Annotated in this window: 50 protein-coding genes and 3 tRNA genes (1 of these 53 only partly in view); 29 read left to right on the top strand and 24 right to left on the bottom strand. The window is 41.4% G+C overall.

The window, feature by feature from the left end:
- Window positions 1–1206 precede the first annotated feature (1206 nt).
- The 8 genes from glmS to MST17_RS00555 all read right to left on the bottom strand — a co-directional run bounded on the left by glmS (window position 1207) and on the right by MST17_RS00555 (window position 8826).
- The gene (glmS, locus tag MST17_RS00520; RefSeq protein WP_180026169.1) at window positions 1207–3045 is read right to left on the bottom strand and encodes a glutamine--fructose-6-phosphate transaminase (isomerizing); all 1839 of its coding nucleotides are present in this window, start codon (window positions 3043–3045) and stop codon (window positions 1207–1209) included.
- Window positions 3046–3057: 12 nt separating this feature from the next.
- The gene (gene glmU, locus MST17_RS00525; protein ID WP_180003565.1) at window positions 3058–4422 is read right to left on the bottom strand and encodes a bifunctional UDP-N-acetylglucosamine diphosphorylase/glucosamine-1-phosphate N-acetyltransferase GlmU; all 1365 of its coding nucleotides are present in this window, start codon (window positions 4420–4422) and stop codon (window positions 3058–3060) included.
- 21 nt (window positions 4423–4443) lie between these two features.
- Entirely contained in the window at window positions 4444–4920 is a 477-nt protein-coding gene (locus MST17_RS00530) for a phosphatidylglycerophosphatase A (RefSeq protein ID WP_180003656.1), read from the bottom strand.
- A gap of 22 nt (window positions 4921–4942) precedes the next feature.
- Entirely contained in the window at window positions 4943–5860 is a 918-nt protein-coding gene (thiL, locus tag MST17_RS00535) for a thiamine-phosphate kinase (protein WP_180026168.1), read from the bottom strand.
- Between the two features lie 20 nt (window positions 5861–5880).
- Window positions 5881–6330 (bottom strand): transcription antitermination factor NusB, encoded by a 450-nt coding sequence (gene nusB, locus MST17_RS00540; RefSeq protein ID WP_067765594.1) that lies wholly within the window; start codon window positions 6328–6330, stop codon window positions 5881–5883.
- A 4-nt stretch (window positions 6331–6334) separates the two neighbouring features.
- Window positions 6335–6805 carry a 6,7-dimethyl-8-ribityllumazine synthase gene (ribE, locus tag MST17_RS00545; RefSeq protein ID WP_111885509.1) on the bottom strand — a complete coding sequence of 157 codons (471 nt, stop codon included), beginning with the start codon at window positions 6803–6805 and terminating at the stop codon, window positions 6335–6337.
- A gap of 11 nt (window positions 6806–6816) precedes the next feature.
- Window positions 6817–7938 (bottom strand): bifunctional 3,4-dihydroxy-2-butanone-4-phosphate synthase/GTP cyclohydrolase II, encoded by a 1122-nt coding sequence (gene ribBA, locus MST17_RS00550; protein WP_180026167.1) that lies wholly within the window; start codon window positions 7936–7938, stop codon window positions 6817–6819.
- A gap of 309 nt (window positions 7939–8247) precedes the next feature.
- Complete coding sequence (locus MST17_RS00555) at window positions 8248–8826, bottom strand: TetR/AcrR family transcriptional regulator (protein WP_180026166.1); 579 nt, start codon at window positions 8824–8826, stop codon at window positions 8248–8250.
- A 152-nt stretch (window positions 8827–8978) separates the two neighbouring features.
- Between MST17_RS00555 and MST17_RS00560 the strand changes: the two genes are divergently transcribed.
- Both MST17_RS00560 and MST17_RS00565 read left to right on the top strand, forming a co-directional pair.
- Window positions 8979–9722 (top strand): SDR family oxidoreductase, encoded by a 744-nt coding sequence (locus tag MST17_RS00560; protein ID WP_180026165.1) that lies wholly within the window; start codon window positions 8979–8981, stop codon window positions 9720–9722.
- 314 nt (window positions 9723–10036) lie between these two features.
- The gene (locus MST17_RS00565) at window positions 10037–10630 is read left to right on the top strand and encodes a 2-hydroxychromene-2-carboxylate isomerase (RefSeq protein WP_180026164.1); all 594 of its coding nucleotides are present in this window, start codon (window positions 10037–10039) and stop codon (window positions 10628–10630) included.
- Window positions 10631–10718: 88 nt separating this feature from the next.
- Here the strand turns inward: MST17_RS00565 and MST17_RS00570 are convergent, their stop codons facing one another.
- Complete coding sequence (locus MST17_RS00570; protein WP_180026163.1) at window positions 10719–12230, bottom strand: aldehyde dehydrogenase family protein; 1512 nt, start codon at window positions 12228–12230, stop codon at window positions 10719–10721.
- A 221-nt stretch (window positions 12231–12451) separates the two neighbouring features.
- Here MST17_RS00570 and MST17_RS00575 point away from each other — a divergent pair, with 221 nt between their 5' ends.
- A complete protein-coding gene (locus MST17_RS00575) occupies window positions 12452–13633 on the top strand; it encodes a transcriptional regulator (protein WP_180026162.1) in 1182 nt (393 codons plus the stop codon).
- Window positions 13634–13654: 21 nt separating this feature from the next.
- Here MST17_RS00575 and MST17_RS00580 read toward each other — a convergent pair whose 3' ends face one another.
- Window positions 13655–14617, bottom strand: a complete 963-nt coding sequence (locus MST17_RS00580; RefSeq protein ID WP_180026161.1) for an alpha/beta hydrolase — start codon at window positions 14615–14617, stop codon at window positions 13655–13657.
- A 246-nt stretch (window positions 14618–14863) separates the two neighbouring features.
- Entirely contained in the window at window positions 14864–16075 is a 1212-nt protein-coding gene (locus tag MST17_RS00585) for an iron-containing alcohol dehydrogenase (protein WP_168378850.1), read from the bottom strand.
- Window positions 16076–16475: 400 nt separating this feature from the next.
- Between MST17_RS00585 and MST17_RS00590 the strand changes: the two genes are divergently transcribed.
- A complete protein-coding gene (locus tag MST17_RS00590; RefSeq protein ID WP_180003556.1) occupies window positions 16476–18176 on the top strand; it encodes an NAD-dependent malic enzyme in 1701 nt (566 codons plus the stop codon).
- 138 nt (window positions 18177–18314) lie between these two features.
- On the opposite strand, the gene MST17_RS00595 is transcribed toward MST17_RS00590, so the two are convergent.
- The 3 genes from MST17_RS00595 to MST17_RS00605 form a co-directional block, all read right to left on the bottom strand.
- Window positions 18315–18390: transfer RNA gene (locus tag MST17_RS00595), tRNA-Gly, on the bottom strand.
- A 46-nt stretch (window positions 18391–18436) separates the two neighbouring features.
- Window positions 18437–18512, bottom strand: a tRNA-Gly gene (locus MST17_RS00600).
- Between the two features lie 47 nt (window positions 18513–18559).
- Window positions 18560–18632, bottom strand: a tRNA-Gly gene (locus MST17_RS00605).
- A 241-nt stretch (window positions 18633–18873) separates the two neighbouring features.
- Between MST17_RS00605 and MST17_RS00610 the strand changes: the two genes are divergently transcribed.
- The 5 genes from MST17_RS00610 to MST17_RS00630 all read left to right on the top strand — a co-directional run bounded on the left by MST17_RS00610 (window position 18874) and on the right by MST17_RS00630 (window position 21805).
- Window positions 18874–19185, top strand: coding sequence for a BolA family transcriptional regulator (locus tag MST17_RS00610; RefSeq protein WP_078191519.1), 312 nt, complete (start codon window positions 18874–18876; stop codon window positions 19183–19185).
- Between the two features lie 8 nt (window positions 19186–19193).
- The gene (locus MST17_RS00615) at window positions 19194–19586 is read left to right on the top strand and encodes a SirB2 family protein (RefSeq protein ID WP_180026160.1); all 393 of its coding nucleotides are present in this window, start codon (window positions 19194–19196) and stop codon (window positions 19584–19586) included.
- Between the two features lie 63 nt (window positions 19587–19649).
- Window positions 19650–20486 (top strand): ParA family protein, encoded by an 837-nt coding sequence (locus MST17_RS00620; RefSeq protein ID WP_180026159.1) that lies wholly within the window; start codon window positions 19650–19652, stop codon window positions 20484–20486.
- A gap of 13 nt (window positions 20487–20499) precedes the next feature.
- Window positions 20500–20904, top strand: a complete 405-nt coding sequence (locus MST17_RS00625; protein WP_180026158.1) for a hypothetical protein — start codon at window positions 20500–20502, stop codon at window positions 20902–20904.
- A gap of 307 nt (window positions 20905–21211) precedes the next feature.
- Window positions 21212–21805, top strand: coding sequence for a LysE family translocator (locus tag MST17_RS00630; protein ID WP_180026157.1), 594 nt, complete (start codon window positions 21212–21214; stop codon window positions 21803–21805).
- 19 nt (window positions 21806–21824) lie between these two features.
- On the opposite strand, the gene MST17_RS00635 is transcribed toward MST17_RS00630, so the two are convergent.
- Window positions 21825–22451: a DedA family protein gene (locus tag MST17_RS00635; RefSeq protein WP_078191514.1), complete on the bottom strand. Its 627-nt coding sequence runs from the start codon at window positions 22449–22451 to the stop codon at window positions 21825–21827.
- A gap of 194 nt (window positions 22452–22645) precedes the next feature.
- On the opposite strand from MST17_RS00635, the gene MST17_RS00640 reads away from it, so the two are divergent.
- From MST17_RS00640 to MST17_RS00650, 3 genes are all read left to right on the top strand, one after another.
- A complete protein-coding gene (locus MST17_RS00640; protein ID WP_180026156.1) occupies window positions 22646–23068 on the top strand; it encodes a DoxX family protein in 423 nt (140 codons plus the stop codon).
- A 212-nt stretch (window positions 23069–23280) separates the two neighbouring features.
- Entirely contained in the window at window positions 23281–24849 is a 1569-nt protein-coding gene (gene guaA / locus MST17_RS00645) for a glutamine-hydrolyzing GMP synthase (protein WP_078194056.1), read from the top strand.
- 256 nt (window positions 24850–25105) lie between these two features.
- The gene (locus MST17_RS00650; protein WP_180007975.1) at window positions 25106–26041 is read left to right on the top strand and encodes a restriction endonuclease; all 936 of its coding nucleotides are present in this window, start codon (window positions 25106–25108) and stop codon (window positions 26039–26041) included.
- Window positions 26042–26088: 47 nt separating this feature from the next.
- On the opposite strand, the gene MST17_RS00655 is transcribed toward MST17_RS00650, so the two are convergent.
- Window positions 26089–27423 carry a GGDEF domain-containing protein gene (locus tag MST17_RS00655; protein ID WP_180026233.1) on the bottom strand — a complete coding sequence of 445 codons (1335 nt, stop codon included), beginning with the start codon at window positions 27421–27423 and terminating at the stop codon, window positions 26089–26091.
- Window positions 27424–27567: 144 nt separating this feature from the next.
- The gene (locus MST17_RS00660) at window positions 27568–28743 is read right to left on the bottom strand and encodes a diguanylate cyclase (RefSeq protein WP_180026155.1); all 1176 of its coding nucleotides are present in this window, start codon (window positions 28741–28743) and stop codon (window positions 27568–27570) included.
- Window positions 28744–29136: 393 nt separating this feature from the next.
- Between MST17_RS00660 and MST17_RS00665 the strand changes: the two genes are divergently transcribed.
- Together MST17_RS00665 and MST17_RS00670 are read left to right on the top strand one after the other, a co-directional pair.
- Window positions 29137–30084, top strand: coding sequence for a pirin family protein (locus MST17_RS00665; protein ID WP_078194052.1), 948 nt, complete (start codon window positions 29137–29139; stop codon window positions 30082–30084).
- 119 nt (window positions 30085–30203) lie between these two features.
- The gene (locus tag MST17_RS00670) at window positions 30204–30884 is read left to right on the top strand and encodes a glutathione S-transferase family protein (RefSeq protein WP_168378863.1); all 681 of its coding nucleotides are present in this window, start codon (window positions 30204–30206) and stop codon (window positions 30882–30884) included.
- On the opposite strand, the gene phoR is transcribed toward MST17_RS00670, so the two are convergent.
- The 3 genes from phoR to MST17_RS00685 all read right to left on the bottom strand — a co-directional run bounded on the left by phoR (window position 30881) and on the right by MST17_RS00685 (window position 33886).
- Entirely contained in the window at window positions 30881–32239 is a 1359-nt protein-coding gene (gene phoR, locus MST17_RS00675; RefSeq protein ID WP_078191505.1) for a phosphate regulon sensor histidine kinase PhoR, read from the bottom strand. The genes MST17_RS00670 and phoR overlap by 4 nt on opposite strands.
- 23 nt (window positions 32240–32262) lie before the next feature.
- Entirely contained in the window at window positions 32263–32973 is a 711-nt protein-coding gene (gene phoB / locus MST17_RS00680; protein WP_078191504.1) for a phosphate regulon transcriptional regulator PhoB, read from the bottom strand.
- 229 nt (window positions 32974–33202) lie between these two features.
- Complete coding sequence (locus MST17_RS00685; RefSeq protein ID WP_180010802.1) at window positions 33203–33886, bottom strand: TetR/AcrR family transcriptional regulator; 684 nt, start codon at window positions 33884–33886, stop codon at window positions 33203–33205.
- Window positions 33887–34110: 224 nt separating this feature from the next.
- Between MST17_RS00685 and MST17_RS00690 the strand changes: the two genes are divergently transcribed.
- From MST17_RS00690 to MST17_RS00730, 9 genes are all read left to right on the top strand, one after another.
- Window positions 34111–34941, top strand: a complete 831-nt coding sequence (locus MST17_RS00690; RefSeq protein WP_078194047.1) for an SDR family oxidoreductase — start codon at window positions 34111–34113, stop codon at window positions 34939–34941.
- An 879-nt stretch (window positions 34942–35820) separates the two neighbouring features.
- Entirely contained in the window at window positions 35821–37302 is a 1482-nt protein-coding gene (locus MST17_RS00695; RefSeq protein WP_180010798.1) for a carbohydrate porin, read from the top strand.
- A 33-nt stretch (window positions 37303–37335) separates the two neighbouring features.
- Window positions 37336–38391, top strand: a complete 1056-nt coding sequence (locus MST17_RS00700; protein WP_180022184.1) for an ABC transporter substrate-binding protein — start codon at window positions 37336–37338, stop codon at window positions 38389–38391.
- Window positions 38392–38400: 9 nt separating this feature from the next.
- Window positions 38401–39654 (top strand): MFS transporter, encoded by a 1254-nt coding sequence (locus MST17_RS00705; RefSeq protein ID WP_180026154.1) that lies wholly within the window; start codon window positions 38401–38403, stop codon window positions 39652–39654.
- A complete protein-coding gene (locus MST17_RS00710; protein ID WP_180026153.1) occupies window positions 39651–40499 on the top strand; it encodes an ABC transporter permease in 849 nt (282 codons plus the stop codon). Before MST17_RS00705 ends, MST17_RS00710 begins: the two co-directional genes overlap by 4 nt.
- Window positions 40496–41290, top strand: coding sequence for an ABC transporter permease (locus tag MST17_RS00715; protein ID WP_180003524.1), 795 nt, complete (start codon window positions 40496–40498; stop codon window positions 41288–41290). The genes MST17_RS00710 and MST17_RS00715 overlap by 4 nt, the downstream gene beginning before the upstream one ends.
- A 12-nt stretch (window positions 41291–41302) precedes the next feature.
- Window positions 41303–42358: an ABC transporter substrate-binding protein gene (locus tag MST17_RS00720; protein WP_257223990.1), complete on the top strand. Its 1056-nt coding sequence runs from the start codon at window positions 41303–41305 to the stop codon at window positions 42356–42358.
- A 2-nt stretch (window positions 42359–42360) separates the two neighbouring features.
- The gene (locus MST17_RS00725; RefSeq protein WP_078191496.1) at window positions 42361–43194 is read left to right on the top strand and encodes an ABC transporter ATP-binding protein; all 834 of its coding nucleotides are present in this window, start codon (window positions 42361–42363) and stop codon (window positions 43192–43194) included.
- A 20-nt stretch (window positions 43195–43214) separates the two neighbouring features.
- A complete protein-coding gene (locus tag MST17_RS00730; RefSeq protein WP_078194039.1) occupies window positions 43215–44045 on the top strand; it encodes an ABC transporter permease in 831 nt (276 codons plus the stop codon).
- 174 nt (window positions 44046–44219) lie between these two features.
- Here the strand turns inward: MST17_RS00730 and MST17_RS00735 are convergent, their stop codons facing one another.
- Complete coding sequence (locus tag MST17_RS00735) at window positions 44220–45314, bottom strand: sigma-54-dependent Fis family transcriptional regulator (protein ID WP_180026152.1); 1095 nt, start codon at window positions 45312–45314, stop codon at window positions 44220–44222.
- Between the two features lie 230 nt (window positions 45315–45544).
- Here MST17_RS00735 and MST17_RS00740 point away from each other — a divergent pair, with 230 nt between their 5' ends.
- Window positions 45545–45760, top strand: coding sequence for a molybdopterin-binding protein (locus MST17_RS00740; protein ID WP_067765474.1), 216 nt, complete (start codon window positions 45545–45547; stop codon window positions 45758–45760).
- A 45-nt stretch (window positions 45761–45805) separates the two neighbouring features.
- The gene (locus MST17_RS00745; RefSeq protein WP_180026151.1) at window positions 45806–46630 is read left to right on the top strand and encodes an ABC transporter ATP-binding protein; all 825 of its coding nucleotides are present in this window, start codon (window positions 45806–45808) and stop codon (window positions 46628–46630) included.
- A 163-nt stretch (window positions 46631–46793) separates the two neighbouring features.
- Here the strand turns inward: MST17_RS00745 and MST17_RS00750 are convergent, their stop codons facing one another.
- The 3 genes from MST17_RS00750 to MST17_RS00760 form a co-directional block, all read right to left on the bottom strand.
- A complete protein-coding gene (locus MST17_RS00750) occupies window positions 46794–48158 on the bottom strand; it encodes an LLM class flavin-dependent oxidoreductase (protein WP_180026150.1) in 1365 nt (454 codons plus the stop codon).
- A gap of 254 nt (window positions 48159–48412) precedes the next feature.
- Complete coding sequence (locus tag MST17_RS00755) at window positions 48413–49780, bottom strand: MATE family efflux transporter (protein WP_180026149.1); 1368 nt, start codon at window positions 49778–49780, stop codon at window positions 48413–48415.
- Window positions 49781–49927: 147 nt separating this feature from the next.
- Window positions 49928–51082: a methionine aminotransferase gene (locus MST17_RS00760; protein ID WP_180026148.1), complete on the bottom strand. Its 1155-nt coding sequence runs from the start codon at window positions 51080–51082 to the stop codon at window positions 49928–49930.
- 230 nt (window positions 51083–51312) lie between these two features.
- On the opposite strand from MST17_RS00760, the gene MST17_RS00765 reads away from it, so the two are divergent.
- The 4 genes in view from MST17_RS00765 to MST17_RS00780 are tightly spaced (at most 10 nt apart) and all read left to right on the top strand, a layout consistent with a single transcriptional unit that may run on beyond the window.
- Window positions 51313–54675, top strand: coding sequence for a type VI secretion system Vgr family protein (locus tag MST17_RS00765; RefSeq protein WP_180026147.1), 3363 nt, complete (start codon window positions 51313–51315; stop codon window positions 54673–54675).
- A 10-nt stretch (window positions 54676–54685) separates the two neighbouring features.
- Window positions 54686–55198 (top strand): hypothetical protein, encoded by a 513-nt coding sequence (locus MST17_RS00770; protein WP_180026146.1) that lies wholly within the window; start codon window positions 54686–54688, stop codon window positions 55196–55198.
- A gap of 5 nt (window positions 55199–55203) precedes the next feature.
- Window positions 55204–57633 (top strand): hypothetical protein, encoded by a 2430-nt coding sequence (locus tag MST17_RS00775; RefSeq protein WP_180026145.1) that lies wholly within the window; start codon window positions 55204–55206, stop codon window positions 57631–57633.
- Window positions 57633–57671, top strand: the beginning of a protein-coding gene (locus tag MST17_RS00780) for a hypothetical protein (protein WP_180026144.1). The gene runs 495 nt beyond the window's last position; the window shows 39 of its 534 coding nt (coding positions 1–39); its start codon is at window positions 57633–57635; the stop codon falls past the right edge of the window. Before MST17_RS00775 ends, MST17_RS00780 begins: the two co-directional genes overlap by 1 nt.

Raw genomic sequence — 57671 nt, forward strand, 5'->3', positions numbered from 1 at the left:
ATATATATTATTTTTTTAGATAGATATTTACTTACAAATAATCTATTCATATTTTTGACATAGAAGTTAGTTGTGTATGGCTTTGTTACACAAAGCTCATATAGGAGGCTTATTGAGTAATATAATCTCAAAATGAATAAGTCTCTTCCTAAAATTTATCGCACAACCAATTGGTCTTCCTATCATGGATCCTTGGTTAGCCCAGACAATCTTTCCATTCGGTTTCATACTTAGAATCGGTGGTATGATCAGCCAAAAGGAAAATAAAGTAAGAATCAAATCTACTCTGATACAATTATTCAATGATCAAAGCTCTATTTTAAGTCTTTTTAAGTAGGGGGGAGGTTTGGTTCAAAGTCTGATTAAACTTTGCGGATGAGATGCGACAGCCCTAGAGTACATAATGCTGTGTAGAAGAAAAAAGCATATTGCGATGAGCGATCAAAAAAATCATGATAATCTTACCTTAAAAGTTGAACTTTCTTTAGCTCAGTTTAAATTTAAAATATTACTTCTATGAAAAATATTCTTAGGGATTTAAGCTCAAATTTATCCAGCTGCATTTATTTGGATATGGTAAGGCATTAAAGAAAAACAGTCAGACATCTAGGAGGGTCTCTGGTCTGAGTGCCGTCTTCGAAGGTTTGGTGGAAGCCACTATACATGGCATCAAATTATTAGACGATAAATTGCCAGTAAGGAGCTTCTCTAGTGAGATGTATGCACATGTAGTAGTACTCAATAGATTTATAGAATTAATCTGTCCTCATACCTAAGCTGCATCTTAAAGTTGAATAATTAAGGGTAGCTCTGCCCTATAAATCTTTGGGCAACAAAGCTAGTCCGTATAAAAAGTTATCTCTTCGGATAAAGTTTTGAGGGAATTTTGATAAGAATTGATAGAGTTGAGTGTTTTATATTGTAAGGTAATATAGTTTCATACTATACAATTTATAAATAATTGATTTTAATAAATAAATTTTTAATATTAATTAAAGAAAGTTTCATACTACTAACAACAAAATAATTTTTGATTCATTTAAAAATAAAAAAAGTTCCATACTTGTTTCTTAATATACTGAAAAATATGTAAATATATTTTAAGTATAGAAAAAGTATGGAACTTTATTTTAGAGTGAAGGACTTTATTACATAGTATTAAACATTTTTACTCTATTACAAATCACCTGACTTATTGTCAGAAACTTATTCCACCGTCACGGATTTTGCCAAATTACGTGGCTGATCGACATCAGTACCACGCAACACCGCAACATGGTATGACAAAAGTTGAACTGGAATACTATAAACAATAGGGGCTAAAATTTCGTTCACACTCGGCACATAAACCACATGTTGGCGATCTTTAGTTTTAATGCCGCTATTCTCATCGGCAAAGACAAATAGCTCACCGCCACGTGCTTGGACTTCTTCCATATTTGATTTGAGTTTATCCAGCATGTCATCTTTCGGTGCTAGAATCACAACAGGCATGTCGTTATCCACTAAAGCCAATGGACCATGTTTGAGTTCACCAGCCGCATAACCTTCTGCGTGGATATATGAAATCTCTTTAAGTTTCAAAGCACCTTCAAGGGCGATAGGGAACTCAGTTCCACGACCCAAGAATAGGCAGTGATTTTTTTCAACAAATAATTCTGATAGACGTAGAATCTCAGCATTATTTTGTAAAGTATCTAAAATCACTTTTGGTGTATGCCAAAGCGCGGCAATAATTTCAGAGACACGGTCAGTTGAAATGCTTTGCTTAATTTGACCAATTTTCAATACCAATAGCATCAGTGCCGCAAGCTGTGTGGTAAAGGCTTTGGTCGAAGCAACACCAATTTCAGGGCCTGCGAGTGTCAACAAACTGTAGTTGGTTTCACGTACCATCGACGAGGTTGCCACGTTGCAAATGGTCATGGTGGTGATATTCAAGCTTTTCGCTGCTGCACGCTTTTGCGTATCACGCAGTGCAGCTAAAGTATCGGCTGTTTCACCTGATTGAGAAATACAAACATACAGTGTGTTATTCACAATCACAGGCGAGCGATAACGGAACTCACTGGCAATTTCGACTTGGCAAGGCACATCAATCAGTTGTTCAAACCAATATTTAGCAATCATGCCGGCATGGTAGCTAGTACCACATGCGATGATTTGCACTTGTTGAATTTTAGTAAAAGCATCAGTCGCATTGATTAAGAAATCATCACGAAGCGCATTACCATTTAAGGCTTGTGAAATCGTTTGTTTAATCGCTTCAGGCTGCTCATAAATTTCTTTGAGCATATAGTGTTTATATTCACCTTTTGAAGCATTGCTTACAGTCGCATCAAGCTCTTTGATTGGACGATTCACCAATTTACCATCGACGAATACTTCAATGGTATTACGTGTCAAACGTGCAATATCACCTTCTTCAAGGTAGATAAAACGGTTGGTAATCGGTAAAAGTGCCAATTGATCCGAGCTAATAAAGTTCTCGCCAATACCGACACCAATCACAAGAGGTGAACCTTCACGTACTGTGATTAATTCATCAGGATGGTCTGTATGTACGATACCCAGTGCATAAGCACCTTTGAGTTGAGGCACGACACTTTTAACCGCTTCTAAAAGACTTGGGGTGGTTTTTAAAGCGTCATTGACTAAATGCGCGACAACTTCTGTATCGGTTTGTGAGGTAAAAACATAACCAAGCGCTTCAAGATCATCTTTAAGCTCTTGATAGTTTTCAATAATACCGTTATGAACAACAGCCACATTGCCTGAAATATGCGGATGGGCATTATTTTCAGTTGGTTTACCATGGGTTGCCCAGCGCGTATGTGCAATACCGACCGAACCTGCGATATCTGCTTCTTCAACGGCTTGTTCAAGATTTGCAACTTTACCTACGCGACGTTCACGTAGAACGTGGCCTTTATTAATCAGCGCTAAACCTGCAGAGTCATAGCCACGATATTCAAGACGCTTTAAGCCTTCAATTAAAATATTGGTAATACTACGTTCTGCAACGCCACCGACAATACCGCACATAATTTAATCCTCTTATTTCTTCAATTTTTGTGGACGTTGATAGTTTTCTTTGGCAAATTGCTTCGAACGTTCTACCGCAAGGCTATTGTCTGCCACGTCACGTGTAATGGTTGAGCCAGCACCCACTGTTGCACCATGACCAATGGTGACAGGAGCGACTAATGAGCTATTTGAGCCGATGAAGGCTGAGTCACCGATAATGGTTTTAAATTTGTTTGCGCCATCATAGTTGCAGGTAATGGTGCCTGCGCCAATGTTTGAACCTGCACCGACTTCTGCATCACCTAAATAGGTAAAGTGGTTGGCTTTTGAGCCTAACCCGACAGTGGTATTTTTAACTTCAACAAAGTTACCAATATGTACTTCTGCAGCTAATTTTGCGCCAGGGCGTAAACGTGCAAATGGACCGATTTGAGCGTCTTCACCAACAATGGCACTGTCAAAAACGCTATACGGTTGAACTTTAGTGCCTGCCGCAATCTTGGTGTTTTTAATGATACAACCTGCACCAATTTCAACGTTATCACCAAGTTCAACATCACCTTCAATAATCACGTTAATATCGATACGGACATCTTGACCAACAGTCAATGTACCACGTAAGTCGAAACGTGCAGGATCAATCAGGTGAACGCCTTGTTGCATCAGTTGTTTAGCTTGGAATGCTTGAAATTCACGTTCAAGTGCAGCTAACTGTACACGGTCATTGACACCTTCCACTTCGAAAGCGCGTTCTGGTTCAACAGATGCCACTTCGAGACCGTCTGCAATCGCCATGGCAACGATATCGGTCAGGTAATATTCACCTTGCGCGTTATTATTGCTTAATTTTGGTAACCATTCGTGCAATTTAGCATTGCTTACTGCATAAATACCGGTATTAAATTCTTTGATTTTACGTTGTTCTTCAGAGGCATCTTTGTGTTCAACAATGGCTTGAATTTTGCCATTTTCACGTACAATACGACCATAACCTGTCGCATCATTAACCGTTAGGGTTACTAAGCCAATACCTGTTTGAGCAGATGCATCTAATAGTTTTTGTAATGTTGCTTCAGTGATGCAAGGCACATCACCCGAGAGAATCAAAGAAATCCCAGTTTTTGCTAGGACAGGCAGAGTCACTTTGACTGCATGGCCTGTACCTAATTGTTCTGCTTGTTCAACCCATTTGACATTTTCATGTGCAAACGCGTTTTGAACCAATTCACCGCCATGCCCATAAATGGTAATTATTTCTTCTGCATTTAGTTTTTTCGCCGTGTTGATGACATGGCCAAGTAGGGGTTGTCCTGCGAGTGGTTGTAATACTTTGGGTAAACGAGAACGCATACGTGTCCCTTTACCTGCAGCAAGAATAATAACGCTAGTAGACATGTTTAATCCTAGGTGTTTCTATTACATAGACAAAATATAAAAATAAATACAGATGCAAAGCGCGGCCCAAAGACCTGCAATGATGTCGTCGAACATGATGCCAAAGCCACCACCGACTTGACGGTCAATGACACGAATTGGCCACGGTTTCCAGACATCAAATAAACGGAATAAAGCAAAACCAATCAATGCCCAAGTCCAGCTCATTTGCCCAAGATATAAAATCGGGAGGAAGGTAATGGACTGACCGGCAAATTCATCCCATACGATGCGGCCATCGTCATGGACACCCATGACTTTGGCGGTTTGACCACAAATATAGATCCCAATAATCGACATGAGGATCATGACTATAATGGAGTTGAAAAAGCCGATTGCAAGCCAACCTGGAATAAACAACAAAGCAAAAGCAGAGCCAAAGGTACCCGGTGCTTTGGGTGCAAGACCCGAGCCAAATCCCACGCCACAAAAGGCGATGACTCGGTTAAACCAAGACATGGATTTAAAGTTAATGGCTGGCTTATGCAAAATGCTGGTATCCCTTAAATTTTATGACTTGGTCAACACCGTGATTGTTATAACGGATTCCCAAATTTGGGGTGATTTGACCGATTTTACTAATGTTTACATCTAATTCTAGTTGCAGAAGCTTTTTATAATTCTGCGGACTTATTGTAAAGCATAACTCATAGTCATCTCCACCCGCGAGGGCGTATTGCCACTGCTTTTCTTGTTGTAATTGTTTTACATCGTGATCGATAGGAAGTTGATCTAATTCAATTTCTGCACCGACGTGTGAAGCAGCGAGGATATGTCCTAAATCTTGTGCGAGCCCATCAGAGACATCAATCATACTGTTGGCTAAGCCTTTGAGCTGTTGGCCCAATAAGCAACGTGGTGTGGGATAATCTAAACGGCGTTGTAAGCGATGACCTAAATGGTTTAACCCAAATGCAGCATCACCGACTTGTCCGCTGACGCAGATATAATCACCGACTTGGGCACCTGAACGTGGGACAGCTTGTCCTGATTCTACCCAGCCGAGGGCTGTAACTGAAATCGTCAGATGAGGACTTTGTGTGGTATCACCACCAATTAAACTTACACCAAATTGATCGCAACAATCATATAAACCCTGACTAAAGCCTTTGAGCCAGTCATGATCAATTTGGGGTAGGCTCAATGCCAATAAAATACTGTGTGGTTTGGCACCCATTGCAGCAATGTCAGAGAGGTTGACAGCAACAGATTTCCAGCCGATGGCATGTGGTTTTGTGTCGAGAGGGAAGTGACGTCCAGCAACCAGTGTATCAGCACAGATGACCAATTGTTGCTGTGGAGGAGGGGTGAGCAAGGCTGAGTCATCACCGACCCCTAAATCGACAGAATTAATATTCTGACGATTAAAATAGGTATCAATGATCGAGAACTCAGCCATACAACGTACTACTTAAAAAATTAATTAGCTTGTTGCTTTTCTGCTGCACGCAATGTAGTCGCTAAACGATCCAATACACCATTGATGTACTTATGGCTGTCTGCACCGCCAAAATGTTTAGCTAACTCGATCGCTTCATCGAGTACGACACGGTAAGGAATCTCAAGGTGTTCTTTGAGTTCATACGCGCCTAAACGAAGGGTTGCAAGTTCAACGCCATCTAAGGCTTCAACTTCGCGATCGAGTACAGGGATTAAAAGCGCATCCAATGCTTCATGATTGGCAACAACCTCGGTCAATAACTCGTGGTAATAGCCGAGATCTACCTTGTGCATGGCATTTTCCACACGCGTACGTGCTTCAATCTCATGCACAGGATTGCGGCTCATTTGCCATTCATAAATTCCTTGTACAGCAAAGCGACGTGCTTTACGTTTTGCTGCATAAGTTGCTTGAAGTGTTTGCGACATAGCGTTAAATAGCCTTTAACAAGTTAACCATTTCAATAGCAGTTAAGGCAGCTTCACTACCTTTATTGCCTGCTTTTGTACCTGAGCGTTCAATCGCTTGTTCAATACTATCCGTAGTCAATACACCATTAATTACTGGTAAGCCAGTATCTAGACCAACAACGCCTAAACCTTTGGCACATTCGCCAGCAACAAAATCGAAGTGAGGCGTGCTACCACGAATCACTGCGCCAAGCGCGATGATGGCATCGAAACGATCTGAAGCTGCAAGTTTCTTTGCAACCACTGGAAGTTCCCAAGCACCCGGTGCATGAACAATAGTGATATTATCCTCTGATACGCCATGACGTTTCAATGTATCAACGGCACCTTCTAGCAAATGTTCAACAACAAAGCTATTAAAACGACCAACTAAAATCGCATAACGGTCTTCGTTCGCGAGATGTAACATACCTTCAATACGGCGAACTGCCATAGCAACCTCGATTATTTCTCTGATGTTTGATTTGCGGTGATGTATTCCACCACTTCTAAGTTAAAACCTGATAATGCATTAAAGCGTAATGGCGAGCTAAGAAGCTTCATTTTTTCCACGCCTAAATCACGTAAAATTTGTGCGCCGACACCAATGGTTTGGTACTGCTGTGACAGTGCTGCATTGGATTTAACATTTTTCGGTGCAGTTAAATTTTCTAAAGCAGGGCCTAAGTCCTGTAAATGACGCTGACCAATCCACACTAAAACACCACGATCGCTGGATGCGATTTCTTTGAGTGCTTTATCGAGATTCCACGCCGGAGCGCCATCTTGTTTATTGAGTTTTAATAAGTCACGAACCGGGCTGAAACCATGTACACGGACTGTGGTTATGCCTTGTTTTGGTTCGCCTTTAACCAGTGCCAAATGAATGTCTGGGTTACCAATTTCACGGTAACGGAACAATTCAAAAGTACCGTATTCAGTATCTAAAGTTTGTTGATCAATGCGCTCAACGGTTTGCTCATTGGTCATGCGGTAGTGAATTAAGTCCGCAATCGTGCCCATTTTTAAGCCATGCTTTTCAGCAAAGACTTCAAGATCTGGGCGACGCGCCATAGTGCCGTCTTCATTGATGATTTCACAAATCACAGATGCGGGTTCAAGACCTGCTAAACGCGACAAATCACAACCGGCTTCTGTATGACCGGCACGGTGAAGGACACCACCAGGCTGCGCCATCAGCGGGAAAATATGGCCTGGCTGAACAATATCAGCGGGTTTTGCATGTGCTGCTACAGCAGTTTGAATGGTGTGCGCACGTTCAGCAGGTGAGATGCCTGTTGAAATGCCATTTGCTGCTTCAATCGACAAGGTAAAGTTGGTACCGTGCTGTGCACCATTGGCATCTACCATGAGTGGTAGATTTAACTGTTGGCAACGCTCTTTGCTGAGCGTTAAGCATACAAGACCACGCGCATGCGTAATCATGAAGTTGATATCTTCAGGGCGTACGTGGGTCGCAGCGATGACAAGGTCGCCTTCATTTTCACGATCTTCATCATCCATCAGGATGACCATTTTTCCTGCACGAATATCAGCTACGAGCTCTTCAACAGTATTGAGCGGCATCAATCTTCACCTTTTTGTTTGTCTCGAATGACATTTACTTGCATTGATTGTTGCATAGTCTAACGTTTTTTTGCGTTCTTTGCCTATGCTTATCATTTTCCTTTAATGGCTCATTGTTATACACAGTCCTCAGAACCTTGAAAAGAGGACTTTATTTGAATTGTGCCATTTATGCCCAATCTTTAAGCGATTGAAAAGCATAAAAATGGGTAAGCTTATACAGATTTTAAATAATTCAAATGAAAGAGATGAACAGTTTGTCGGAAAACTGTCGGTCTTTAACTCCATGAACTGTCACATAAAAATCAATCACGTTGATGCAGCCACATGGCTCTCTAAATATTGCCGAATCATCATCTTATTGGCGTTTAAAATAGTTTTTTGCAAATGTGGATCTGCGGCTGCACGCGCAATTAAAATGGCACCGGCAAGTTGGCAGATCATGGCCCAAGCGAGTTCTTCGCTACCGAGATGCTGACTAAATAAAGCGTGACCACGCAGTAATTCAGTTTCATATACCAACTTGGTGTCCTGATCTGCACGCGCTATTTCACTCGCAAGCGTGGGGAGTGAACAACCTTGCTCGGGATGCTGAACATGTGCAGGGGTTAAATAGCGGTCAAGCTCAAATTCAATCCAATCTTGCGCATTATCATGTGGATTGTTTTGCCACATATCAAAACTGTGTTGTAACTCATGTTCAATTAAGGCTTTAAGTAGCTCTTGTTTAGACGAAAAATGTGAGTAAAAGGCGCCACTGGTGACGCCGGCGGCTTTCATGAAACCATCCACACCTGTTGCGGCAAAGCCGTCTTTTTTCGCAATTTGTCCGCTGATGGTTAAAAGTTCTTGGCGTTTTTTTTGTTTGTATTCGGGTTTGTAGCGCATCTGCAACACCCTTGAAAATAAGATTGACGATAAATTAACCATAACATAGTATTCGTTATAGTAACGATCGTTATTTAATAATGTGTGGTTTAAAACCGACGCTTAAATAAAATGAGCATGGAATAAAAATAAAACAGCAATGGAGTGAGACTATGCAACAACTCAATCGGACTTCGTCAAAAGTCGCTTTAGTGATTGGTGCAGGTGATGCAACTGGTGGTGAAATAGCCAAACGTTTTGCCCAGGAGGGTTATATTGCTTGTATGACACGACGAAATGCAGACAAATTAGAGCCTTTAATTGCTGAAATTCAAACACAGGGAGGGACTGCTTTTGGCTTTGGTTCGGATGCTCGAAAAGAAGAGCAAGTGATTGAACTCATCGAGCATATCGAATCAAACATTGGCCCGATTGAGGTCATGGTCTTTAATATTGGTGCCAACGTCCCTTGTAGTATTTTGGAAGAAACCGCACGTAAATATTTCAAAATATGGGAGATGGCATGTTTCTCGGCATTTTTAACTGGTCGGGAAGTGGCAAAACGCATGGTGACCCGTGAATCTGGCACGATCATTTTTACTGGTGCGACGGCAGGGGTTCGTGGTGCCGCTGGTTTTGCCGCTTTTGCTGGCGCAAAACATGCGCTTCGTGCCTTGGCACAAAGTATGGCGCGTGAACTTGGGCCTAGAAATATTCATGTGGCGCATGTGGTGGTTGATGGGGCGATTGATACCGACTTTATTAAAGATACTTTTCCCGATTTGTACGCAAAAAAAGAGCAAGATGGTATTTTAAATCCAGTACATATTGCAGAAAATTATTGGCATCTCTCACAGCAACCACGAGATGCATGGACGCATGAATTAGATCTGCGACCGTGGATGGAACGCTGGTAAGCGTAATTTGATTCAAATGAAAGAACGATACGCGGTAAGGTCATCCGCAAGTGTTTGAGACAGGACTACATCTATTCAAAAATGTTTTTGCGATACTTTGAATAATTAGACGCTAGTGAACGAGTTTTGCGGATGACAATGGTTTTGGGTACTTTTGCCGAAACAAAAGTACCTCCAGCCGAAGGCTAATCCCTTTATTTAAACCCTGGATGTAAGACTCCGTCAAATCGGCTTAAAAATCATTTAAAAAATACGATGTTACTTTTACGTGCGTAACATCAGTTAGGAAAATAAGCAAAAAAAGGACGAAAAACATGAAAGTCATTGAATTTTATTTTGATGTCGGCAGCCCATATAGTTATATCGGTTTTCATCGCATTCAACAGATTGCACAACAGTATCAAGCCGAGCTGATCTGGAAGCCGATGCTTCTTGGTGGAGTGTTTAAAGCTACAGGCAATATTAGCCCAATGGCGGTACCTGCGAAGGCACGTTATTCCATGATTGATCTTCAACGTTGGGGAAAGTTATGGCAGATACCCGTACAGATGAATCCGTATTTTCCGATCAATACTTTGCAGTTGATGCGTTTGATTACCGCAGTCCAATTATTTCAGCCTGAAGTATTTCTCAATGTACTGACGGGTATTTTTAACGCGATGTTTGGTCAGCCACGCAATTTAAATGATCTCAATGAATTAATTCAATTGATGCAGGAGCTTGGATTGGAGGTAGCGCAGGTTAAATCATGGCTTGAAGATGAAAAAGTAAAGTCTGAGCTTAAAGTGGTGACCGAAGAAGCCATTGCACGTGGTGTGTTTGGGGCGCCAAGTTGGTTTGTCGATGATGAGTTATATTGGGGTGTTGATCATTTACATTTTGTAGAGGATGCTTTACAAGGACAGTAACGCTTGGTGATACATGTATGGAGCATTTAAAAAAATTGAAAAAAGCGAACCTCGATTCGCTTTTTTATGATCTAACTCAAATCAAGACTTAGAAGAAGCCCATCGGCTTGGTGTCATAGCTCACCAAGAGGTTTTTGGTTTGTTGATAATGATCAAGCATCATTTTGTGATTTTCACGGCCGATCCCTGATTTTTTGTAGCCACCGAATGCTGCGTGTGCAGGGTAGATATGATAACAGTTGGTCCATACACGACCTGCCTGAATAGCACGACCCGCACGATATGAAGTATGCGCTGAACGCGACCAAACCCCTGCACCTAGACCATAAATCGTGTCATTGGCAATTTTAATGGCATCATCAAAGTCTTTAAAGGTTGCTACTGAAAGCACAGGGCCGAAGATTTCCTCTTGGAAAATCTTCATGTCATTGGTGCCTTTAAAAATCGTTGGCTCAATATAGAAACCTGTACCGACTTCATTTCGTGGGTCACCACCAGTAATGAGCTGTGCACCTTCATTTTTACCTGTAGCGATACAGCCTAAAATTTTGTCTTGCTGCTCTTGCGATGCCTGTGCACCAATCATGGTATCTGTATCGAGTGGATGACCCGTCTTAATACGTTTCACACGTTCTACTGCCATTTCCAAGAATCGATCAGCAATGCTTTCTTGTACCAATGCACGTGAAGGACAGGTACAGATTTCACCTTGGTTCAGCGCAAACATGGCAAAACCTTCGAGCGTTTTATCTAAGAATTCATCGTCTTTGTCCATGATGTCTTCAAAGAAAATGTTCGGTGATTTACCACCGAGTTCCAATGTCACAGGAATGATATTTTCAGTCGCATATTGCATGATCATTTGACCGACAGCGGTTGAACCTGTGAAGGCGATTTTTGAGATGCGTGTGTTGGTCGCTAGTGGACGACCGACTTCAACACCATAACCATTCACAATATTCAGCACGCCCGGTGGGAGTAGGTCTTGAATGAGTTCAGCTAAAACTAAAATACTCACCGGTGTTTGTTCTGCAGGTTTCAATACAATACAGTTACCTGCGGCAAGTGCAGGTGCGAGTTTCCATGCAGCCATCAAGATTGGGAAGTTCCACGGAATAATTTGACCGACCACACCAAGTGGTTCATGGAAATGGTAAGCAATGGTATTTTCATCAATTTCAGAAATACCGCCTTCTTGGGCACGGATACAGCCTGCAAAATAACGGAAATGATCAATACACAGTGGAATATCAGCGGCTAAGGTTTCACGAATCGGTTTACCGTTGTCCCATGTTTCTGCAACTGCAAGGAGCTCTAGGTTTTCTTCAAGTCGATCGGCAATTTTTAATAAAATATTTGAGCGTGTCGTTGGGGAAGAGGCGTTCCATTGGGCTTTGGCTTTATGCGCTGCATCCAAAGCCAGTTCGATATCTTCAGCAGAAGAACGTGGCACTTTGGTAAAAACTTTACCGTCTACAGGGGAGATATTTTCAAAGTATTCACCTTTCACTGGCGCGACCCATTGGCCACCAATCAGGTTTTCATACTGAGCTTTAAACTGAACTTTTGAACCGGGTTGATTAGGATCGACATAACGCATATGAATTTTCCTTTGCTTGTTTATTATGATCTTGTTGGGCTGCCCATCTGTGGCAATCTACAGCTTTGGTATAAGGTACTTTTGTACATTATTTGATTAGCATAGCCTGTATAAGGTTGGAAAAAGGTTGGAGACAAGAAGGTTTACAATATTTTTTTTCAGTCTTAAAAACAAAAGCCGGGAAACGGATTTTTAGTCATGAATTGTTGTGAGAATAATGAATGATGATACAGAAGGATTTATCTGAAAAACGACAGAATGTCGAACGGTTAAGGCAGGGCATGAGTCTGTCAAAGCAGCAAACCTCGCAATTGAATGAGAGCATTGCGAGTTCTTGGCAGCGATCGGCGCAGGCAGAAATTCCGGAAAATCGGAGTGCTGCGCCTTTGGTGAATTTGAACCCCCAGAGTCAACAACAGTCGGCATTGCATCATGCCTTACAACATTGTGCCGAAGATTTAAAACACATAGCCGAACAGTCGTCGATGGTGCTTGCAGTGGGCGATATAGGTAGCACGATTATTTGGAGTGCGTCGAGTCGGCAAATGCAAAGTGCTGCGGAAAGTGTGCATTTTATTGCAGGTGGGCAATGGCGCGAAGAATTGGTCGGAACCAATGCTTTAGCGTTGTCTCTAAAAACCCAACAGTCGAGTTGTGTGTTTTCAAATGAACATTATATGCCGTCTGTACATGAATGGGTCTGCTATGCAGCACCGATTATCGATCCACACACACAGCAAATTTTAGGTGTGGTTGATTTATCCACCGTGTGGAAAAACCACAATAGTTTAGGGCTACTTGCGGCTGAACGCTGCGCTTCGATTATTCAATCGGCTTTACTTGATTTTCAAAAACAGCATTTGTACATTCGGGCCTTTGCTGTGCCGCAAGTGTTATTTAATGGCAAAGTGATGGTGCTGACCCCACGGCAAATTGAAATTTTGACCATCTTGGCGCTATGTCCGCAAGGCATGACCTTAGATACTTTGCATCAAGCCTTATATGGTGAACGTAAGGTGAGCGTTGGGACTTTAAAAGCAGAAATGTCTCAGCTACGCGATATTTTGGGCGGCATGTTAGGCTCACGTCCTTACCGTCTATTGGCACAAGTCGAAGCCGATTTTTTGCAAGCCGAGCAAGCCTTAGATGCTGGTTATCTCGATTCGGCGTTGAAACTATGTTCAGGGGTTTTCTTGGCCAAAACCGAAAGTCCTTTTTTAGGGGCATGGCGCGATTGTCTTGAGTCACGATTAAGCCAAGCGATTTTTAATGCCAAGGAAACGGATGTTCTACTCAAACATGTCGCGCGTTTCCCTGAAGCTATCGATGCGGTTGAACGCCTGATTGAGCTGATGCCGAGATCGCATCCCGTACATCAGACCTTGTTGAAATTAAAACAGTAAGTTGCAATGTCATTCGGGCTGTTAAAAACCTTTATTGGCCAGCCATTGAAAGAGCTGGGTATAGACTTGTTCACGCGCGGTTTTTTCCGAAAGCACTAAATCATGCAAGCCATTGTGTATGCTTTGAATGGTGACATCGCCCTGAATTTTCTTGGCATATTTTTGGATGTCTTTTACACCTAAAATCACATCACTGGTCTGCGCTGCTTTACCCCATTTTTTGGGATTTTTAGTTTGATGCGAGTGCATGACCAAGACCGGTACATCTAGGCTGATACCTCGATGAATCTCTTTTTGAGCCTCATAAATTGTCCGCACGAAACTTAAATACACCATTGGATAGCGGGTCTTTTTCCAGTCTAAATTGAAGTCCCATTCACCCTTGAGTTCGCGGTGTAAGCTGGCGGTGTACCACTTATTCAGTTCACTTGGAAATTTTAAATTGGGAAAGGTTTTTGCCAATTTACTCAGCTGTGGAATACCCAGTGCGCGTTTCACTGGATTCATGTTGAAATCATAAAATGGGCTATTGACCCAAAGGGCTTGAATTAAAGGATGATTTTGATGATGCGCCGCATACAAGGTGGTGGTTAATCCACCCGTTGAATGACCACAAAGCAGTAAGGCATCGTGACCTTCATCTGCAATGATCGTTAGGGCTTGATCTATTTCGGCATCGTATTCAGATAGTTCATGCACATTATAGTATTTTTGATGCGGGCGGATGGAGCGGCCATATTTTCTTAAATCCAAGGCATAAAAGTCGAAACCGTGCTGATTAAAGCGTTCCGCCATTTCGGTTTGGAAAAAATAATCGATAAAGCCATGGATATAGAGCACCGCTTTGGAGGTGGGGGCCGCTGCTTTTTTGCGAACCAGTGTGGCAACCACAGGGCCTTCATAATCATCCGGGAAGGTCAGCGTGGCTTGTTCATAGCCTGCGCCCAAAATGTCAGGCTGATACTGAATATGTGAATGGCTCATTATTATACTCATCAATATTATTGGACATTATGCTTTATCCTTGATGAGCCATAAGCTTTTGTCAAATGAATAATCGATGCTGTTATGCGAACTAAAAAAGAGTGACCTCAGTATGAAAACGACCAATCTAGAGTCGCTTCCCTGAAATAAAAAGTGAAATGGATTCAGTTGAGCCTACATCACCAGACTCAAAGGGTAATGTAGGCACTTAGGTCACTTAAACATGAAGACCTTTGAGGGCTTAACTTAAACAGCCGCTTTGAAGTCGACCACAGAAGCATTGGCTTTAAGCGCTGCCTTGAAAATATCAACCACTTGAGCATGATTCGCTTTACGTGGATTGGTCAGCATGCAGGCATCTTTTTGCGCATTTTCAGACATGATGCTGAGGTCTTGTTCTTTCACACCGAGTTCAGAAAGGCTCGATGGAATGCCAATCGAAGCAGAGAGTTCACGGATTGCTGCAATCGCTGCATAAGCCGCTTCAGTCACCGTTAAACCGTCGGTTGGCACACCCATGAGCTGTGCGATACGTGCATAGCGGTCAGGGCAGGCGATCAGGTTAAATTCGCAAACGTGTGGTAGCAGCACGGCATTACATACGCCATGTGGCAAGTTGTAGAAGCCGCCAAGTTGGTGAGCCATCGCGTGGACATAACCTAAAGATGCATTGTTAAATGCCATCCCTGCTAAGTACTGCGCATAGCTCATCGCATCACGTGCTTCTAGGTTTTCGCCATTGGCGACGGCAGGGCTGAGCCATTCACTGATCATTGAAATGGCTTTTTCAGCACAAGCATCGGTAATAGGATTGGCTGCTGTAGAAACATAAGCTTCGACCGCATGTGTTAATGCATCCATACCGGTTGCTGCAGTGAGCGCCGCAGGTTTCGCAATCATCAGTTTCGGGTCGTCAATAGCGATAAGAGGGGTACAACGCCAATCGACAATCGCCATTTTAACGTGGGTGTCAGTATTGGTAATGATACAGAAACGGGTCATTTCTGATGCCGTACCTGCGGTGGTATTAATCGCAATGAGTGGAGTCATTGGAACTGTGCTTTTATCGATGCCTTCATAGTCACGAATATGACCACCACCTGCAGTGACTAAGCCAATGCCTTTGGCACAGTCATGAGAAGAGCCGCCGCCGAGAGAGACAATAAAGTCACAGCCATTGTCATTGTAGGCATCTACACCGCTATGCACGTTGGTGTCAGTTGGGTTGGGTTCTGCGCCCGGAAAGATGTGACTTTCTACGCCAGCTTCAGTTAAATATGCGGCAATCGTATCTGCTACACCAAATTTGTATAGACCGGCATCGGTCACGATAAGCGCTTTCTTTGCGCCAAGATTTTGTGCCTTTGCACCAATTTCTTTAGCACAGCCGGGGCCAAAAAGTGAAACACAAGGGATGTAAAAACCGTTTGTTTGATCTGCAATATTTTTAAAAGCCATGGTGCGATTCCTTCTACCATTCATTGTCATTTGTTATGGGTGATACTCACCTAAACTGAGTATTGCGAGGGATGTTTTAAATTCACACCTACCAAAGACCTACCAAAATTAAGGCTTTGTTTTGAATTTATTTAATTGATTGAAATTTAATCATTAATTATTTTTGCTATTTTCTAAAATTCGCTAAAAGTCGTATACATTTAAGCCAAAATAGGCGTTGCGATGATTGGATGCATGATCGAGTTATCAGATTATAAAATCTAACTAAAACTACTATCAATTTACTAAATGCCCCAAAGCGCTCGAATCAGGATAGGCTATAACAAATAACGAGATAGTCACTTTTGTGCATTTCGCTTTTTGCAGTGCGAAACAAAAGATTAATTAAACGAGTTAAATAATGCCCAGTGAAAATTTGAAAACGAAACGACCTTTATATATTCCTTATGCCGGAAATACACTTTTAGAACTCCCACTTTTAAATAAAGGTTCTGCGTTTAATGAAGATGAACGTAAGAGCTTTAATTTGCACGGTTTAATTCCACACGTCACAGAAAGCATTGAAGAACAAAGTCAGCGTTCTTATCAACAATATTGTGCATTTAATAGTGATATCAATAAGCATATCTACCTGCGCAATATTCAAGACACCAATGAAACATTGTTCTATCACTTAATTGAAAATCACCTCAGTGAGATGATGCCGATCATCTATACACCAACAGTGGGTGAGGCTTGTCAGCGCTTCTCGGACATTTACCGTCGTCATCGTGGGATTTTTATTTCATATCCTGACCGTGATCATATTGACCAAATTATTCATAACGTGAATAAAAAGAACGTGAAAGTGATTGTTATTACGGACGGTGAACGTATTCTTGGACTTGGTGACCAAGGCATTGGGGGGATGGGGATTCCGATTGGTAAGTTGTCACTGTACACCGCGTGTGGTGGGATCAGTCCAGCCTATACATTGCCGATTACTTTAGATGTCGGAACCAATAACCAACAGCTGTTGAATGACCCGATTTATATGGGTTGGAGTCAGCCTCGTATCAGCGGTGAAGAATATTATCAATTTGTCGATGACGTGATTAAAGCCATTCAACAACGTTGGCCAAAAGCGCTGATTCAATTTGAAGACTTTGCACAAAAAAATGCGATGCCTTTATTGGAAAAATATCGCGATAAAATTTGCTGTTTCAATGACGATATTCAAGGGACAGCAGCAGTGTCTGTCGGAAGTTTAATTGCGGCATCACGTGCAGCAGGCAAGCAGCTCAAAGATCAAATCGTCACCTTCTTAGGGGCGGGTTCAGCAGGTTGTGGGATTGCAGAACAGATCATCAAGCAAATGGTGGCGGAAGGTTTAACCGATGCTCAAGCACGTGCGCGGGTGTTTATGGTCGACCGCTTTGGTTTAATTACTGAAAATCAGCCGAATCTTTTAGATTTCCAACGCAAGCTTGCGCAAGCACCGGATAACGTCGCACATTGGGCAAATGCAGATTCGGTCATCTCACTCCTGGATGTGGTTACACATGCCAAACCGACTGTATTGATTGGGGTTTCGGGACAACCGGGGCTGTTTAGCCAAGAGGTTATTGAAACGATGGCTGCAAATTGTGAACAGCCTATTGTGTTGCCACTATCTAACCCGACATCACGTGTCGAAGCGGTGCCTGCAGATATTATCGAGTGGACCAAAGGTAAGGCCCTGATTGCGACAGGTAGTCCATTTGCACCAGTGAATTATCATGGCAAGATTCATCAGATTTCACAGTGCAATAACTCCTATATTTTCCCGGGGATTGGACTGGGTGTGATTGCATCTGGGGCGAAACGTGTGACGGAAAATATGCTGATGGCATCTAGTACGGCATTGGCGGACTGTTCACCAAAATTGGCAGATCCAAATGCTGATTTATTGCCAAGTTTGGATTATTTACAGGATATTTCGAAGAAAATTGCATTGAAAGTCGCGTTGGCTGCGATTGCTGATGGTGTTGCGCCAAATGTCAGCGTTGAAGTGCTCGAACATGCGATTGAAGCGAATTTCTGGAAACCTGAATATCGTGATTATGTCCGTGTGACCTATTAACGCAATTTTAATTTTTATTCATATTTGTGGAACCTGACTCAAACCATGTTCCACATACTGAATAAATATAGATTGATTTTGATTGGTGTAAGCGATAGATAAAAAAGCCCCCATCTTTCGATGAGGGCTTTTTGAATTTGGAGCGGGAAAGGAGACTCGAACTCCCGACCCCAACCTTGGCAAGGTTATGCTCTACCAACTGAGCTATTCCCGCGGAGTCTATCCTGTTTTTTTACTAAAAAACTGAATCGAAAAAAATTTGGAGCGGGAAAGGAGACTCGAACTCCCGACCCCAACCTTGGCAAGGTTATGCTCTACCAACTGAGCTATTCCCGCGGAGTCTATCCAATTTTTTAAATAAAAAACCGAATGAAAAAATTTTGAGCGGGAAAGGAGACTCGAACTCCCGACCCCAACCTTGGCAAGGTTATGCTCTACCAACTGAGCTATTCCCGCATAGCCACGTATAATACATTAAGGATTTTTCAGGTCAATAACTTTATGAAAAACTGTGCATCGTTTGCATAAAATAAAAACAATTTGTTTGAAAATTGGAATATTTTTGCAGGTCAAAGGCTTCCATTTTGATGAAATCATGCAATTCAGGCGGTTTCAGCAACTTTGCGACACAAGAACTTCAACAAATACAGGCTATACTAAGACCAGTTGAACTTTTTTTGAATTTGGGAGAGCCGTTTTGAGTTTAGAACAGCAATTAATTGAGCGTCTACAGACATTAGCGCCTACACATCTTGAAGTGGTGAATGAGTCCGCAGGTCATGGTGGTTATTTCCCAGGTAAAGAATCGCATTTTAAAGCTGTGATCGTGAGTGAGGCTTTTGCAGGCTTGCGTTTGGTGCAACGTCATCAAAAAGTCTATGCCGCAGCCGGTGATTTACTTAGTCCGGGGCAAATTCATGCCTTGGCCATTCATGCGTTTTTACCCGAAGAATGGAAAGGTCAAGACACCACTAGCCCTGAATGTGCGCATGCACCCAAGTCATCTTAAGGTGAGCCATGGAAACGCAATTAATCATTAAAATCATTCATATGTGTGGCGTGGCTTTAGGCTGTGCTGCCATTTTCATTCGTGCTTTTACGCTGTTTAAAGGGACGCAGGGCAATTTACCGAATCCAGCAGGTCGTAAGTTTTTTGTTGCATTGCAACATGGCTCAATGGCTTTAATTGCTGTGACAGGGATTATTTTATTGTTTATGAATAACTTTGATGTGCAGCCATGGTTCTATGCCAAAGTTGTGTTGTTTTTGGCGCTGCTGTCTTCTTTATCTAAAGCGTATAAAAAAGATGACAGTGTTTTATTGGTTCAGCGCCGTGCGGGCTTATTTATTGCAGCTATTGCACTTATTTTCATCATTACATTGGTTATAATCAAACCAGTTTTTGGATAAATGGCTTATCCACATGGCCGATTTCAAGGCTTGAGTAGAAAAACAAAGATTAGAGGGTTTTGAATGCGTACGCGTGTGGTATTTAACCAAAAAGGTGGTGTGGGGAAATCGAGTATTACGGTCAATTTAGCTGCGATAAGCGCGCACCAAGGTTTAAAAACTTTGGTGATTGATCTCGACCCTCAAGCCAATTCAAGTCAATATTTGTTGGGGGATGATGCGACGTATTCGGCAGATAAGCCTGCACTTGAACCCAATATTGAAAATTATTTTGAAGAAGTCTTGGGGACACAACAAAGTAAAGGTTTGTTGGGAAATGCCATCGGTTCGATTTTGAAAGGTCGTGCCAAAGGTTTGGAAAGTTATGTGCATGCATCACCTTATCCACGCTTAGATGTGATTCCTGCCAGTCCAAATTTAGGCGCGTTGGCACATGCCTTAGAATCTAAGCATAAAATTTACAAACTCCGCGATGCTTTGCAGCAGATGAGCAGTCAATATGATCGAGTGTTTATTGATACACCGCCGGCCTTTAACTTTTTTACCTTATCTGCGTTGATTGCGGCAGATCGCGTGCTGATTCCATTTGACTGCGATGTGTTTTCAAAACGTGCCTTACAGACCCTGATCGAAAATGTGTTAGAAACGCAGGATGATCATAATGATCATTTGGAAATTGAAGGCATTGTGGTCAATCAATTTCAGGCACAGGCGAAGTTGCCGCGCGAAGTTGTACAACAACTCAAAGATGAAGGTCTGCCTGTATTGGACAGCATGTTGCCGCCTTCGGTGCTGATGAAAGAATCTCATCATAAAAATCAACCTTTAATCCATTTGGCTGCAGATCATAAATTGACGCAAGCCTATCAATCATTGTTCAATGAAATTGAGCAAAAGTAGTATCGAGAAAAGTATGAATGCACTTAAATGTGGTCTAGTTGCTTTCACTGCTGTTGTATTGGGTGCATGTGCAAGTACGCCTAAACCAAGCTATGTTTCACCTACACAGTATCAGTCTTTGAGTTGCCAACAATTGCAAAGCGAATACAACCGAATCCACGACTATATTCAAAATGGTGTAGAAACACCGAAGCGCACAGGCGTTGGTGTCGGTGTTGGCCTTGGTGGTGGCTGGGGCAGCCGTGGAGGTTGGGGCATTGGTCCGAGTATTTCGGTCAATATGGGACAATCTTCAAATACCAAACGTACCGAACTTTCACGCGTTCTAGGTGAGCAAGAAGCGATTGTACAGGCAGCAAAATTTAAGGGTTGTCCGATTATCGTTCGCACAAATTCGGCTACTGCAGCAAAATCATAAACGGATCATGAGCAGAGGCTTAGGCCTGTGCTATGAGAAAAGTGTAATAAAATTTGTCAGTAGGCGAGGCGTCTACTGGCATTTTTTTTGAGCCAAATAAACTGCACTATTTAGAGCCAATAAAATATTTAAATCTATGAAAAAATTAAATTAAATATCATTCGTAAATTTTAATACCTTCTTCTGGTCTTGAACATTCAGCGTGAGTGCATTGACTTGTACAAGGATAAAACTGACCTAGCGCGTACTTGTTTTTTTAAATTCATTTCGGCTAAGGTGTGCGCTTTGAAACATTGTCTGGGTATTTATGATTGAGAGTTGGCTTTTTGTATTGGCAATGATTGCGGTGATGATGACGCCGGGACCTAGCAATGCACTAATGGCAAGCTCTGCACATCAACAAGGCATTGCAAAGACGTGCATGCTGATTCCTGCAGAATTATTGGGCTATTTCTATGCCATTAATTCGTGGGCGTTGATTATTCATTTAAGCGCTCCAGTGTGGCCGAATTTAATTCACTTGCTACATTTTCTCAGTATTGCCTATGTTTTATGGTTGGCTTTTCATTTGTGGAAATCGACGCATTTACACCAGTACAATCAAAAACATCCTTCAATTCAACCACGTGAATTATTCATTTCCTCATTAAAAAATCCGAAAGCGTTGCTTTTTGCTGCAGGTATTTTCCCGATTGAAACTTGGGCAAGCCCATTAAATTTTATTTTGGTTTTCGCTGTATTTAGCGTGGTTTTGCTGCCTGTTGCGTTGTTTTGGATGTCATTTGGCCGGACGATTTTGGCGGGTAAGACTCAAAAAATTAAGGCCGATCTTCTATATAAAGGATCGGCCCTGATGCTGATTTTATGTATGTTCCCTGTGGTTTTACGCTTTTTTGCTTAAAGGCGTTCACCATATCAGTTTACTTTTTTAATTTTGCTCGAATAAAACCAATCACACCCGGTAAAACACTAATAATAATGATGCCGAAGATCAGATGGGTGAAGTTATCTTTCACGATGGGCATATTGCCAAATAAATAACCCAAAGTGATAAATGAGCCAACCCAGCAAATCGCACCAATCATGTTAAAAGTCAGGAAGTACTTGTAGTTCATGCTGCCTGCACCTGCGACAAAAGGCGCGAAGGTTCGTGCAAAAGGAATAAAGCGGGCAAAAATAATGGTTTTACCACCGTGTTTTTCAAAGAATTTTTGCGTATTCACCAAATGTTGACGGTTAATAAAGCGTGATTCAATTTCAAAGACACGTGGGCCAATATATTTACCAATATGGTAATTCAGCGTGTCGCCCAAGACCGCAGCGATAAACAGCAAAATCACCAAAACCCATGGATCCATGGCACCTGTTGACGCAGCGAGCGCGCCTGCTGCAAACAGAAGACTGTCACCCGGTAAAAAGGGCATGACCACTAAACCGGTTTCAACAAAAATGATCAGGAACAGAATTGCATAAATCCATACGCCATAATTGGTAATAAACTCGAGTAAATGGTCATCAACATGTAGTATAAAATCAATCAGTTCCATGGGGCTTATATGTGTAAAATAGTGGTCTGATGCTATCAGTCTGGGGCAGCAAAGTCAGTATTAAAACGTAATTAATTATCAGTAAAATCGTTCTATATATGGAATGATGAGTATTATAAAAGCATATTTAAAGAGAATAAGAAACGACCTAATCTAAGCACATCTTTTGAACAGTATTAAAAATAGGTTTCAGTATGTTTAATCCAAATCTAGTGGTGAAAAATCTGAGTCAACAGCCGCAAATCAATGCAGTGATCAGTCTCGTTGCACGTATTTTGATGGCTTATATCTTTATTGTGGCAGGTTGGGGCAAAATTACCGCTTACACTGCAACCGGAGGTTATATGGAGTCAATGGGTGTGCCAGCTGGGCTTCTTCCGATTACTATCTTAGTCGAGCTAGGTGGCGGCTTAGCTTTATTGTTTGGTTTTCAAGCGCGTTTTGCGGCATTGGGTCTAACCGTATTTAGTTTAATCACTGCATTTTTATTCCATGGTGGTGCAGAAGATGGCATTAACTTTATGAAAAATTTGGCGATGTCAGGCGGCTTATTATTTCTCATGTTACATGGTGCAGGTAAATTCAGTTTTGATCATTGGATCGAAAAATCAAAATAAAGCGGTCATGAGTCCGAGCATCCATCAAAGCGGCGTTCTGCCGCTTTTTTCATGTCTATCGCTGATTTAAAGTAAATCAATAAAGCCCTGAAATGTGTTGTAAAAAACATCGTTTGGCTTGTGGTTTTTGCCCCTGTCCGAATAGTGTGCGAAAGTCCAAGAAAAATGTTAGAATACGGCGCTTATATTCGTTGCCTGCATAGTTGTTTGCCATGACTACCAATACCCAAATTACTGAAGACCGTATCCTGATTTTGGATTTCGGTTCTCAATATAGTCAGCTTATTGCACGTCGTGTACGTGAAGCTGGTGTTTATTCAGAAATGTACGCATTTGATATGTCTGAAGAAGACATTCGTGCATTTAACCCAAACGGGATCATTCTTTCAGGTGGTCCAGAAAGTGTTCATGAAGAAGGTAGTCCGCGCGCACCACAAGTTGTATTTGAACTTGGTGTACCTGTTTTAGGTATTTGCTATGGTCTACAAACCATGTCAGAACAACTTGGCGGTAAAGTTGAGCCAGGTACTGTGCATGAATTTGGTTATGCAGAAGTTGATATTAAAGTCCGTGATGCTTTAATTGGTGATCTTGAAGATACCAAAGACCAATTAAAAGTGTGGATGAGTCATGGCGATAAAGTGACTCAAATTCCTGAAGGTTTCCAAATCACTGCAAGCACACCAAGCTGCCCAGTGGCGATGGTTTCTGATGAAAAACGTCGTTTCTATGGTATCCAATTCCACCCAGAAGTGACACACACTGCGAAAGGTGCTGAGTTATTGTCTAACTTCGTACATGGCGTATGTGGTTGCCGTAACTTGTGGAACTCAGAAAACATCATCGATCTTCGCGTAGAACAACTTCGTGAGCAAATTGGTGATCAAAAAGTTCTCTTGGGTCTTTCAGGCGGTGTCGATTCATCTGTTGTAGCTGCACTTTTACACCGTGCGATTGGCGACCAATTGACTTGTGTATTCGTAGATAACGGTTTACTTCGTTTGAACGAAGGCGAGCAAGTGATGGACATGTTTGCGAAAAACATGGGTATTCGCGTGATTCGTGCCGACGCTGAAAATCGCTTCTTAACAGCGCTTGCTGGTGAAGTTGATCCAGAGAAAAAACGTAAAATCATCGGTCGTGAATTCATTGAAGTGTTTGCTGAAGAAGCACGTAAGCTTGACGGTGTGAACTTCCTTGCTCAAGGTACCATTTACCCAGACGTAATTGAATCTGCAGCAAGCAAACAAGGTAAAGCACACGTGATTAAATCACATCACAACGTGGGTGGTTTACCTGAAGATTTAGCATTCGAATTGGTTGAGCCAATCCGTGATTTATTCAAAGACGAAGTACGCCGTTTAGGTACAACTTTAGGTCTTCCATTTGAAATGCTTTACCGTCATCCATTCCCAGGCCCAGGTCTAGGTGTACGTATTCTTGGTGAAGTGAAAAAAGAATATGCAGATATCCTTCGTCTAGCAGATGACATCTTCATGCAAGAACTTCGCGCAAGCGGCTGGTATGACAAAACTGCGCAAGCATTTGCTGTATTCCAACCCGTGAAATCGGTTGGTGTGGTGGGTGATGGCCGCCGTTATGCATGGGTGATCGCGCTTCGTGCTGTAGAAACTGTGGACTTTATGACTGCACGTTTTGCACATCTTCCATACGACTTAGTAGACAAGATTTCTACACGTATCATGAACGAGATTGCTGAAGTTTCTCGTGTTGTTTATGACGTATCGTCTAAACCACCTGCTACGATTGAGTGGGAGTAATTTAGGGATTTCAAGAAACAACGTTTCTTGCCTAAATTACGGCAAAGGCTATGCCTGCGCCAGACTGGGGTTTCACGAAGCACTGCTTCGTGCCAGTTTTACGCCATGAACAAGATTTAAAGCACTGCTTTAAATTTTGTGCAAGATGCCTGTGGCAGTATCTCATTTAAGATATATCCAATAAAAAAAGGACGCTTCAGCGTCCTTTTTTTTGTTTATAATTATGAAAAATACTATTTTAAAAAGAGCAAGTTAAATGTCATTGCCTACATACGATCAGTTGATGCTTCCATTAATGAAACTTTTAGCAGAACAAAAAGAGGCAATAAAATTAAGTTCTGCCACAAAAATTTTAGCTGAAAGATCTGGGTTATCTGAAGCTGATTTAAATTTAAGGCTATCTAGTGGTACAAAAACAGTATTTTATGATCGTGTTGGCTGGGCGAAAACATATTTGGTTAAAGCAGGTTTGATACAACAACCATCACGTGGTCTTTGCGAATTAAGTACGTTAGGTTGGTCTATTGAGTTGTCCAGCTTATCCAATATAACTAATCAGTATTTGATGCAGTTTGAAGGGTTTTCTGATTATAAAATTGGTTCTAACCATAATAAAAATATTCAAAATCTAGTTCTAATAGAAGAGCATGCTACATCTATTCAAACAGAATATTTGACGCCTGCAGAAATAATCGAACAATCATCAAAGGAGCTTAATCAAACAATTAAAGATGAGCTATTAAATAAAATTAAAAGTAATTCACCCAAATTCTTTGAGCAATTAGTTGTCGATTTGTTGGTAATAATGGGTTATGGCGGTTCACATCAAGACGCAGCCCAAGCAATAGGTAAAACCAGTGATGGTGGTATTGACGGTATTATCAGTGAAGATCGTTTAGGTTTAGATAAAATATATATTCAAGCTAAACGTTGGGAAAATACGGTGGGGCGCCCTGACATTCAACAGTTTAAGGGAGCTTTGGCTGATCAAGTGGCGAAAAAGGGCGTATTTATTACTACTTCTTGTTTTAGTAAAGAAGCAATTGAGTCAGCAAAGAAATCAGGCATTGTTTTAATTGATGGTGACAAGCTTACATCTCTCATGATTGAATTTGGCTTGGGTATTCAAATTGAAAGAAGTTTCCATATTTATAAAATAGATCAAGACCGTTTTGATGAAGATAGTTTTTAAATAAACTTAAAGGACGCTTCAGCGTCCTTTTTTTATATCTCAACATTCTATTTATAAACAATTGACCAACTACGATCGCTCTCATTATTCGGTTCAGCTTTGGACTTCGCTTTATGGGTAAAGCTTTGCCAAGACTTCGTCGATTTACGTTCGGGCTTCATGCTTGGGTCATAGCGTTCGACACGGTTACGGCCATTTTCTTTTGCCTGATACAGCGCAATATCAGCTTGCTTAATCAGTTCAGTTAAATTTTGTTTATGTGATTTAAGCTGTGAAACACCAATGGAAACGGTAAATTGGATCGGGTGATTTGCGACATTCAGCAAAGATTGATTTTGAAGCGTTAAACGAATACGTTCCGCGATCAACATTGCATCCTGTATTTGCGTTTCCGACAAAAGCACAATAAATTCTTCGCCACCAAAGCGAGCCAAAACATCTTTTTGGCGCATTTCTTTGCGGGTGGTTTCAGCGATACATTGCAGCACCTGATCACCAACATCATGCCCGTAATTATCATTAATATGTTTAAAATGATCGACATCAAACATCAGTAAGCAGGTGCTTGCGGGTGTTGGCCATTCATGGATGCGATGTTCAGCCAGTTGAACAAACTGACGACGGTTATATAACTGGGTGAGCTCATCTGTATGCGCTAGATTTTTCAGCGTATGCATATTCCAATCGTCAAGCAGGGTGCGTAAAAAATGACGTCGTGCATTGAGCGTATTGTTCCAGCTCATATGCAGGCTGATCATCCAAACGGGAATAGACACGACCACAAAAATCAGCGCTTCTTGCCATGATAAAAGCTGACTCACCGCAAAATATACCAATAGCGAAATGAGACCCGAACAATACAAGGCAGGCTTAAATTGTGTTTGTACGCAGACATTGGCAATTAAAATAAAGATCGCCGCACCATAGATATAGGACGAGACCATTGGGCTATTTGAAGCCAGTAATAAGCCAATCCAAATCGCGGTGCTACAGACCGTCCCGATCGGTAAGATCATGTCGAGTACACGAATGTCTTTTTTGTATTTAAATAAATAAAAGCTAACCAATAAAGCCACAATAATCAGGGCAACTCGAGAAAGGCCTGACCAAAAGAACATGTCTGGAATAATAAAAATGTCAGCAAAAAAATAAAGAAGAAACGTAATCTGCGCCATGTAGTTCACTTGACGCAAATAAGGTAACTGATGGGCATACTGATGTTGTAGAAAATAGTTTCTAAACTGCGTAGGAATACGTGCAAAAGGATCTGCAATGGCTTGTTCAATCTCGGCACGATTGGCAAGATCACACTCAGAAAGTTTCAAAGTATGAGTATGATTTTTACGAACTTCCTGAGCAGACGAATTAGTCCGAGAACTCATTCGTACATCAACAGACATGTCCCTTCTCCATAAATGGCTTAGGACAAATTATGAACAAAAAACACACAAAAATATCTACCTGAAACTAGGGATTTTTCGAATGAATGATAAAAAATCGTCTGATGAATGTTACAAAATATATTATTAACTTGCTGTTTTATAAGTTGAAATTTGATTTCTTCCTGCAGATTTTGCTTGGTAAAGTGCCTGATCGGCCATGCGAATTACACTTTGTAAATCTCGGTTTTTTTGACCAAATTCGGCAACACCAATTGAAACGGTAAATTTAAGTTTTTGTAGTGTATCAAGTTCTAAATAATCATCGGCTATTGCCCGTCGCAGACGTTCGGCAATATCTTGAGCCTGACGCAGGTGTGTCTGCGGTAAAAGGATAATAAATTCTTCACCACCGAAGCGGGCAATGATGTCTTGGCTACGTAAAGTATGTCGGCACGTTTCGGCAATTTGTTGTAAAACATGATCACCAATATAGTGCCCAAACTGATCATTAATATTTTTAAATTTGTCGACATCAAAAATCAGTAATGAAAGTGGCTGTAACGGTTTGGACTGATGATGAATATGATAATTGGCAAGTTGAATAAATTGACGTCGATTGTTTAAGCCAGTCAGCACATCGGTATGCGCCATAATATTGAGCGCTTCACGGTTCAACTGATCGAGTTTACTGTGTAAAAAAACAATTCTGGATTTTTGCGTTGAATTCCAACTGATATACAGACTAAATAACAACACAGGGGAATAGATCAAGATAAACAGTTGCAGTTGATGGATATTGCCAGAAATGGCGAAATACACCCCAATCAGTAAAATTAGACTGATACATAGAGAAATGAGCACAGCAGCCTTAAAGCGGATTTGCACACATAAATTGGCTAACACAATAAAAACCAAAGATGCATATAAATAGATCGGCACATCGGGGCTATTGGATAAATTGAGGAGGCTAAACCACAGGGCAGAAGCACCAACGATCGATAGGGGAAGCATCAAGTCAAAGAGTAAAATGCTCTTGCTATATGTATAAATGCCCCATGTGATGCCCATCATCAGTAAGGTATAGGCCGTTTTTAAGCCTATCGCGAGCAAGCCCACATCGGGCAACATAAACCAATCCGCTATGGCATAAGAGAGATAGGCCAATTGTGCAACGATGTTGACTTGGAAAAAGAATTTAAAAAGTTGACGACGATGGTAGTGGAAAAATTCTTGACGAAATTGAGCAGGAACACGAACAAAGGTTCCTTTCAAGGCTTTTTGGATCAGTGCACGTGATTCTTTCTTATACTCATTGATCATGCAAGATTACCGACGGGTGAGCATGGTTTGTATGTAAGTTTATGTAACTAAAATAATCTATATCATTTTTATTTAAAATTAAACACGTTATTTCAATGATTTGTGAATTATTTGGTATTGTTTGGTCTAAAGTGAGTGTTAATTTGTGTTACTTAAATTTACATTTCACGTGATTTGAACAAGTAATTTTGCATTGGGTATTGTCTAAATAAGCATCAATAACTGTTATGCTGTATGTCATATTAGGCAACAAAAAAACGATTGTCCTATCTCTGTGATTCAGCGTATTAATGACAGCTGAAGAAGATTGAGTTAATGCAGATATAATGGAAAAAAATGCATAGCTCTAGCCGATAGTCCTTGCATCGGCTTAGCCAAATTTAGGGTAAGAATATGACCAATACCAATTACACAGAAATATCTCATTCCGACGATTGTGAAAAATACGTCAATCAGTTCATTCAAGAATTTCCACTGCGCCGTGCTGAAATTGGTCAAGGCACAGTGATTAAACGTGCTTTACCGAGTCGGCATAAACGGATGATTGGTGCATGGTGTTTCCTTGACCATGCCGGTCCAGTGCATTTCCCTCAAGGTGATGGCTTAGATGTTGGGCCGCATCCACATATTGGTTTGCAAACGTTTACCTGGATGATTGATGGCACCATGATGCATACCGACAGTTTGGGCACACATCAGTTAATTCAGCCCAAACAAGTCAATCTCATGACAGCGGGTTATGGTATTTCGCATACTGAGGTTGCTCCAGAGTCTGAAACACAAATGCATGCTGCGCAGCTTTGGATTGCATTGCCAGATGACAAAATCAATATGGCGCCCCAGTTTGACCATTACCCAGAGTTGCCTGTGGTGACACAAGACGGGATTGAATTGACGGTCTTGGTCGGTGAATTTTTACAGACTAAATCGCCGGTAAAAGTACATAGTGAATTATTGGGTGTCGATCTGCGTAGTTCGGAAAGTCAAAGTACCGTCTTGCCGCTGAATCCAAAATTTGAATATGGCTTTATGGCCCTCGAAGGGACTGCCAGTATCAATGGTCACGAGCTAAATGAAGACAATATGGTGGTACTTGAGCCGGGCTTAACCCAAGTCAAAATTGACCTACATGCAGGTGGCCGTGTTTTATTATTAGGAGGTGAACCTTTTGAATCACCGATTCTGCTGTGGTGGAATTTTGTGGGGCGCACACAAGAAGAATTGAATATTGCCCGTGAGCAGTGGATTAATCAGGACGAACGCTTTGGCTCTATTCCAGACTATGATGGTCCACGACTAGAAGCACCGGCTTTCCCTGATAAAATGCGTCCATCACGTTAACTTAAAAATAAAAATGAACAGCCGTACCTGTGGTGAAAATGGTGCGGCATAACCATGAGGGAGTCATTATGGGTATCGTCGCAACGGCAACAGTAAACACCTTAATAGGAGATGAACCCATGCGGGTGCTACATCATCTAGAAAAATCTCGTTCATTTCGTATTTTATGGGCAATGCAGGAATTAGGACTGGATTATCAGGTTCAGTTTTATCTGCGCCAGCCAAATTTGTCTGCTCCCCCTGAGCTTAAAGTCATCCATCCTTTAGGGAAGTCGCCCATATTGCAGGATGATGGACTGGTCTTGGTAGAATCTGCAGCGATCTTGGAGTATTTACAAGAAAAGTATGATCGGCATGATTTTTTTGCAGCCAAGGCGGAACATTCAAAACAACAATATCGCTTTTGGATGCATTATGCCGAAGGTTCTCTGATGCCGTTATTGGTGATGCAGTTGGTCATGAGCAATGTGCCACGCCATGTGCCTTGGGTCATCAAACCCGTAGCTAGCCGCATTTGTGATGGGGTCAAAAAAGGTTTTGTACGACCGCGTTTAAAAGAACATATCGTATTTTTAGAAAATCATTTAGCGGAAAATGAATATTTTGCGGGACCGTTTAGCTTCGCGGATATTCAGATGACGTTTCCATTAGAAGCCCTCATGACCCGAACGCAAGGGCGATATCCACAAATTCAGTCTTTCTTACAACGGATGCAGCAGCGTCCTGCATATCGCCGTGCCAAACAACAGGAACAACAGTTGGAAGCGCAGCAACAAGATCGGCAGGATGATTCTGCTTAGCTCACGTGATACAAGCGTTCTTTAGGGAAGACCACCTTAAACAGTGAACCACGATTTTCTTTGGACTCAATTTCAAGGTGTGCCTGATGTTGCATCAAAACGTGTTTTACGATGGCTAGACCTAAACCTGTCCCCCCCGTTTGGCGGCTACGGGCACTGTCCACACGATAAAAACGTTCCGTCAAACGGGGTAAGTGTTTCGGGTCAATCCCGATGCCAGTATCTTCAACGGTAAAATAACCATGCGTACCATCATCATGCCAACCAATCGTCACAGTACCGCCTTTCGGGGTGTATTTAATCGCATTGGTGATGAGGTTGCTAAATGCACTTGCCAATTCCATATCTGATCCGATCAGGTCACAGTGACTATCAATCTCGAGATTCAGTGTATGTCCATAATCCACGTTGTAAGCATGTGCATCGTCATACAGTTGGTTCATTAGGCTTGGCATTTCAATGATTTGATTTTTAGCAACTTTTTTATCATTTTCCAGGCGAGATAATAATAACAAGTCATTGACCAAAGCATTCATACGGCGGGTTTGAGACTGCATTTGATCGAATGCACGTTTCCAGCGTGGATTTAAATCTTCCTGATCGGTAAAGGTTTCGATATAACCACTTAAAACCGTGAGCGGTGTGCGTAGCTCATGTGAAATATTATCGACAAAGTCTTTACGCATTTGCTCAAGGTTATGCATACGCGTGACGTCATAGGCTACCAGTAAACGACTTTCGCGACCAAAACGGGTCAATTTGACTTGCACATAATGGTCTTCAAGCACCGATGATTTCATTTTCAAACCATCGGGGGCTAAATCGATATTGGTAAAGTATTCGATAAAACTAGGCTGTCTTAAAATACTTAAAATATTGCGCCCTTGATCCAGCTGTTGAATCCCTAAAAGCTTTTCTGCTGCAGGGTTCCACCATTCGATTTGGTGTAATTCATCAATCAATACCACAGCTTCAGCAAGTGCCACCAAGGAAGATTGAGCGCGGTCAATCAGGCCGACCATTTCAGCTTGTACGATGCGTTCTTGGCGCTGCGCACGATATACATTAAAGAGCAAAGCCCCCCAAATACCGTCTAAATTCGGCGGAACATCATAGGGACGGTTTGAAATCCATTCGTTAACCAAGTACAGCGAACGCATTTGCAATGCAAAGAACACTGCAAAGGCAATTAAGATGCAGATCCATAAGTACCCGATACCAAAGCCGATGAGTGCAGCAATGAGCAGGAAAAATGCCAGCAGTCTTAAATCCTGCTTGGCAAAAGTCCATAAACTGCTGTAACGGAATTTTTTATGTTCACTGGCAAGTTCAGGGACGGGATACGGTTCGTACATAGAAAATTAAAGACCTAAAATGACTAACCCATCACAGCGTCTGCACGGGTAGAGAAACGGTAACCTGTGCCACGAACAGTTTGCACATAACGATCGGCTTGGAAAGGTTCAAGAACTTTACGCAAACGACGAATATGAACGTCAATGGTACGGTCCTCAATATACACGTTTCCACCCCAAACCTGATCTAATAATTGAGCACGGGTATAGGCACGTTCAGGATGAGTCATGAAAAAGGCCAATAGACGATATTCAGTTGGTCCCATATCTAAAATGGTGTTGCCAAAGCTGACACGTTGGCTGACTGGATCGAGGATTAAGCCATTGGCATCAATGGTTTTTTCACCACCCAATGCATTTGAGCGACGTAGCACCGCTTTAATGCGTGACACCAACTCACGGGTGGAAAAGGGTTTGGTCATGTAGTCATCTGCGCCCGCGTCTAGACCTTGAACTTTATGGTCTTCTTCACCGCGCGCAGTGAGCATGATGACTGGAATCTCTGACAAATTTTCATCGCGTTTTAAACGACGACATAGGTCTACACCACTCACGCCACCAGGCATCATCCAATCCAATAAAACCAGTGCAGGACGCTGATCCACAATCATTTGGTGCGCTTGTTTGGCATCTTCAGCTTGCTGACATTGAAAACCAGCCATATCCAGTGAAGTATGGATCATTTCCCGAATCGGGAGTTCGTCGTCGACGATTAAAATATAGTCATCTTTCACAGCGCAATACCCTATTTTATGTAAACGGTAGACCGTTTTATATTTATGACAGGCTTATTACAAAGATTAATTATGACAGTATCATTGCAAAAATGATCTTTCATTGGGGTTTAGAAAGAAATTGTGACAATTTAAATCCTGAAATATTCAACAATATGGGCTTTGCATCATGCTGTTGTCACAAAAAAATCATTCAAAAAATTGTAAAGATCAATGTTGAGGACAAAATTTATTTCCTGGGTTTTTCATAAAAAGCATCCAACAAGGCCAAAAAGACCACGCTACATGACGATAAAACTTCATCAATCGGCTGTTTATAACCACTCATGACCCAGCGAATCGCGATTTGGGTGACATAACCATTGAGACCTGTTGCGACCATTGAAATTTCGCGTTCTGAACGATCAATATTTGGCATCATGAGCATGACAAAGGCATGAATCATACGGTCAAAGCGCATCATGGTTTCATGAATCGTGGCTTGGTTATGTAGCTCTTGTACCAACATGGCATCGATATAAATGATGCGCGCCATGCGAGGATTATTTTTTAAGGTTAACAATAGGGCGGTTAAACCTGCTTCAATCATTTTTTTAGAATCGGTTGATGCTTGCATGATGGCTTGCATCACGTTTTGTTGCAGTTCATCGATTAATTTTAAAAAGATGGTCTGGAACAGTTGCTCACTTTTCTTAAATGATTCGTAAAAATAGCGTTCGGTCAGCTTGGCTTCCAAACAAATATCTTTCACGGTCACGGAAAAAAAGCCATGTGTACCATAGGCTTCTATACCGGCTTCAATCAGTTTTTCACGTCGCGCTTGCTTACGTTCACTGAGAGAAAGCCCTTTAAATTGACGTTCCTTCACATTTTTTGCCTGTTGTTGTTCTGTGTGATTTGTTGCATCTGTCATGAAAATATACGCTGAACTAAAGCAGAATTTTGTCTTATTTTAGCAATAATTTCAGTTTAAACCTATGTTTAAGCATTGGCGATTTCAACAGCTTAGCACGTCCTAAGATGACATTGACAATATGTATTGTCAAAACTATATTAAGTCGACGAACTGCACACATTGGCAAATGAGATCACGCTGTGATAAAGCCAAGCGGCAGCATAAAGGAATAAGGAATCACAATGAAAAACTTCAAAAATAAAGTGGCTGCCATTACAGGTGCAGGTTCAGGTATTGGTCAGCAATTGGCTGTGCTTTTGGCTAAACAAGGCTGCCATCTGTCTTTAAGCGATGTGAATGAACAGGGGCTAGCGGCAACCGTTGAATTGGTGAAAGCTAGCAATGTACGTGTAACCACGCAAAAACTCGATGTGTCAGACCTTGCGGCAATGAAAGCATGGGCAGCACAGACCGTTAAAGATCATGGTTCGGTGAATATGATTTTTAACAATGCGGGTGTGGCATTGGGCACGACCGTTGAAGGGGCAAGCTACGAAGAGCTGGAGTGGATTGTTAATATTAACTTCTGGGGTGTGGTTTATGGCACCAAGGAGTTTTTACCGTATATTAAGCAAAGTGGTGAAGGTCATATCATCAATATTTCCAGCTTGTTTGGCTTAACGGCACAGCCAACACAGTCGGCATATAATGCCACTAAATTTGCAGTACGTGGCTTTACCGAATCTTTACGCCAAGAATTGGATATTGAAAACTGTGGCGTGAGTGCGCTATGTGTACATCCGGGCGGGATTCGTACCAATATTGCCAATGCCGCAAAAATGAATGATAGCCTGAAAAGTTTAGGCATGAACCCGCAAAAATCGGCACAGTCCTTTAATAAATTCTTGCGCTGTCCACCTGAAGAAGCGGCTCGTCAAATCATTGAAGCAGTACAAAAAGATAAGCGTCGTTTATTGATTGGTAATGATGCAAAAGCGATTGATTTAATTCAACGTTTGCTTCCGACGGGTTATCAAAAATTAACTGCCATGGCGACTAAATTTGGTCAATAAGCGGTAATTAAAATCAATTGAAAAGAGCCCACGTCAGTGGGTTTTTTTATGCTCTAGTAATATCAGAAGCGCAATTTGATCCAAATAAAAGAACGATACGCGGTAGTGTCATCCGCAATTGTTTGAGACAAGACGACTTTTAATCAAAAATGTTTTTGCGATCCTTTGAATCATTTGATGGTATTAAACGAGTTTTGTCGGTGAGGTGTATTGCACCGCAAGATGGTTTCCTTGCGAAGCACGCTTCTCATTTTGTCGAATGAGAAACAACGTTTCGTAAGAGTACCTCCAGCCGAAGGCTAATCCCGTTATTCAATCCCTAGATGTAAGACTCCATCGAATAGATTTAAAAATCATTTTAAAAATCCGAAATTACTTTTACAGGCGTAACATCAGTTATTAAAAGCCCAAAGCGTATTTCTTATTTCATAAAATGAGATATAAAAATGGAAATAACTGATGATTTGAAATAAGCAACTGTTGAATAACCAACAGTTTTTTGGCGTTAAAACCAACAGAATTTATCAGATTTAAATAATAAAACTTTAAAAAATAAATACTTAAAATGTTGGCACAGTTGTTGCCATATTAGAGTGAACAAAACTCACCACTGTATGGAACATTTATGAGTACTTTTACGCATCGATATCTTTCTGCTTTTCGTGTCCTACAACAGGCATGTTGTTGTGCTATGACACTCGCGATGATGCGCGCTTAAATTCTAAAAGCTGTCTTCGAGTTTCGGTCGTGCATAAGTTGAATAAAACCTACGACCACTCAGATTAATTTTTAAAAACCCACGCAGTACATTCACTTCATGCACCTTGCATGGGGTTGGGGGATTTTGCGCTTTGGGAAAAATATTAGTGAAACCAAATCATGAAAAAAACCACATTAACCGTTGCGGTCGGACTGATTTTATCCGCAACCAGTCAGCTGAGTTTTGCTTCGGATGAAGCACTTCAGCAAGAACTGAGCAGCTTAAAACAACAAATTGAGAGTTTGCAAAAACGCTTAAATGCAGTGGAATCTGGTACGACGAAAAGCCAAGTCGTCGAAACGGCCACTGTGACGACAGAAGATACGAGCAACGCCGCTGATGTTGAAGGTGAAACGCAGGTTGCAGAAGTGACCACAGCAACATCCGAAGATATCGACGGCTTACGTGCAGATATTGAAAACTATAAGTACGATCAGTCACGTCAATATGAACGTCAAACCACCAAATCGACCCGTGACACAACCCTGTATGGCACGGTTCAACTACGTGCCAGTGCGCTCGATGAAACGGGTGTGTTGGGTTCAACCAAATCGACATTTGATATTGGGACTGCGCTGATCGGTGTACGCGGGAATTTATTCCGTGATTATAACGAAGGCAAAAACCTCGACTATCAATTGTCCTTTGGTTATGGCAAACGCAATGATGGCACCAATAACAGTAACTTTAATTTACTAGATGCCTTTGTTCGCTATAACGCTTTTGCCACCAATGCGGGCCCTGAAACTGCCAAACTCAACTTTACGCTCGGTCAGCAGTTATTGCCCTTTGGTCTAGATGTGCAGTCTCCTGAAGATTTGCGTCCGACCATTAATACCGCTGCAGCTTCGACCTTTCTAGGACTGTTTAACCGTCAAAATGGATTTATCGTCCGTGGAGATGCCAAACCTTTTGTCGACTTTGCATCGAACTACCGTGCGCCGCTATTTGAGTATGCCTTAGGGTTGACCAATGGGAACGCCAGTAATAAGGCAGATGACAACAATGGCAAAGATTATATCGGTCGTGTGGCTTTTACCTTGCCAGTGGACTACGCCAGCATTTTCCGTGAGTTGAAGTTTGGGGCCTCTTATATCAAAGGCGAATCGAAAATTTCAGCCGGCGGAATCACTGATAATGCTGCGAAACGTGATCGTTTGGGTTTCGATATTTATTATAACCACGCACCATTTGGTGTGACCTATGAATATCTGCAAGGCAAGACCGATTATGTCGACACCGTAGCCCAAGACATCAAAGAAGCCAAAGCGGAAGGACATACTTTTACCGCTTTCTACACCTTGGGTGATCAGTTCTACAACAGTATTAAATCCAACGCCAAATTTGATGATTTCTGGCCGAAGTCAGTCCAAGGTTATTACCGTTTTGACCGCTATAACCCGAATAAAAACAACGCAAGCTATCTCGATACCGCGAGCGGTCGTATTGGTGAATATGACATTCACTCTTTGGGTTTAAACCTATTTTTTGCGCAAACCACAAAATTCCAATTACAGCTGAATCACTATCTGTTTGATGTCGAAACGGCAAATCAAAAAGACACCAATGAGCTGCAAGCTCAGGTTCAGTACACCTTTTAATTCAAATATTTAAACCATTAAGGAACATTTAAAATGAAAATTATCTCTAAAAAAATCGCAGCCACATTCTTGGCACTTTCAGCACTTGGTTTAAGCGTTCAATTGCATGCTGCCAATCCCAAAGAAATTCGCATTTCAGTATCAGCTGCGGGTGAGGGGGGTAAACCCAAAGTGGGCGGTAGTTTTGTAGCTACAGCACATTTACGAGGTGTGCTCGAACAAGAATTTAAAAAAGATGGCATTAAGGTGAATTGGCTGTTTTTCCCAGGAGCAGGCCCTGCAACCAACGAAGCTTTAGCCAATGGCAAAGTGGACTTTGCATTGCATGGCGATTTGCCCTCATTGGTTGGACGTTCAACGGGATTAAAAACCAAAGTCTTGTTTTCAACAGGGCGTTTTGGTCCTACCTATGTGGTGGTGCCTGCCGGATCAAATGCTAAATCCTTTGCAGATCTAAAAGGCAAAAAATTCTCCGTCTTTAAAGGCACCAATGGTCAGATCGTCTTTAACCGTGTATTAGCAAAATACAATTTAACTGAGCGCGATTTACGAGTGATTTCGCAAGATGCCTATTCGGCGCGTACTGCGTTAGCGACAGGTGATATTGATGCCACGATTACTTCACCGTTTAGTTTGCAAGCGCGTGGTGTGGCGAAAACATTACTAGAAATTAAAGATCCGAAAGTTGCACCGATTGCGCACTTTTGGGTGACAGAAAGTTTTGAAAAACAATATCCAGAGGTGGTGCAACGTGTCGTGACGACACTGATTAAACAAGCGCAGTGGAGTTCTCAAGAAGCCAACCGTAGTGCGCAATATAAACTCTGGGCTCAAAGTGGCATTCCATTGGTGGATTATCAAAAAACATGGGATGGTTGGAATTTAAAAGACCGCACTACACCGCTACTAGACGAGTTTCATCGTTCACAAATTGATAGTGCTTTAAAAATTGCCAAAGACGCACGCTTAATCCGTCGTGATGTGGATACCAAAACGTGGTATGAACCGAAGTATCTAAATAATGCCTTGAAAGAGCTGAAGTTAGAGGGTTACTGGCGCCAATTTAATGCTCAAGGTCAACCGAAGTAAGTCACAGCCATGAGTCGTCCGATTGAAAGCAATGTAATTGCCAGTCCATTAACCACCAAATTTATGAGCAGTTTTGTGCTGCTCACGATTTTGGCTGGACTGGGTGTAGGTGTCGCACGAGTTTTAATTTCCTTGTATGCCGTGCATTTAGAAGCCACCGAATTGCAATTGGGGCTAATTTCTGCAGCGCAAAATATTGGCATTTTGATCATGGCATTGCCGATTGGCGTGTTGGTACAGCGCTTTGGGTCTTTGAAAATATTCTGCATCGGCAGTGTGTTGGGCGCTTTGGTCTATAGCTTAACGCCACTCAAAGCTGGTGCATGGTACCTCTTTGCGGTGACAGCCTTGGTGAGTTTTGTCTTACCCATGCGTTTTGTTTCGATCAATACCGTTTTCCTGAGCAATTTAAAGCGTTTAGGTCCAGCCCGTGCGGGTTGGTTTCGCGGTTCGCACATGATGGGATATTTCCTGATTGCGCCTGCATTGAGCGTATTGTTGATCGAGCATTTCGGCTATGGCGGAAGTTTTTATGTGGTGTCTTTGCTTTTTTTAGGCACCTTGCTGTTGGCTCCGTGGTGCTTTCAACGTAGTACTCCGCAAGCGACGAATCGCCCGCATTTTCAATGGCGAGATATTGTGGCGCCTTTGGCACTCATCAAAACCCATGCCTCGCTGCGGATTGTTTGCATATTGGAATTTTTGAGCAGCGTGGCAAATAACTACTTTGGCTTTTTCATTGTGGTGATTGCTATCCAAAGTTTTGCACTTTCAGAGCCAATGGCAGTGATGCTGCTGACCGTACAAGGCATTGTCTTTGTGGGATCGCTATTTAGCATGGGCGGTTTGGCTGAGCTGATGGGTTATCAAAAGTTTTATTTGATTGGCCTAAGCCTGATGGCAACGGCATTACTGATTTTAGCCTTAACCAAAATCACGCTGTTGATGTGGCCTGCTTCGGTCATGTTTGGACTTGGACTCGGTATGTTGCATATCGCCAATTTTATGTCTTTCGCCCGAGTGGGTGAGCAAACCGCGATGGCTAAGATTTCTCCAATTTTAGCCCTCGTCGGACCTTCGGGTGGACTGTTGGGTGGCTTGATAGGCGCCGTATTTGGCGCACAGGTTGGACTACAAAATTTATTTTTACCGATCGGGCTGGTGTTTATTGGTCTGATTATTTTGATCAGCAAAGATCAGGAATTTATTCAATTTTTAAAACCTGATGTCTCAGAACAGAGCGTAAAAGGACAAGAATTATGAGCCTTACGGATGTATCTGCACATTCGGTTCCCTTGCAAAGTGACCGAAGTGCGTTGGATTTTTTTAAGACCTATTTAAAACTAACTTTGCAAGTGGCGTGTGGACTCCTGATGCCAGTTTTATTGTTCGGTTTGTGGTATGTGGCAACACTCAAACATTGGTTGCCAGAGCAAATTTTACCTGCACCGAGTTTGGTGTGGCAAAGCACAGTTGAATTATGGCAAAGCGGTGAATTGAGTTTTCATTTTGCCATCAGTGCCAAACGTATTTTATGGAGTGTCTTACTTGGTGCCAGTGTCGGGATTTTGCTTGGTACTGTGTTGGGATTGGCCAAACGTAGTCGGGACTTTATTTTTCCGACGGTGAATCTTGTTGCGCAATTTCCCATAGTTGGCTGGATTCCATTATTGATGATTTTCTTAGGCATCGATGAGGCTTTGAAGATTGCCGCTATTTCATTGGCTGTGTTACCGCCGCTGTTGATTGCAACCTATAAGGGCATTACTCATGTGCCGAATAGTTTGATGGAAGTGGCAGAGGTTTACCAATACAGCAATTGGCAGAAACTCAAAGAGGTGATTTTCCCAGCTGCACTACCTAGTGTGATCAGTGGTTTACGTCAAGGCATTATGCAGGCGTGGTTGGCATTGGTTTTTGTCGAGTTATTAGCAAGTAGTGAAGGGATTGGTTATCTCATGGTGTGGGGACGTCAGCTAATGCAGATGGACTTGATCTTCATGGCGATCATTCTGATTGGTATTACGGGCTATGTCTTAGATACCTTTCTGGCTTGGTTAGAAAAAACGGCACGCTTTCACGCAACCCGAGTAGGAGGGAACTCATGAGCATCCTTTCATTAAACGGGGCAGCGCGCCAAGTCTTAGTTAAAGCAGCAAAAGCACTCGTTCTACCTGTGGCATTTATCGCACTGTGGGCAGTAGCCTCACAGCAAAATTGGGTCGATCCAAAGTTGATTCCTAGTCCATGGCTCGTGCTGCAAAAAGCAGTAACCGTGCTCCAACAACCGAGCTTTTTGACAGGCTTCGGCGAAAGTTTGGCACGAAATTTTATTGGCTATGGCATAGGTGCGATAGCAGGTGTGTTGTTTGGGATCTTGATCGCGAGTTCACGCCTTTCGAATTGGTTATTTGCACCGAGCTTTCATGTATTGCGTCAAATTTCGCTGTTTGCATGGTTGCCACTAATTTCGACCTTTTTAGGTGAGGGACACGGCGCCAAAGTGCTGTTTATTACCTTATCTGTGTTTTATCCCGTGGCGCTACACACCTTTGAAGGTGTGAGCAGTATTTCGCATAAATATCGTGAAGTGGCCGAAGTCTACCAATTTCCAAAGACATACGCGTTTCGTAAATTGATATTACCCGGTGCTTCGGCGCAGATTTTTGTCGGTTTACAACTTGGGCTGATTTTCGCATGGCTTGCCACTATTGGCTCTGAATTTTTATTGGCGAACTATGGCAATGGTCTGGGCAATATCGTGATTCAAGGGCGTCAGGCTTTTGATGTCGAACTGATTATTTTTGGCATGTTGCTGATTGGTGCTGTGGGGGTGTTGCTCAATACGGTACTGACTTGGGTTGAACGTAAAGTTTTAGCTTGGCAGCAGGTTGGATAGGAGAACATAACAATGAAAAAAATGACAATCCATAACATTCCTCAACTCTGGCGTAGCCTATTTTTAGCTGCCTTGGTCGGTGGCACAGCCTTGGTTGGTTGCAGCACGCAGCAAGTGGATGAACCTCAGCAAATGGCTTTAAAAGAACTACGCTATCAAAGCTATCCGGGACTGGTGTCTTTGCCTGAGTTGGCACAAGACTTGGGCTATTTAGGCGACATTAAACTCAGTTATGTCGGCACAGTACAAGGTGGGCCACAAGATTTACTCACCTTGGTGGCAGGAGATGTTGATTTCGCTGGAGCCTTTAATGGCGCTGTGGTGAAAGTTATTGCCGCGGGTCTAGATGTGGTCCCAGTCGTCGCATCTTATGGCAGTGATGCTGAACAAAACGTGGGTTTTTATGTGCTAGAAAATAGTCCTATTCGTAGCCCACGAGATTTTATTGGCAAGAAAGTCGCAGTGAATGCCTATGGGGCGCATTATGATTTTGTGGTGAAAGATTATTTGGCTCGCCATGGATTAACCGATGATGAAATCCGTCAAGTTGAGCTGATTATGTTGCCACCAGTGAGCTCAGAACAAGCTCTACGGAATGGTCAAATTGATATTGCGGTGTTCTCAGGCATTTTGGAAAAACGGGCCTTAAAACATGGTGGTGTACGTAGCATCTTTAAAGATATTGATTTATACGGGCCCTTTACCGCAGGCAGTTTTTCGATGCGTGGAGAGTTTATTCAAGCGCATCCTGAGTTGGCTCGTACTTTTGTCAGTGGCGTGGCCAAAGCTCAGGAATGGCTACACAACACGCCGAAAGAGCAAATCATTGCCCGTATGGAAAGCATTATTGAAAAACGTCAACGCAATGAAAATACAGCACTTATTCCATATTACACAGGCACAGGTGTCCACGAAGTGGGTGGTGTGCAAAAAGATCAGGATTTTGCCCCATGGGTGAGTGCCTTAGAAAAAGAACACAAATTAAAACCAAATCAAATTGAGGTCAGTCGCATCTATAGCAATGAATTTAATCCCTATGCGAAAGACCAAAAATCAAAAGGAATATAACAATGACCAGTGCATTACATTTAGATCACGTGCGTAAGGTATTTCCTGCACAAAACCATGTCGGCAGTAAAAACTATAAGCCTGAATTTGTTGCCGTAGAAAATGTCACTTTGGATATTCAGCCGGGTGAATTTGTTTCAATCGTGGGGCCAAGTGGCTGTGGAAAATCTACATTATTAGACTTAATTGCGGGTTTAACCAAACCGTCTGCAGGGCAGATTTTACTGAGTGGCAAGCAGATTACTCAACCGGGTTTAGACCGTGGCATTGTGTTTCAGCAATATGCGCTCTATCCATGGTTAACCGCACTGGAAAATATCGAATTTGGTCTAGAAGCCAAAGGCGTAGCAAAAAAAGAACGCCGTGAAAAAGCCGAATACTATTTGCAGCTTGTGGGTCTCAGTGGCTTTGAAAAGCATTATCCGAATGAGCTTTCCGGCGGGATGAAACAGCGGGTTGCGATTGCCCGAAGTTTGGCTTATGAACCAGAAATTTTATTAATGGATGAGCCCTTTGCTGCCCTAGATGCGCAAACCCGAGAAACCTTACAAGCCGAGCTGATCAATATCTGGAAAAGCTCGAAAAAAACCATTGTTTTTATTACTCACAGTATTGATGAAGCAATTTATCTGAGTCAGCGCGTGGCGATTATGACCTCAAGACCGGGGCGAATTAAGGAAGTGATTGAAATTCCTCAAAGCCTGCGCAGCTCCAGTGAAGATGTCCGTTCATTGCCTGAATATGGCCGAATTCGCCATAAAATTTGGTCATTGCTCAGTGAAGAAGTGATTAAAGCGCAAGCCCTCGAAAAACATAAACAGCTTGCACATAACTAAAATATTCAGAGGATTTATTTATGTCATCGACTAAACAAGCCATCAGTTATACGCAATCGTATAACGACATTAAACCCAGACTACAATTCACTTGGTTAAACACGGTCTTTAAACGCACCATTGCCATTGTGGCTTTTTTCTTGCTGTGGGAGATTCTGCCGCGGAGTGGTGTGGTCAATCCGGCTTTTTTACCGCCGTTATCTGTAGTGTTGGAAACCACATGGCAGCTATATCAAAGCGGTCAATTAGGCATCCATTTCTTGGCCAGTATAAAGCGTTCAATTATTGGTTTCATTTTGGCCCTAGCGATCGCTATTCCTTTGGGTCTCATCATCGGTTGGTACAAGCTCGTGGCTGAAACCTTAAATCCATTGTTAGAACTGTTTCGAAATACCACAGCACTAGCATTAATGCCGCTGTTCATCTTATTTTTAGGCATTGGTGAAACCTCAAAAATCAGTCTGTTAGTGTATGCATGCACATGGCCGATTTTATTGAACACCATTACAGGCGTACAAACAGTCGATCCTTTACTGATTAAATCGGCACGAACCATGGGCCTAAAACCCTATCAATTGTTCCGAAAAGTGATTCTGCCTGCATCCGTACCCACGATTTTTGTCGGTATCCGTCTGGCAGGGGCGATTTCGATTTTGGCCTTAGTGGCAGTAGAAATGTTTGGTGCCAAAGCAGGTCTGGGATATCTGATTATTTATTCGCAATTTAGCTTTGAAATTCCACAAATGTTTGTGGGTATTTTAGTCATTACCCTCGTGGGTTTATCCTTCAACTATTTCTTGATTGGACTAGAAAAATACTTCACAGCGTGGAAACGCAACCCTGTGGAATAATCTAAATGCAATAGAAAAATAAATAAAAAACCTCGGGATATACCGAGGTTTTTTATTACTGATTTTTTATATTTTAAATAATGCAATGAATAAAGAATAATGTAGATGACTATTTATTTATCAGTTTTGTATGGATTATTATTTTAATGTGGAGAAAATAAAAATATGACTTATTTATAATAAGCCATATTTAATTAGGCGAGTGCGAATGACGTTGCGTGTCACTCCAAGCAAACGAGCCGTATGCACTTGATTGTATTGACAGTGCTGATACGCACTTCGGATAAATTTTTCTTCAATCAGCTCATTAATATTGTCATGCTTAAGTTGATTTGCGGCTTGAAAAATTTGTAAAAAGGTCTGCTCAAGTAACTGTCCAGCATCTTGAATATCTTTGATGTTGGCTACAGCAGAGGTGGCATTTTGTAAGTTAAAAGGTTCTGCACGCGAAAACGACGATGCACTTTGAATACTCGAAAAACTAATATCTTCTGGTTCAATCACACCTTTTTCACTGACTAAAATCGCATGTTGAATGGTATTTTCTAATTCGCGAATATTTCCCGGCCAGCTATGTAAATGGAGTTTCTTGAGCGCCAATGGGCTGAGGCGTAATGGTGTGTCATGTGGGTTGGTTTGATAGACCTGAATGAAGTGTTTAACCAAAGGCAAAATGTCACCACGACGCTCTGAGAGACGTGGAATGCGTAGCAACGCCACATGTAAGCGGTAGAATAAATCTTCCCTGAAACGCCCGTCCTGTACGGCATGCTCTAAATCGACATTGGTTGCGGCTATGATTCGGACATTAATTGGAATGGATTTGAGTGAGCCGACTCGAACGATCTCTCTTTCTTGTAAAACACGGAGTAATTTGACTTGCATAGGCAAGGACAGATCACCAATTTCATCTAAAAATAAGGTGCCATTATGGGCTGCTTCAAACCAACCGACACGGCTATTAATTGCCCCTGTAAAGGCTCCTTTTTCATGTCCAAATAATTCGCTTTCGACTAATGATTCGGTAAAGGCACCACAGTTCACTGCGATAAATGGACCTCTGGCACGATGGCTCAATTGGTGGATTTGGCGTGCAACCAATTCTTTACCTGTGCCTGTATCACCAATGATGAGTGCATTGGCCTCACTTGGTGCAATTTGTTCAATTCGAGACAACAACGCTTGCGATAACGGGTCTGCAAAGACCGTCGCTGTTGCCCGTTTATGTTTCAGTGCAGAGGGCACTGCAGGGTGGGTCAAAATAGACATATCGTTTCTTATAGTTGTTGAAAATGCAGATCATGATGAAAGATTTAAAAATAAAAGATAAATAATAATTCGATATTTAAATATCAGTTTCACCGATAAATTCATGCGTGGATTATTTATCTGATTTTAAGATAAATAAAATCGGGATAACTAAAGGATAAATCAAGATATAGCAAGTGATTGAACTGTTTTATAGTAAAGCTCTCTAAATAACAAAAGGCATAATTAAAATGGCGATTACTTCAGTAAATGTGCGAAACCAATTCAAAGGCGTGATTAATGAAATCGTAGAGGGTCCTGTGGTTTCAGAAATTGATGTGGAAACCAAAGCGGGCTTTTTTACGTCCGTAATCACGACGCGTTCGGTGAAGGATTTAGATTTAAAAGTAGGTTCAGAGGTGGTGGTGTTAATTAAATCGACGGAAGTGTCACTGGCTAAACTCTAAGGTTTAGTCCAGCAAAGTTTGTCAGCACAAATAGAGAATAATGATATGAGCGTAGAACAAGCTGGTTCGGTTTCTATTCAGCAGCTAACGAAACATTATCCCACACAAAAGCAAGAAGACTTAACCGTACTTAAGGACATTAACCTGAATATTCAGCCGGGTGAGTTCATTAGTATTGTGGGAAGTAGTGGCTGCGGAAAATCCACATTATTACGGTTGTTGGTTGGTCTAGAGCGTCAGTTTCAGGGCCAGATTTTGGTTGATGGTCAGCCTATACAGGGCACGAGTTTGGAACGTGGTATCGTGTTTCAAGATCATCGCCTGTTTCCATGGTTGACGGTACGGGAAAATGTACGGATTGCATTGCATAAAAGCCAGTTTAGCCGTGCAGAAGAAGATGTATTGATTGATGAACATTTAGAGTTGGTCAAATTAACCCAATTTAAAGATGCTTATCCTTCGCAGTTGTCTGGTGGGATGAATCAACGTGTAGCGATTGCCCGTAGTTTGGTGAATCGACCACAGATTTTACTGCTCGATGAACCCTTTGGCGCACTTGATGCGTTGACGCGTCAAAATTTACAGGATGAATTACAGCGAATATGGCAAAGTGAAAAAATCACCATGATTATTGTCACCCATGATGTCGAAGAAGCGGTATTTTTGGGTGATCGGGTAGTGGTCATGCAGCCACATCCGGGACGAATTAAACGTATTGTAGATATTCATTTAGCCCATCCGCGTAAACGCGAAGATGTCCGTCTGACCAATATTAAAAATGACATTTTGACTGACTTTAGTGATCCAGTAAAAGATCAGTTGCCTGAACCTTTATCTCACCGATTTGCCGATTATAAATTTGCATGGTAAGTCTGAATTGACCATCACCTAAACTTTTAAAAGCCCTGAATTCAGGGCTTTTTTAGGCTTATCAAATATAGGTCAGTATGATCATCGCTTAAGTTGGATTAATATCAGTCCATAAAAATGCCCCAGTTGGGGCATTTGTTTTTCAGTTTTATTAAACGTTGGTTTATGAGGCTTGGGAGGTATGTCTTTTTTCTAAAACATATTGGTTTTCAGGTCGTTTTAAACCTAAGTTTTCTCGTAAGGTCTTGCCTTCATAAGCCGTTCGGAATAGACCGCGACGTTGCAGTTCAGGAACGATGAGATCGACAAAGTCATTTAACCCCGCAGGTGTTGTTGGCGGTAGGACATTAAAACCATCGGCAGCGTCATTCTCAAACCATTCCTGCAGTTGGTCTACGACTTGTTCCGGCGTGCCGATCAAGGTCCAATGTCCACGGGCTGAAGCGATATATTGATAGAGCTGACGAATACTAAAATTGTGCTTCCGGGCAATATCAATCATCATCTGCTGACGACTGGAGAAATTAATGTCTGCATCTTCTATTTTCGGGAAAGGGGCATCTAGATCAAATTTGGCCAGATTAATGCCACCTGCCAAACCAGACAATAAACTTAAACCCACTTCTGGGTGAATTAAACTATTTAAAAAGTCATATTTTTCTTGGGCTTCTTGCGCAGTCTTGGCAACAAAAATCGAAACCCCCGGCATAATTTTGAGATCATCCGCATGGCGGCCATATTTCACTAAGCGGTTTTTGACATCACGATAAAAGGCTTGCGCATCTGCTAAGTTCTGCTGTGCAGTAAAGATCACTTCGGCATATTTACCGGCTAGTTCACGACCATCTTCAGATTGTCCTGCTTGAACAATCACCGGATAGCCTTGCGGTGGGCGAGAGACGTTGAGTGCACCCAGTATCTGATAGTATTGACCTTGATGATTGGGCTGATGCTGTTTGCGGGCATCAAAAAATTGCCCGGTTTCTTTGTTGTAATGGAAGGTATCATCCTCCCATGAGTCCCAAAGTTTTTGAGTCACCTCAATAAATTCATCGGCACGTTCGTAACGCTCTTTGGGTTCAGGGTGCTGCTGAATGTTAAAGTTTTTTGCGGCATAGGCAGAGGCTGTCGTTACTACATTCCACGCAGCACGACCTTTAGAAATATGATCTAAAGAAGCAAATTTACGCGCCAAAATATAAGGGTCTTCATAAGTCGTGGACGCCGTGGCAATAAAGCCAATATTTTGCGTCACAGCAGACAAGGCTGCAAACAATGTGACGGGTTCAAAGCCGACGCCTTTATCGCCCAAACCTTTTTCACCTTCGACAGCAGAACTCCAGCGGACAGACAGACCATCGGCAAGAAAGTAGGCATCGAATAGACCACGTTCTGCGGTTTTTGCCAGTTCAATTGCATAATCAATATTGAGATGATCTTGTGGGCGAGATTCAGGATGACGCCAACCCGCGACATGCTGTGAGGTAGTTGGAATAAAAGCCCCAAGCTTTATTTGACGTTTAGACATAAAAAATTTCTCATCCCAATTATTCTTAAAAGATAAAAGGGATAAGAACAAAATCTATGCCAAACCGTAATTGTTTGAAAATATGCAACTTTTAATTTTAATTGGTTCTAGGTGTAGATAAATCAACAGGATATAAAACCAAATGTTGAAAAATAAACAGCAGTTTAACGGCAAACTTTATGCATGGATGCGTACAAGATTTTCCATATTGAGATGCAAAGCTGCGGATTGGCATTGAACGCTATTAGCGAGCCTTATAGCAATACTTTGATGGCTTTTCGTCTCCATACCAGTTGGTAATACAGCCCTTGTAAAATACATAAGCTGACAAAGGCCAAGGCATAGGCATACCAAATGCCTTTTAAGCCCCACCATTCACTGAATAGGTAGGCACACGGCACTTCAATGCAAATAATCGCCATAATATTAATAATCATCGGCACGGTCACCGTTCCACTGGCCCGCATAATGGAAGCAAAAATCGCACTGGCACCAAAAAATAAAATCGACCAAAGCACAATGAACAGCAATTCTTGACCGAGAACCACAACTTCAGGATCTGTAATAAACAGCGCCATTAAATATTTAGAGAATAAATAGCCCAATGCCACCAAGATGCCAGTAATAATAAAATTCATCCCGATGGCCGTGCGTTTCACGCGATTAATTAATTCAGAATGACCTGAACCGATGGCTTGTGCTGCAAAAATAGAAGCCGCAATCGCGATGGACAAGGCCGGAAATTGGATATAGTTCAAAACCTGATTGACCGCGCCATAGGCAGCAGTGGCATCAGCCCCATGGCGGTTAACTAAACCGACAATCACGAGACCGGCCACAGAGGTCGTGACCATCTGAATGCCCGTTGGAATCCCCAGTCTTAAGATAATTTTGCTGAGATCATGTTGATGGCGAATATGACGAATCAACTCGAAGTCGAGTTTGAGTGGGTGATCTTTCTTTTTTAAATAGAAATATAAAAACACCAAAGCAATTAAAAAGCCGATATGACTGGCAATGGCAGGGGCAATAATGCCTAAACTTGGAAATCCAAATTTTCCGGCAATCAGCACGGGTGTAATGATCAGCCCTGAACCAATGGTCATACCCGATGCGATCAGCGGAGTGGTACTGTCACCGACACCACGCAAAATCGAGGTGTAAATAATATAAATAAAGAGCAGTGGGCTACCGGCAAGCATCCATTGCACATAAGGCAAAGATAAATGCATCACGTCAGGGGCTGTGCCTAATGCCAATAAAATGGGCTTGGCAAATATCACCCCTAAAAAGGCAATGATGCTGCCACCAATCAAGGTCATAAACAGCGTTGAACCCACGACGGTACGAACTTTTTCAAGATTCTGCGCGCCCCAAGCTTGACCCACCAACACGGTTGCACCTGCCGAGAGTCCAATCACAAAAGCCATTAAACAGAACAAAATTGGAAAAAATACCGCAACGGCTGCAATGGCATGCACCCCAAGCATCTGACCGACAAAAACGGTGTTAATGGTCCCAGATAAATTCTGCAAAATATTGGTGGCGATCAAAGGCACCAGAAACACTAAAAACGTTTTCCATAAATTTTGCTGAGTAACGAGGGACTGTTGTTTTGACATGCTCAGGTCCTAGACGCGGCTTTTTATGATTTTAAGTCACTGATAACACTATCATGTTTGCATTCAAAAAAGCCTTAGTTTTTGAGTAACCAAGGCTTCATTATTTCTACATGTCTGTTTTAAAAAAACGTTTGGGCAGATACTGCTTTAAACCGCGGAGAGAATCTCTGCAGCTCGATCTAAGGTGGCATCTTGTTTGGCAAAACAGAAACGTAATAATCGTAAATTTTCCGGCGGTTTTTGATAGAACACTGAGACAGGAATCGCCACGATTTTATGTTGCTCTGCCAACAACTGACACATTTCCACATCATTTAAATCTGGACGTATGGCACTGTAGTCAAGGTTTTGGAAATAAGTGCCTGCGGACGGAATCAACTCAAATCTAGAGTGGCTTAAGCCGGCATTGAAACGGTCACGTTTGGCTTGGTAAAAATCGCCCAACTCAGTAATGTGCTCCGGATGTTCTGCCATAAAGTTAGCCAATGCCATTTGTACGGGCGTAACACCGCAGAAATTGGCAAATTGATAGATTTGGCGAAACACTTGCATCAAGGCTGGCGCTGCAATGCAATAACCGGTTTTCCAACCTGTGACGTGAAAGGTTTTACCAAATGAGCCCACGACAAAACTGCGTTCACGCAGCTCAGGAAATGACAAAGCAGATAGATGCTGACGACCATCAAAAATTAAATGCTCATAGACCTCATCCGACAGCACTATAATATTTTTATCTTGAATCAGTTCGATTAAGTTGAGCCAGTCCTCACGCCCCCAAATAGCACCTGTTGGATTATGCGGTGTATTGACAATAATCATCCGGGTTTTATCGTTAATCGCAGCGGCAACACGATTCCAATCCACAGTAAAATGTGGCGTCTCTAAGGCAATGTGAATGGGATGAGCCCCAACCAATTTTACACTGGGCGCATAACTATCATAGCTCGGATCAAAAATAATCACTTCATCATCCGCATGAACCACGGCTTGAATGGCACTAAAAATACCAATGGTTGCACCCGGGGTAATGGTCACTTCGGTGTGAGGGTCAATATTTAATTGGTCTCGATGGGCAAACAGTTGGACCAATTGCTCACGTAAATGCATCAGTCCATCGCCGGGTGCATATTGGTTAAAACCCTGTTGCGTCGCATCACTTAGCGCATTTAACAGTGCTGGAGGTGCAGGAAAATCAGGAAAACCTTGAGATAAGTTCAGTGCATTTAGACGCTGCGCCATTGCACTCATAACGCTAAAAATAGTCACACCTTGGGCAGGCAGTTTGGATTCAATTGTGATCATGGAGCTTAAAATTTTTTATAGATTGCATTTTGAGTGTAGCAGCATCTCAGCGGCTGCGAAAAGTTAGCTCAGCAAAAATGATCCAGTATTGATGTTCCTATTCACTTGAATTCTAAAGTGATGTGAAAGCCAAAAAGAAGAATTCAACAAATTATTTGCAAAATAGGGTAGACGAAAAAATAAACATTTCCTAAAATGCCGTCATTAAAAAAATTCAATACATAATAACAATGCTTAAAAATATTCACGCCATGGTGGAAAACTTTGGCTTTAGCGTACAGAAACGTGCGCTACACATTCATTTCTCAAATGAACATCTAAATTCTGAAGTTTTTATTCAACGGATTGAAGGTCAACACCGTATTAATCAAGGCTTTCGTGCAGAAATTATTTGTCTCTCGACCAATGTTCATCTGGCTTTAAAGCAGTTTATAGGCGGCCGAGTGGCTGTCGATCAAGTGACAGATTTGGGACAACTCAGTCGCCTGACTGGTGTAATTACGGGGGCTAGCCAAGGTCAAAGTGATGGTGCACTGACCGTTTATAAACTGGTGATTGAGGATGCCACAGCGCTCTGGCATAAGCGTCGTAACAGCCGTGTCTTTATGAATAAATCGGTACGGGAGATGACCGAGATTATTTTTAGTGAATGGCAGAAAAAAAGTGCGCTGTTTGCTGCCAGTTTAAGTCTGAACTTAGAGGGGTTGGCACGTACTTATGATGTGCGTCCATTCACCATGCAGGCGAATGAAAGTGATTATGCATTTTTAACCCGCCTTTGGCGCAGTGAAGGGATCAATTGGTTAATTGATGAAGCAGAGTTATTTGTCGCATTTTCGGCTGCACCGATGCAAGCACAGCGGCTGCGTTTAATTGATACGAATCAGGCTTATAGTGCTTTAGAGCGGAAAAAAATTCGCTTTCATCGGAGTCATGCCACGGAACGTTTAGACACGATCACCAGTTTTGTGGCAGAACGTTTTTTACAATCGACCACGATTCAAACGCAGCGTTGGCAAGCTCAATATTTGGCACAAGACCAAAGTAATCCGCTCTTAAGCGCCCATGCACAGAGTGAGCAACAGCACAATGAAACCTTAAGTTTAGAGCAGGCGTGGACCGTAAGTTCGGCTTGGACAACTGACCTTAAAGGTGCAGATCAGGCGACCACTTCAAATACACAGCAATTGGATCAGTTGAATCGGCAACTCAATCAATATCAGGAATTACAAGCCAAATATTTTACCGCCAGCAGTAGCGTAAGGGATGCACAAGTTGGGTATTGGTTTGAATTAGAAAATCATCCTGAAATCGATCAACATCAAACGACAGATCGTGAATTTCTCATATTGGGCAAAGCATTTTATAACCAGAATAATTTACCCAAAGATATTTTGGTTCAATTAGAGAAGTTACTTGCCGCGAGCCGTTGGCTATCTTTAGGGGATGAACGGCAGGCCAATGACCTATATGTGGTCCGTCGGCAAATTTCCGTGGTGCCTGAATATGATCCTTTATTACACCGGCCACCTGCGTTTCCACAGCGGGCTAAAGTGGTCGGTCCAGAAGGTGAAAGTATTTATGTCGATGCTTGGGGGCGTATCAAAGTTCGGTTTACGTTCACCCGCAGTGACGACCACAGTCATGATGGTGGAGCAGGGAGTAATGATAATGACAGTGACTCGGCTTGGGTCGATGTACTGACTCCATGGGCGGGTGAAGGTTATGGGGCACGTTTCCATCCTCGTATTGGTGAGATCGTGGTCATCGACTTTTTTGAGGGTGATGTGGATCGTCCCTTTGTAGTAGGACGAATACATGAAGCTGAACGATCTCAGACCATGTTTGACCTCAAAGGTCAACTTCCTAAAACCAAAAAACTCAGTGGTATCCGCTCGCAAGAAGTTGCGGGAACAGGCTTTAACCAACTGCGCTTTGATGATACGACGGGTCAGATCAGTACCCAATTACAAAGTAGTCATGCAGCGACACAGCTGAATTTAGGTAATCTCAGCCATCCTAAAGAACAAGACAGTAGCCATGGCCGTGGAGAGGGGTTTGAGCTACGAACGGATGCTTGGGGGGCAATGCGTGCAGGTAAAGGTTTACTCATTAGTACCTATGCACAGGATAAAGCAGTTGCCGATCATCTTGCTGCTGCTGAAGCTCAATCTCTTTTAAATCAAGGGCATCAGAGCATGAATATGCTGAGCGGCGTAGCCGTAAAGCAGCAGACCGATGCATTAAATGTGATTAATCGTTTGCCGAAGTTAATAAACTCTTTAGAAATCAAAAGTACTGCCGAAGGTGTCAAAGCGACTTTAAATTTGTTCAAAGAGGATTTAAGTCGAGACCCATTGGCAGCGTTAAAAAACTGCAAAAGTTTTGTCAAAGAAATGGGCTCAATCGCACATGATGTCAAAAGTACAGTAAAAGAATTTAAAGCATTTTTTAATGATGCCGAAGATGCCTTTGATAACTTAAAGTCTGTCATAGATCATATTGAAGAAAATGGTAAGGATGTGATTCAAGGGCGGGTTGCAAGTCTGAAAAGTAACCTAAAAGAAGATCCATTAAAAGTATTAAAAGATGTGGGTAAATTGATCGAAGACATCAAATTTAACCCTGATGATTTGTTGAATAATGGTGGTTTTGGTTTGCCACCAGCGATGACACCCATAAAAGCATTAGAAAAAGTACAAGGCTTTATGGAAGGCTATGCGCAGGGTTTAGAAAAATCCAATACAGCGGCAAAACAAGAACAAGGCAAATTATTCCGCCAAGCGTTGATGTTGCTTGCATCACCTAATGGTATTGCACTCACTACACCGGAAGATATTGTTTTACAAGCATCGCAGGATATTGCAGAAAGTGCGCAAGGTTCGATTAATTTCAGTGCTCAAAAGAATATTGTCGGTCATGCACAAGACAAAATCAGTCTGTTTGCGGCTCAAAAGGGCCTGAGTGCTTATGCCGCAAAAGGGAAAGTTGAATTACAAGCCCAAGATGATGCTATTGAAGCAATTGCACGAAAGGTGATTAAGCTCATTTCAACAGAAGATAAAATTGAAATTACCAGTCCTAAAGAAATTGTGCTGACTGCAGGAGGTTCACAGCTGAAAATTAATGGCAGCGGAATATTTACCACGACAGGCGGCAAGTTTGAGAGTAAGGCGGGGCAGCATAGTTTTGTGGGAGGAGCGACTGTAAATGCACAATTGCCTAAGCTGCCTGAGAGTGGGGTTTTTAGTCGGAGATTTGATTTTAAAGATCTAATTTCTAAAGAATTATTGGAAGATGGATTTAAATATAAAGTTATAAATAAAAATAAAAATACGGAATTTATAGGCCTGCTTGACAAAGATGCACGTACTCAAAGAATCTTTAGTGATAATCCTGACAATGTAGAAATAAGACTGTTAGGAAAATCTGAGATTGATTCGGATAAATTATTTCTTATGGAGGAAGATGTTTCTCAGGATAATTTAGGTGAAGCATGCTGTGGCGGTCATGAAGATGATCATAATCACGATGCTGAGGAAATTGATGACGATAATAATTTAGAAGATGATTTTAAGAGTTTTGGAATTTAAGGGTGAGTTTATGAAAAAAATAAAAGAAATAATAGCTATAGTTGTATTTTTAAATAGCTCAACGTTATATGCGGAAAGTTCGAAAGACTGTATGAGTTATTGGAATCAGCCAATTAAAAAGATACAGGTGCTTGAGGAAGTTGAATGTGAACATATTTGGAATTTTGGTAGAGATAAAAGTAGCTTAAATCGCTTGCAAGTAATTAATGATTTGAATTTAAAAACAAATAAATCACAATGGTTATCAACAGGACAGTGTCAAAAAATATCATATAATAAAAAAATATATAATATTTATAATGCCGAATACAAAGAATATGGGCACAATGTTTGGTTAATTTATGATGAAAAAAATGCTTTTGCATATTTTAGAAAAATAAATAGTAAAGATCAGTCAGTAGTTTTAAGTTGCAATCAGGTTGGTAAGGATCAAGAATTAAAATTTATACTTAACAGCTATTTAAAAAATAATACATCTGTAAGTATGGAAAAATATAAAGCTAATGATTGGTACAAAGAGTAATAATAATGAAAAAAACAATCACTTTTAAGGATGGTACTACTAGAAATTTTGAAACTAATTTATCGGGTTTTATTGAAGCGGTTAGCTTTAAAGAATCCTCATCAGATTTATCTTTGTCATTAAATCATCCAATAAATCTATGGTGTGCAAAAAAAATTAATGATGCTGGATATTTGGGTTTATTTCAATGGGGGGAGTCTGCACTTTATGAGTTAGGATATTATTTAGGTGATAAAGGGATCTCTTATGAAGATATTAAAAAGGCAAAGAAAGGATCTGCTTTGCATGAAAATTGGAAGAATCAATTTGACTCTAATAATTGGTCAGGACATTGGTCAGGTAAAAAAAATATAAATTCGAAATTTGAATTTTTGAATAATCCTCAAATTCAATATGAAGTAATAAAAGAATGGATTAATTATTTATGTAAACAGATTAGAAATAATAATTTAAATGAGCATTTTGGTCGGGTGATTCAAGGTGTAGAGATTAATGAGTCTGGCGTTATCGCTGGCATGCATTTGGTTGGTATAGGAGGTTTGGGGGCTTTTCTAGGTGTTTCAAAATTTTCTAGTCATAAACAAACAGATGGTAATGGAACACATATTAAAAAATATATTCAAGACTTTGGTGGATTTGATTTAGAGCAGTGTTGTAATCGAAAAATATATATAAATCTAAAAGATAAAAATGAAAAGGCATTAATAAATAAAGAAGTTACAGTTGTTTCAATATATTCAGGAAAATCCTTTTCTGCAGAGACGAAGGTTCGGGTTAAAAGTGATGAAAATGGCAGTCTCCCTGTCATTGTTAGACACCCATCAACTGAGATTAAAATTGTAGCTGATGGTAAAGAATCTAATCCTATTATTCAAAAAGCTGATCAAAAACAAATTGCAACCTTAAAAGATTTTGATGTTTCAATATTTCAAGCGAATTTAGAAAAAAATAATACGCCTCAATCAAAGCCTCAGTCTAATAAAACACCTCAAGAAGTAAGAAATGAACAGAATACATCTGAAGAAAAAAAAGAAGTAGTTACTGGTAATATAAAAGATGTGAGTTTTAATATTCAAATTATAGAAGAGGATACAAAGAAAGCTATTTCTAATATGGGTTTTTACTTAACTTATAAAGGGAATATAAAAAAGCATACAGCAGATTCATCAGGGACTAAAAAAGGTGTAGTGGCTGAAGTAGGCGAAGATATCGAGGTTTCAGTATCTGGAGCTGGACAACGTCAAAAGATACATCATTTTAAAGTTGAACAGTCTTTATCTAATCAGACTGTTAAAATTAAATTACCTGTATGTTTTTTTAAAATTAATGTTAAAGAAAATAATGAAAATGTAACAAATACTCTAGTAAGTATTTTTTATAGAAATAAGCAAATTGCGAAAAGAACAGATAGTAATGGAGATATTAGTGTTAAAATGCTATTGGGTTTTGTTTTTGGCTTTGGAATAAAAAATAAAGAGCTGGAGAAGCTCCGTGTTCTGAAAGGAATACCAATTAGGCATTTTAAAGTTAATGAGGGATTTGTAAAAGCTTCAAAGCTATATGAAATTGCCGATCAAAAGCGTAAGGAAGCAGATGAACTCAAGAAAAAATCTGACCAAATGCAGCGAAAAAAGCAACTAGAAGCTCAGGAAAAAGAAGCAAAAGAACAGGCAGAAAGAGCAAAATCAGAGGCTGAAAAAAATCAGCCTATTCAAGATAATACATACACGGAAAATGGCGGTGAGCCACTAACAACTGTTAGTAATCAATCTCCACCTACAAGTGATACAACACGTTATCATATTTACCATGATGGTAAGATTAAGCGTGAAAATAAGGCTGCTACTGGTTATGCAGAATTTATTTACTATGATTCGGTGGGAAGATTTTATAATTTAGGTAAGTCTCAATTTGTAGTAGCTGATAAATGGCAATCAAAAGGTGTTAAGGCAGGTGGTAATACATATTTGATTGATCAACGTAAACATAAATATTACAAAAGTGGATCTTTAGGTTATAAGTGGAATATTATTAGTGGTGATGGTCGGTATTATTTATCAGGATTATCAATGTCTGCAGTTCTTGGTGCTATGTGTAATTTGGGTTATGCCGAATATATTGGATCTGGATTTAGTTGTAGGGATGGTTCCCCAGGTGAAAGTGTAAGTCATTTGAATGGTATAAATGGTGATTTTAGATATATAGCTATTAATAATAGACATATGACAGAAGTAACATATACTTCTCATGATCATTTTGATTGGAATAAAAATGTCGCTTTTGTTGAAGAGTTATTTAAATTTGGCTATAAATTGTTTGGCTCACATCCAGTGAAAATTAAAAAAAATGCATTATTGCCTCATTCGCAGTCATGGAAGGATCATAATCATCATATTCATCTACATGACTTTTCTCCAAAAGTGGAAGATTTATAATGAAAAAGAAATCAGTTTTTACTATTAGTTTTTTAATA

The sequence above is a fragment of the Acinetobacter sp. YH16056_T genome, assembly GCF_024605895.1.
GTDB lineage: Bacteria > Pseudomonadota > Gammaproteobacteria > Pseudomonadales > Moraxellaceae > Acinetobacter > Acinetobacter amyesii.

Excerpts from the sequence above, each read along its gene's own strand:
- MST17_RS00630 (WP_180026157.1), top strand. The coding sequence starts at position 21,212 with ATGATTGAGAGTTGGCTTTTTGTATTGGCAATGATTGCGGTGATGATG.
- MST17_RS00555 (WP_180026166.1), bottom strand. The coding sequence starts at position 8,826 with ATGCGCTACAAACCCGAATACAAACAAAAAAAACGCCAAGAACTTTTA.
- MST17_RS00620 (WP_180026159.1), top strand. The coding sequence starts at position 19,650 with ATGCGTACGCGTGTGGTATTTAACCAAAAAGGTGGTGTGGGGAAATCG.
- ribBA (WP_180026167.1), bottom strand. The coding sequence starts at position 7,938 with ATGCCGCTCAATACTGTTGAAGAGCTCGTAGCTGATATTCGTGCAGGA.
- MST17_RS00715 (WP_180003524.1), top strand. The coding sequence starts at position 40,496 with ATGAGCATCCTTTCATTAAACGGGGCAGCGCGCCAAGTCTTAGTTAAA.
- nusB (WP_067765594.1), bottom strand. The coding sequence starts at position 6,330 with ATGTCGCAAACACTTCAAGCAACTTATGCAGCAAAACGTAAAGCACGT.
- thiL (WP_180026168.1), bottom strand. The coding sequence starts at position 5,860 with ATGGCTGAGTTCTCGATCATTGATACCTATTTTAATCGTCAGAATATT.
- MST17_RS00750 (WP_180026150.1), bottom strand. The coding sequence starts at position 48,158 with ATGTCTAAACGTCAAATAAAGCTTGGGGCTTTTATTCCAACTACCTCA.
- MST17_RS00705 (WP_180026154.1), top strand. The coding sequence starts at position 38,401 with ATGAGTCGTCCGATTGAAAGCAATGTAATTGCCAGTCCATTAACCACC.
- glmU (WP_180003565.1), bottom strand. The coding sequence starts at position 4,422 with ATGTCTACTAGCGTTATTATTCTTGCTGCAGGTAAAGGGACACGTATG.
- MST17_RS00770 (WP_180026146.1), top strand. The coding sequence starts at position 54,686 with ATGAAAAAAATAAAAGAAATAATAGCTATAGTTGTATTTTTAAATAGC.
- MST17_RS00640 (WP_180026156.1), top strand. The coding sequence starts at position 22,646 with ATGTTTAATCCAAATCTAGTGGTGAAAAATCTGAGTCAACAGCCGCAA.
- MST17_RS00655 (WP_180026233.1), bottom strand. The coding sequence starts at position 27,423 with ATGAGTTCTCGGACTAATTCGTCTGCTCAGGAAGTTCGTAAAAATCAT.
- ribE (WP_111885509.1), bottom strand. The coding sequence starts at position 6,805 with ATGGCAGTTCGCCGTATTGAAGGTATGTTACATCTCGCGAACGAAGAC.
- MST17_RS00745 (WP_180026151.1), top strand. The coding sequence starts at position 45,806 with ATGAGCGTAGAACAAGCTGGTTCGGTTTCTATTCAGCAGCTAACGAAA.
- MST17_RS00685 (WP_180010802.1), bottom strand. The coding sequence starts at position 33,886 with ATGACAGATGCAACAAATCACACAGAACAACAACAGGCAAAAAATGTG.
- MST17_RS00710 (WP_180026153.1), top strand. The coding sequence starts at position 39,651 with ATGAGCCTTACGGATGTATCTGCACATTCGGTTCCCTTGCAAAGTGAC.
- MST17_RS00765 (WP_180026147.1), top strand. The coding sequence starts at position 51,313 with ATGCTTAAAAATATTCACGCCATGGTGGAAAACTTTGGCTTTAGCGTA.
- MST17_RS00730 (WP_078194039.1), top strand. The coding sequence starts at position 43,215 with ATGTCATCGACTAAACAAGCCATCAGTTATACGCAATCGTATAACGAC.
- MST17_RS00720 (WP_257223990.1), top strand. The coding sequence starts at position 41,303 with ATGAAAAAAATGACAATCCATAACATTCCTCAACTCTGGCGTAGCCTA.
- MST17_RS00560 (WP_180026165.1), top strand. The coding sequence starts at position 8,979 with ATGCAACAACTCAATCGGACTTCGTCAAAAGTCGCTTTAGTGATTGGT.
- MST17_RS00530 (WP_180003656.1), bottom strand. The coding sequence starts at position 4,920 with ATGTCTTGGTTTAACCGAGTCATCGCCTTTTGTGGCGTGGGATTTGGC.
- MST17_RS00565 (WP_180026164.1), top strand. The coding sequence starts at position 10,037 with ATGAAAGTCATTGAATTTTATTTTGATGTCGGCAGCCCATATAGTTAT.
- MST17_RS00775 (WP_180026145.1), top strand. The coding sequence starts at position 55,204 with ATGAAAAAAACAATCACTTTTAAGGATGGTACTACTAGAAATTTTGAA.
- MST17_RS00690 (WP_078194047.1), top strand. The coding sequence starts at position 34,111 with ATGAAAAACTTCAAAAATAAAGTGGCTGCCATTACAGGTGCAGGTTCA.
- MST17_RS00625 (WP_180026158.1), top strand. The coding sequence starts at position 20,500 with ATGAATGCACTTAAATGTGGTCTAGTTGCTTTCACTGCTGTTGTATTG.
- MST17_RS00670 (WP_168378863.1), top strand. The coding sequence starts at position 30,204 with ATGCGGGTGCTACATCATCTAGAAAAATCTCGTTCATTTCGTATTTTA.
- guaA (WP_078194056.1), top strand. The coding sequence starts at position 23,281 with ATGACTACCAATACCCAAATTACTGAAGACCGTATCCTGATTTTGGAT.
- MST17_RS00660 (WP_180026155.1), bottom strand. The coding sequence starts at position 28,743 with ATGATCAATGAGTATAAGAAAGAATCACGTGCACTGATCCAAAAAGCC.
- MST17_RS00695 (WP_180010798.1), top strand. The coding sequence starts at position 35,821 with ATGAAAAAAACCACATTAACCGTTGCGGTCGGACTGATTTTATCCGCA.
- MST17_RS00650 (WP_180007975.1), top strand. The coding sequence starts at position 25,106 with ATGTCATTGCCTACATACGATCAGTTGATGCTTCCATTAATGAAACTT.
- MST17_RS00735 (WP_180026152.1), bottom strand. The coding sequence starts at position 45,314 with ATGTCTATTTTGACCCACCCTGCAGTGCCCTCTGCACTGAAACATAAA.
- MST17_RS00590 (WP_180003556.1), top strand. The coding sequence starts at position 16,476 with ATGCCCAGTGAAAATTTGAAAACGAAACGACCTTTATATATTCCTTAT.
- MST17_RS00725 (WP_078191496.1), top strand. The coding sequence starts at position 42,361 with ATGACCAGTGCATTACATTTAGATCACGTGCGTAAGGTATTTCCTGCA.
- MST17_RS00665 (WP_078194052.1), top strand. The coding sequence starts at position 29,137 with ATGACCAATACCAATTACACAGAAATATCTCATTCCGACGATTGTGAA.
- glmS (WP_180026169.1), bottom strand. The coding sequence starts at position 3,045 with ATGTGCGGTATTGTCGGTGGCGTTGCAGAACGTAGTATTACCAATATT.
- MST17_RS00760 (WP_180026148.1), bottom strand. The coding sequence starts at position 51,082 with ATGATCACAATTGAATCCAAACTGCCTGCCCAAGGTGTGACTATTTTT.
- MST17_RS00585 (WP_168378850.1), bottom strand. The coding sequence starts at position 16,075 with ATGGCTTTTAAAAATATTGCAGATCAAACAAACGGTTTTTACATCCCT.
- MST17_RS00580 (WP_180026161.1), bottom strand. The coding sequence starts at position 14,617 with ATGAGCCATTCACATATTCAGTATCAGCCTGACATTTTGGGCGCAGGC.
- MST17_RS00570 (WP_180026163.1), bottom strand. The coding sequence starts at position 12,230 with ATGCGTTATGTCGATCCTAATCAACCCGGTTCAAAAGTTCAGTTTAAA.
- MST17_RS00700 (WP_180022184.1), top strand. The coding sequence starts at position 37,336 with ATGAAAATTATCTCTAAAAAAATCGCAGCCACATTCTTGGCACTTTCA.
- MST17_RS00740 (WP_067765474.1), top strand. The coding sequence starts at position 45,545 with ATGGCGATTACTTCAGTAAATGTGCGAAACCAATTCAAAGGCGTGATT.
- MST17_RS00755 (WP_180026149.1), bottom strand. The coding sequence starts at position 49,780 with ATGTCAAAACAACAGTCCCTCGTTACTCAGCAAAATTTATGGAAAACG.
- MST17_RS00635 (WP_078191514.1), bottom strand. The coding sequence starts at position 22,451 with ATGGAACTGATTGATTTTATACTACATGTTGATGACCATTTACTCGAG.
- MST17_RS00575 (WP_180026162.1), top strand. The coding sequence starts at position 12,452 with ATGATGATACAGAAGGATTTATCTGAAAAACGACAGAATGTCGAACGG.
- MST17_RS00615 (WP_180026160.1), top strand. The coding sequence starts at position 19,194 with ATGGAAACGCAATTAATCATTAAAATCATTCATATGTGTGGCGTGGCT.
- phoR (WP_078191505.1), bottom strand. The coding sequence starts at position 32,239 with ATGTACGAACCGTATCCCGTCCCTGAACTTGCCAGTGAACATAAAAAA.